This is a genomic window from Streptomyces sp. NPDC005925, assembly GCF_040638805.1.
Taxonomy (GTDB): domain Bacteria; phylum Actinomycetota; class Actinomycetes; order Streptomycetales; family Streptomycetaceae; genus Streptomyces.
In genome coordinates this window covers 114,596-172,266 of the sequence record NZ_JBEXVL010000009.1, presented here as the reverse complement: position 1 = coordinate 172,266, position 57,671 = coordinate 114,596, and the positions used below count along the sequence as shown (strand labels likewise).

At 71.2% G+C, this 57,671-nt stretch carries 45 protein-coding genes, 1 tRNA gene and 2 pseudogenes (1 of these 48 cut by a window edge); 13 read left to right on the top strand and 35 right to left on the bottom strand.

Annotated features, from left to right (window positions below; translation table 11 throughout):
* Positions 1–324: 324 nt before the first annotated feature.
* From folP to ABZ354_RS14310, 5 genes are all read left to right on the top strand, one after another.
* Positions 325–1,302: a dihydropteroate synthase gene (gene folP / locus ABZ354_RS14330; protein ID WP_358656479.1), complete on the top strand. Its 978-nt coding sequence runs from the start codon at positions 325–327 to the stop codon at positions 1,300–1,302.
* The gene (locus ABZ354_RS14325; protein ID WP_358656477.1) at positions 1,299–1,799 is read left to right on the top strand and encodes a nuclear transport factor 2 family protein; all 501 of its coding nucleotides are present in this window, start codon (positions 1,299–1,301) and stop codon (positions 1,797–1,799) included. Before folP ends, ABZ354_RS14325 begins: the two co-directional genes overlap by 4 nt.
* 291 nt (positions 1,800–2,090) lie before the next feature.
* Complete coding sequence (folB, locus tag ABZ354_RS14320) at positions 2,091–2,450, top strand: dihydroneopterin aldolase (RefSeq protein ID WP_358656475.1); 360 nt, start codon at positions 2,091–2,093, stop codon at positions 2,448–2,450.
* Entirely contained in the window at positions 2,447–3,058 is a 612-nt protein-coding gene (gene folK, locus ABZ354_RS14315; protein WP_358656474.1) for a 2-amino-4-hydroxy-6-hydroxymethyldihydropteridine diphosphokinase, read from the top strand. Before folB ends, folK begins: the two co-directional genes overlap by 4 nt.
* A 90-nt stretch (positions 3,059–3,148) precedes the next feature.
* Complete coding sequence (locus ABZ354_RS14310) at positions 3,149–3,637, top strand: DUF3180 domain-containing protein (protein ID WP_358656473.1); 489 nt, start codon at positions 3,149–3,151, stop codon at positions 3,635–3,637.
* Between the two features lie 28 nt (positions 3,638–3,665).
* Here the strand turns inward: ABZ354_RS14310 and folE are convergent, their stop codons facing one another.
* From folE to dacB, 6 genes are all read right to left on the bottom strand, one after another.
* On the bottom strand, positions 3,666–4,271 hold the full coding sequence (folE, locus tag ABZ354_RS14305; protein WP_358656471.1) for a GTP cyclohydrolase I FolE: 606 nt from the start codon (positions 4,269–4,271) through the stop codon (positions 3,666–3,668).
* Positions 4,272–4,563: 292 nt separating this feature from the next.
* Positions 4,564–6,603: an ATP-dependent zinc metalloprotease FtsH gene (ftsH, locus tag ABZ354_RS14300; RefSeq protein ID WP_358656469.1), complete on the bottom strand. Its 2,040-nt coding sequence runs from the start codon at positions 6,601–6,603 to the stop codon at positions 4,564–4,566.
* Between the two features lie 177 nt (positions 6,604–6,780).
* Positions 6,781–7,341: a hypoxanthine phosphoribosyltransferase gene (gene hpt, locus ABZ354_RS14295; protein WP_358656583.1), complete on the bottom strand. Its 561-nt coding sequence runs from the start codon at positions 7,339–7,341 to the stop codon at positions 6,781–6,783.
* Between the two features lie 63 nt (positions 7,342–7,404).
* Positions 7,405–8,511, bottom strand: coding sequence for a tRNA lysidine(34) synthetase TilS (gene tilS, locus ABZ354_RS14290; protein WP_358656467.1), 1,107 nt, complete (start codon positions 8,509–8,511; stop codon positions 7,405–7,407).
* Between the two features lie 191 nt (positions 8,512–8,702).
* Positions 8,703–9,824 carry a zinc-dependent metalloprotease gene (locus tag ABZ354_RS14285; RefSeq protein ID WP_358656465.1) on the bottom strand — a complete coding sequence of 374 codons (1,122 nt, stop codon included), beginning with the start codon at positions 9,822–9,824 and terminating at the stop codon, positions 8,703–8,705.
* A 101-nt stretch (positions 9,825–9,925) separates the two neighbouring features.
* Positions 9,926–11,530, bottom strand: coding sequence for a D-alanyl-D-alanine carboxypeptidase/D-alanyl-D-alanine-endopeptidase (gene dacB, locus ABZ354_RS14280; protein WP_358656463.1), 1,605 nt, complete (start codon positions 11,528–11,530; stop codon positions 9,926–9,928).
* A gap of 54 nt (positions 11,531–11,584) precedes the next feature.
* On the opposite strand from dacB, the gene ABZ354_RS14275 reads away from it, so the two are divergent.
* Together ABZ354_RS14275 and ABZ354_RS14270 are read left to right on the top strand one after the other, a co-directional pair.
* On the top strand, positions 11,585–12,076 hold the full coding sequence (locus ABZ354_RS14275; RefSeq protein WP_358656581.1) for an inorganic diphosphatase: 492 nt from the start codon (positions 11,585–11,587) through the stop codon (positions 12,074–12,076).
* Positions 12,077–12,294: 218 nt separating this feature from the next.
* Positions 12,295–13,995 carry a threonine/serine exporter family protein gene (locus ABZ354_RS14270; protein WP_358656461.1) on the top strand — a complete coding sequence of 567 codons (1,701 nt, stop codon included), beginning with the start codon at positions 12,295–12,297 and terminating at the stop codon, positions 13,993–13,995.
* 60 nt (positions 13,996–14,055) lie between these two features.
* Here the strand turns inward: ABZ354_RS14270 and ABZ354_RS14265 are convergent, their stop codons facing one another.
* The 8 genes and pseudogenes from ABZ354_RS14265 to ABZ354_RS14230 form a co-directional block, all read right to left on the bottom strand.
* A complete protein-coding gene (locus tag ABZ354_RS14265; RefSeq protein ID WP_358656459.1) occupies positions 14,056–15,120 on the bottom strand; it encodes a VTT domain-containing protein in 1,065 nt (354 codons plus the stop codon).
* A gap of 168 nt (positions 15,121–15,288) precedes the next feature.
* Complete coding sequence (locus tag ABZ354_RS14260) at positions 15,289–16,050, bottom strand: MerR family transcriptional regulator (RefSeq protein WP_358656457.1); 762 nt, start codon at positions 16,048–16,050, stop codon at positions 15,289–15,291.
* An 82-nt stretch (positions 16,051–16,132) separates the two neighbouring features.
* Positions 16,133–16,893, bottom strand: a pseudogene (locus tag ABZ354_RS14255) (ABC transporter permease).
* A complete protein-coding gene (locus ABZ354_RS14250; RefSeq protein ID WP_358656455.1) occupies positions 16,890–17,855 on the bottom strand; it encodes an ATP-binding cassette domain-containing protein in 966 nt (321 codons plus the stop codon). Before ABZ354_RS14250 ends, ABZ354_RS14255 begins: the two are co-directional and overlap by 4 nt.
* A gap of 92 nt (positions 17,856–17,947) precedes the next feature.
* Positions 17,948–18,589, bottom strand: coding sequence for a PadR family transcriptional regulator (locus ABZ354_RS14245; RefSeq protein WP_358656453.1), 642 nt, complete (start codon positions 18,587–18,589; stop codon positions 17,948–17,950).
* 39 nt (positions 18,590–18,628) lie between these two features.
* Positions 18,629–19,177 (bottom strand): DinB family protein, encoded by a 549-nt coding sequence (locus ABZ354_RS14240; protein WP_358656451.1) that lies wholly within the window; start codon positions 19,175–19,177, stop codon positions 18,629–18,631.
* Positions 19,178–19,312: 135 nt separating this feature from the next.
* Complete coding sequence (locus ABZ354_RS14235; RefSeq protein ID WP_358656449.1) at positions 19,313–20,773, bottom strand: aldehyde dehydrogenase family protein; 1,461 nt, start codon at positions 20,771–20,773, stop codon at positions 19,313–19,315.
* A gap of 87 nt (positions 20,774–20,860) precedes the next feature.
* Positions 20,861–21,685, bottom strand: a complete 825-nt coding sequence (locus tag ABZ354_RS14230; protein ID WP_358656580.1) for a helix-turn-helix transcriptional regulator — start codon at positions 21,683–21,685, stop codon at positions 20,861–20,863.
* A gap of 367 nt (positions 21,686–22,052) precedes the next feature.
* Between ABZ354_RS14230 and ABZ354_RS14225 the strand changes: the two genes are divergently transcribed.
* Complete coding sequence (locus ABZ354_RS14225) at positions 22,053–22,562, top strand: ATP-binding protein (RefSeq protein ID WP_358656447.1); 510 nt, start codon at positions 22,053–22,055, stop codon at positions 22,560–22,562.
* A 179-nt stretch (positions 22,563–22,741) separates the two neighbouring features.
* Here the strand turns inward: ABZ354_RS14225 and ABZ354_RS14220 are convergent, their stop codons facing one another.
* Positions 22,742–23,011, bottom strand: coding sequence for a DUF397 domain-containing protein (locus ABZ354_RS14220; RefSeq protein ID WP_358656445.1), 270 nt, complete (start codon positions 23,009–23,011; stop codon positions 22,742–22,744).
* Positions 23,012–23,418: 407 nt separating this feature from the next.
* Positions 23,419–23,778 (bottom strand): hypothetical protein, encoded by a 360-nt coding sequence (locus tag ABZ354_RS14215; RefSeq protein WP_358656592.1) that lies wholly within the window; start codon positions 23,776–23,778, stop codon positions 23,419–23,421.
* Positions 23,779–24,064: 286 nt separating this feature from the next.
* Here ABZ354_RS14215 and ABZ354_RS14210 point away from each other — a divergent pair, with 286 nt between their 5' ends.
* Both ABZ354_RS14210 and ABZ354_RS14205 read left to right on the top strand, forming a co-directional pair.
* Positions 24,065–24,529, top strand: coding sequence for a hypothetical protein (locus ABZ354_RS14210; RefSeq protein ID WP_358656443.1), 465 nt, complete (start codon positions 24,065–24,067; stop codon positions 24,527–24,529).
* A gap of 325 nt (positions 24,530–24,854) precedes the next feature.
* Positions 24,855–25,388, top strand: coding sequence for a DUF4232 domain-containing protein (locus tag ABZ354_RS14205; protein ID WP_358656441.1), 534 nt, complete (start codon positions 24,855–24,857; stop codon positions 25,386–25,388).
* A gap of 340 nt (positions 25,389–25,728) precedes the next feature.
* On the opposite strand, the gene ABZ354_RS14200 is transcribed toward ABZ354_RS14205, so the two are convergent.
* On the bottom strand, positions 25,729–26,847 hold the full coding sequence (locus ABZ354_RS14200; RefSeq protein ID WP_358656439.1) for a DUF2786 domain-containing protein: 1,119 nt from the start codon (positions 26,845–26,847) through the stop codon (positions 25,729–25,731).
* A gap of 299 nt (positions 26,848–27,146) precedes the next feature.
* On the opposite strand from ABZ354_RS14200, the gene ABZ354_RS14195 reads away from it, so the two are divergent.
* On the top strand, positions 27,147–27,911 hold the full coding sequence (locus tag ABZ354_RS14195) for a Clp protease N-terminal domain-containing protein (RefSeq protein WP_358656437.1): 765 nt from the start codon (positions 27,147–27,149) through the stop codon (positions 27,909–27,911).
* 83 nt (positions 27,912–27,994) lie between these two features.
* Positions 27,995–29,677 (top strand): bifunctional 3'-5' exonuclease/DNA polymerase, encoded by a 1,683-nt coding sequence (locus ABZ354_RS14190; RefSeq protein WP_358656436.1) that lies wholly within the window; start codon positions 27,995–27,997, stop codon positions 29,675–29,677.
* A gap of 154 nt (positions 29,678–29,831) precedes the next feature.
* On the opposite strand, the gene ABZ354_RS14185 is transcribed toward ABZ354_RS14190, so the two are convergent.
* The 16 genes from ABZ354_RS14185 to bldG all read right to left on the bottom strand — a co-directional run bounded on the left by ABZ354_RS14185 (position 29,832) and on the right by bldG (position 53,936).
* Positions 29,832–30,287 carry a hypothetical protein gene (locus ABZ354_RS14185; RefSeq protein ID WP_358656434.1) on the bottom strand — a complete coding sequence of 152 codons (456 nt, stop codon included), beginning with the start codon at positions 30,285–30,287 and terminating at the stop codon, positions 29,832–29,834.
* A 95-nt stretch (positions 30,288–30,382) separates the two neighbouring features.
* A complete protein-coding gene (locus ABZ354_RS14180; RefSeq protein WP_358656432.1) occupies positions 30,383–32,206 on the bottom strand; it encodes an alpha/beta hydrolase in 1,824 nt (607 codons plus the stop codon).
* A gap of 9 nt (positions 32,207–32,215) precedes the next feature.
* Positions 32,216–32,683, bottom strand: coding sequence for a hypothetical protein (locus ABZ354_RS14175; RefSeq protein ID WP_358656430.1), 468 nt, complete (start codon positions 32,681–32,683; stop codon positions 32,216–32,218).
* A gap of 146 nt (positions 32,684–32,829) precedes the next feature.
* The gene (mycP, locus tag ABZ354_RS14170; RefSeq protein ID WP_358656428.1) at positions 32,830–34,194 is read right to left on the bottom strand and encodes a type VII secretion-associated serine protease mycosin; all 1,365 of its coding nucleotides are present in this window, start codon (positions 34,192–34,194) and stop codon (positions 32,830–32,832) included.
* 475 nt (positions 34,195–34,669) lie between these two features.
* Complete coding sequence (locus tag ABZ354_RS14165) at positions 34,670–35,746, bottom strand: hypothetical protein (protein ID WP_358656426.1); 1,077 nt, start codon at positions 35,744–35,746, stop codon at positions 34,670–34,672.
* A 41-nt stretch (positions 35,747–35,787) separates the two neighbouring features.
* Positions 35,788–36,219, bottom strand: coding sequence for a hypothetical protein (locus ABZ354_RS14160; protein WP_358656424.1), 432 nt, complete (start codon positions 36,217–36,219; stop codon positions 35,788–35,790).
* A gap of 699 nt (positions 36,220–36,918) precedes the next feature.
* A tRNA-Thr gene (locus tag ABZ354_RS14155) sits at positions 36,919–36,992 on the bottom strand.
* A 140-nt stretch (positions 36,993–37,132) separates the two neighbouring features.
* Positions 37,133–38,728 carry an alpha/beta hydrolase gene (locus tag ABZ354_RS14150; protein ID WP_358656422.1) on the bottom strand — a complete coding sequence of 532 codons (1,596 nt, stop codon included), beginning with the start codon at positions 38,726–38,728 and terminating at the stop codon, positions 37,133–37,135.
* 118 nt (positions 38,729–38,846) lie between these two features.
* A complete protein-coding gene (locus ABZ354_RS14145; RefSeq protein ID WP_358656420.1) occupies positions 38,847–40,052 on the bottom strand; it encodes a DNA polymerase III subunit delta' in 1,206 nt (401 codons plus the stop codon).
* 375 nt (positions 40,053–40,427) lie between these two features.
* Positions 40,428–43,574 carry a dTMP kinase gene (gene tmk, locus ABZ354_RS14140; protein ID WP_358656418.1) on the bottom strand — a complete coding sequence of 1,049 codons (3,147 nt, stop codon included), beginning with the start codon at positions 43,572–43,574 and terminating at the stop codon, positions 40,428–40,430.
* A 225-nt stretch (positions 43,575–43,799) separates the two neighbouring features.
* Entirely contained in the window at positions 43,800–46,625 is a 2,826-nt protein-coding gene (gene topA / locus ABZ354_RS14135) for a type I DNA topoisomerase (RefSeq protein ID WP_358656416.1), read from the bottom strand.
* Between the two features lie 948 nt (positions 46,626–47,573).
* Complete coding sequence (locus ABZ354_RS14130; RefSeq protein WP_358656414.1) at positions 47,574–49,094, bottom strand: methyltransferase; 1,521 nt, start codon at positions 49,092–49,094, stop codon at positions 47,574–47,576.
* A gap of 296 nt (positions 49,095–49,390) precedes the next feature.
* Complete coding sequence (locus tag ABZ354_RS14125) at positions 49,391–50,017, bottom strand: small secreted protein (RefSeq protein ID WP_358656412.1); 627 nt, start codon at positions 50,015–50,017, stop codon at positions 49,391–49,393.
* Positions 50,018–50,175: 158 nt separating this feature from the next.
* Positions 50,176–52,581, bottom strand: coding sequence for a sodium-translocating pyrophosphatase (locus tag ABZ354_RS14120; RefSeq protein ID WP_358656410.1), 2,406 nt, complete (start codon positions 52,579–52,581; stop codon positions 50,176–50,178).
* 440 nt (positions 52,582–53,021) lie between these two features.
* A complete protein-coding gene (locus ABZ354_RS14115; RefSeq protein ID WP_358656408.1) occupies positions 53,022–53,459 on the bottom strand; it encodes an ATP-binding protein in 438 nt (145 codons plus the stop codon).
* A gap of 135 nt (positions 53,460–53,594) precedes the next feature.
* Entirely contained in the window at positions 53,595–53,936 is a 342-nt protein-coding gene (gene bldG, locus ABZ354_RS14110) for an anti-sigma factor antagonist BldG (RefSeq protein ID WP_003975386.1), read from the bottom strand.
* An 82-nt stretch (positions 53,937–54,018) separates the two neighbouring features.
* On the opposite strand from bldG, the gene ABZ354_RS14105 reads away from it, so the two are divergent.
* The gene (locus tag ABZ354_RS14105) at positions 54,019–56,712 is read left to right on the top strand and encodes a DEAD/DEAH box helicase (protein ID WP_358656406.1); all 2,694 of its coding nucleotides are present in this window, start codon (positions 54,019–54,021) and stop codon (positions 56,710–56,712) included.
* A gap of 237 nt (positions 56,713–56,949) precedes the next feature.
* Here the strand turns inward: ABZ354_RS14105 and ABZ354_RS14100 are convergent.
* Both ABZ354_RS14100 and ABZ354_RS14095 read right to left on the bottom strand, forming a co-directional pair.
* Positions 56,950–57,282 (bottom strand): annotated as a pseudogene (locus tag ABZ354_RS14100) (Rv3654c family TadE-like protein); the annotation flags it as partial.
* Positions 57,279–57,671: the 3' portion of a TadE family type IV pilus minor pilin gene (locus ABZ354_RS14095; protein WP_358656404.1), read on the bottom strand. The gene runs 42 nt beyond the window's last position; 393 of the gene's 435 nt are visible here — the last part of the coding sequence; the start codon falls outside the window, past its right edge; the stop codon is at positions 57,279–57,281. The pseudogene ABZ354_RS14100 and the gene ABZ354_RS14095, both read right to left, overlap by 4 nt.

Below are 57,671 nucleotides of genomic sequence, written 5' to 3'. Positions count from 1 at the left end.
GCCGCTTCCCGCACAAGCGCCCTGGCCCGGACACCCGCTTTCCGCACAACCACCCGCACCCACCGGCCGACGCGACGTCCGGCCCGACGCCCGATGCGCCGGCCCCGTTCGCCGCACGCCCCGGACGGAACGACTTCCTCGTCTCCGTCCCCCACGCCACTCCTCCCTCCGTGGTCACCACGCGCGCGTGTGCCGGCCGCCCCGCACCGCGGGCCAGGCACCGCCGCCACCACGGACAGGCCCGGGCGGAAGCCCACCCCCCACCTCGGGGCTCCCGCCCGGGCCGCATCACCCGGCCCCCGCCCGCGGGCCTACGCTGAACACATGAGCAAGCAGAACAGCGGACGCGGGCGCGTGGCAGGCCTCCCGGACTGGGGCCGTTGCGCGGTCATGGGAGTCGTGAACGTCACCCCCGACTCCTTCTCCGACGGCGGCCGCTGGTTCGACACGACCACCGCCGTCAAGCACGGCCTCGCCCTGGTCGCCGAGGGCGCCGACCTGGTGGACGTCGGCGGCGAGTCCACCCGCCCCGGCGCCACCCGCGTGGACGAGGCCGAGGAGCTCAAGCGCGTCGTCCCCGTCGTCCGCGGCCTCGCCGCCGAAGGCGTCGTCATCTCCGTCGACACGATGCGCGCCTCCGTCGCCGAGCGGGCCCTCGCCGCCGGCGCCGCGCTCGTCAACGACGTCAGCGGCGGCCTCGCCGACCCCGCCATGATCCCCGCCGTCGCCGCGGCCGGGGCCCCGTTCGTCGTCATGCACTGGCGCGGCTTCCTGTCCGGCGGCAACGCCCACGGTGACTACGACGACGTCGTCACCGAGGTCGTGGACGAGCTGCACGCACGCGTGGAGGCCGTTCTCGCGGGCGGCATCGCCCCCGACCGCATCGTGGTCGACCCCGGCCTCGGCTTCTCCAAGGACGCGGTCCACGACCTGGAACTCCTCGCCCGCCTCGACCGCCTGCTCGGCCTCGGCCACCCGCTGCTCGTCGCCGCCTCCCGCAAGCGGTTCCTCGGCCGCGTCCTCGCCGGACCCGACGGCACCCCACCGCCCGCCCGGGAACGCGACGCCGCCACCGCCGCCGTCTCCGCGCTCGCGGCCCACGCCGGTGCCTGGGCCGTACGCGTCCACGAGGTCCGCGCCACCGCCGACGCCGTACGCGTCGCCCACGCCGTCGCCCACGCCCGTACCCCGCCCCGTACGGCGAACACGGCGAACACCGCAGACACGGCAGACACGGCCAAACCGGTGGCCGCCGCAGACGCGGCCGCCCCCACCGGCGTCGACGCCGAGGGCACCCGGTGAGCGCCCCCCACACGGACGTCGAGCAGGTGGAGGCCGCCAACACGGCCTACTACGAGGCCATGGAGCGCGGCGACTTCGAGACGCTCACCTCGCTCTGGCTCACGCCGTCCGACCTGGGCGTCGACGAGACGTACCACGACCCCGCCGACGCGGGCGTGATCTCCTGCGTGCATCCCGGCTGGCCCGTCCTCACCGGCCGCGGCGAGGTTCTCAGGGCATACGCGCTGATCATGGCGAACACCGAATACATCCAGTTCTTCCTCACCGACGTGCACGTGTCCGTCACCGGCGACACCGCCCTGGTGACCTGCACGGAGAACATCCTCAGCGGCGGCCCCGCCCCCGAGGGCAGCGACGAACCCGGCCCGCTCCTCGGCCAGCTCGTGGTCGCCACGAACGTGTTCCGCCGCACCGGCGACGGCTGGAAACTCTGGGCCCACCACGCCTCCCCCGTCCTGTCCGAGACCGACGACGAGGAAGGCGACGAGACCCCCTGAAGGGGAGACCGCACCCGGACGCCTCTCCGCGCCCCCGGCCCACGAGCCCCGAAACCCGCGGCGGGTCGATACGCGCGTCCATGGTTGGACGTACGGAACCGGGGTAGGGACGGCTACCAACCCCTGGGCCACCGGGTCTTCCCGGGGGACGGGCGACGGATCCTCCGGAGCCCGCCCGCGCCCCCGCGGCCCGGCACTGTCAGTGTTCGCAGGTAGATTCGACCGAGGCCGTCCGCACCACCCGCACCTGGCGCGGACGGGCCGACACCGACGATTGCAGGAGTGATTCGCGTGGATCGTGTCGCGCTGCGCGGCCTGAAGGCCCGCGGGCACCACGGCGTGTTCCCCAAGGAGCGCGAGGAGGGCCAGACCTTCATCGTGGACCTCGTCCTCGGCCTCGACATCGGCCCGGCCGCCGCCGACGACGACCTGACGAAGACCGCGCACTACGGAATCGTGGCCGAGGAGGTCGTGGCCGTCGTCGAGGGCGAGCCCGTCAACCTCATCGAGACGCTCGCCGAACGCATCGCCCGCACGTGTCTCAGGCACGAGACGGTGCTGGAGGTCGAGGTCTGCGTCCACAAACCGGACGCGCCGATCACGGTCCCCTTCGACGACGTGACCGTCACCATCACCCGGAGCCGCGTATGACCAGGCCGTCCGACCCGGGCCACACCGACCCGACCGTGCAGCCGGTACCCGCCTCCGTCACGGAGCAGGTCGACGCCGCCGACACCACCCTGCACAAACCCCGGCGCGCCGTGATCTCCCTCGGCTCCAACCTCGGCAACCGCCTGGAGACCCTGCAGGGCGCCGTCGACGCCCTGGAGGACACCCCCGGCGTCCGCGTCAAGGGCGTCTCACCCGTCTACGAGACGGAACCCTGGGGCGTCGAGCCGGGCAGCCAGCCGTCGTACCTCAACGCGGTCGTGGTCCTGAAGACCACCCTCCCCCCGTCCTCGCTCCTGGAGCGCGCGCAGGCCGTCGAGGAGGCCTTCCACCGCGTACGGGACGAACGCTGGGGCGCCCGCACCCTCGACGTCGACATCGTCGCCTACGCGGACGAGACCTCCGACGACCCCCGGCTCACGCTCCCCCACCCGCGAGCTCACGAACGCGCCTTCGTCCTCGCCCCCTGGCACGACCTGGACCCCGAGGCCCTGCTCCCCGGCCGCGGCCCGGTCGCCGGGCTCCTGTCCACCGTCACCCGCGAGGGCATCACACCCCGCGCCGACCTGGAACTCAGGCTGCCCGAGTAGCCGTTAAGGTCAAGACGGACCGCACGCACGCGGTCGTCGGCGACCCGGCGGACATCCGGGCCGGGCCTCCGGGGCAACCGAAGGGACACCGTGAGAGAGCTGCGTATCAGGGTGCTGGCCGGCGTTTTCGCCCTGGCCGGAGTCCTGTCCTGGGCGGGCGCCCGCCTGTGGAACGCGATCGGGACCCTGCCGAGCGTCCCCCTGGCCGCCCCCGTGGTCCTGGCCGTGATCGCCGTGGTCCTGCTCGCCACGGCGATCTCGATCCGCGCCCGCCTCAAGGCCCAGCGCGAGCGCCGCCCCGGCGCCAAGGGCGTCGACCCCCTGATGGCGGCCCGCGCGGTCGTCTTCGGCCAGTCCAGCGCCCTGGTCGCCGCCCTCGTCGCCGGGATGTACGGCGGCACGGGCGTCTTCCTCCTGGAGTTCCTGGACATCCCGGCCCGCCGCGACCAGGCCATCTACGCCGGCTTCTCGGTCCTCGCTGCCGTCGCCGTCATCGCGGCGGCCATCTTCCTGGAGCGCGTCTGCAAGCTCCCGGAGGACGAGGACGACGACACCCCGGGCACGGCCCCGGCGGCATGACCCCGCGGCCCCCGCGGTCGGGCCCCGGTCAGCGCGCCAGTATCAGGCTCATCGCCTCGGCACGGGTCGTGGCATCCCGCAGCTGCCCGCGCACGGCCGACGTCGTGGTCTTGGCACCGGGCTTACGGATGCCCCGCACCGACATGCACATGTGCTCGGCCTCGAGGACGACGATCGCGCCCCGCGCCTCCAGGATCCGCATGAGGGAGTCGGCTATCTGAGTGGTGAGTCGTTCCTGCACCTGCGGACGCCGTGCGAACACCTCGACAAGACGCGCCAGCTTCGACAGACCGGTGATTTTGCCGGTTTCGGCAGGGATGTACCCGACGTGCGCTACGCCGTGGAACGGCAGCAGGTGATGCTCGCAGAGGCTGACGATCTCGATGTCCTTCACCAGGACCATCTCGTCGTGCCCCAGGTCGAAGGTCGTCGTCAGCACGTCCTCCGGCTCCTGCCGCAACCCCGCGAGCAGCTCGCGGTAGGCCCGTGCCACCCGTACCGGCGTGTCCTTGAGGCCCTCACGGTCCGGGTCCTCACCGACCGCGATCAGCAGTTCGCGTACGGCGTCCGCGGCCCGCTTCTCGTCGAACTCGCCGATCGGGCGCTCGCCGTCCAGCGTCACGGGGTCGGTCATCTCGTGCCTCGTTCCTGTGTCTCTTGCCTGCGGACATGCGGAAATGCCGCGCCCCCAGGCTAGGACCTGAGGAGCACGAGGAGAAACCCTACGATCCGTAACCCTCGCGACAGTCCATGCGCCCTGCGCGGCAGGGGAACACGCGCCGTGACGCCCCCTCCCGGAGCGCCCCGCCCCGGGTGATCCGACCGGCCCACGCAGTCCGGCGACGGCGAAAACCGTCCAAGCGAAAGCCCTCCCCGGTGGCCGGGGAGGGCTTTCACACAGCTACGAACCACAGCTCCACCAGGGGTCAGCCCTCGGGGCGTTCCTCCGGTGCGTGCTCGGCGGGCGGAGCGGACTCCGCAGCCGTGCTCTTGACGGTGGAGATCGCCGCCGTCGCGCCGTTGGCACCGTTCGTCAGCGCGAGCTCCTTGGGGGAGAGCACCGGCGGGCGGGTGGACGGCGTACGACGCGAGGAGCCGGTCCAGGCGGGCCGCGGCGGGCGCTTGACGATCTGCGCGAAGATCTCGGCGATCTCCTGCTTGCCCAGCGTCTCCTTCTCCAGGAGGGCCAGGACCAGGTTGTCGAGCACGTCGCGGTTCTCGACCAGGATCTCCCACGCCTCGTTGTGCGCGGTCTCGATGAGCTTCTTGACCTCTTCGTCGACCAGCGCGGCGACCTCTTCCGAGTAGTCGCGCTGGTGGGACATCTCGCGCCCGAGGAAGGGCTCGGTGTTGTCGCCGCCGAACTTGATCGCACCGAGCCGCTCGGTCATGCCGTACTGCGTGACCATCGCGCGGGCCAGACCGGTGGCCTTCTCGATGTCGTTGGCCGCGCCGGTGGTCGGGTCGTGGAAGACCAGTTCCTCGGCGGCCCGGCCACCCAGCATGTAGGCGAGCTGGTCGAGCATCTCGTTGCGCGTGGTCGAGTACTTGTCCTCGTCCGGGAGCACCATCGTGTAGCCGAGGGCGCGGCCCCGCGACAGGATGGTGATCTTGTGGACCGGGTCGGAGTTCGGTGAGGCCGCCGCGACCAGGGCGTGTCCGCCCTCGTGGTACGCGGTGATCTTCTTCTCCTTGTCCGACATGATCCGGGTCCGCTTCTGCGGGCCGGCCACGACGCGGTCGATCGCCTCGTCCAGCATGTGGTTGTCGACCAGCTTCTGGTCGCTGCGGGCCGTCAGCAGCGCGGCCTCGTTCAGGACGTTGGCCAGGTCGGCGCCCGTCATGCCGGGCGTGCGGCGGGCCACGGCCGCGAGGTCGACGTCGGGCGCGACCGGCTTGCCCTTCTGGTGGACCTTGAGGATCTCCAGACGGCCCTGCATGTCGGGCCGGTCCACGGCGATCTGGCGGTCGAAGCGGCCGGGACGCAGCAGCGCCGGGTCCAGGATGTCCGGGCGGTTCGTCGCGGCGATGAGGATCACGCCGCCCTTGACGTCGAAGCCGTCCATCTCGACCAGCAGCTGGTTCAGCGTCTGCTCGCGCTCGTCGTGTCCGCCGCCGAGGCCGGCACCGCGATGGCGGCCGACCGCGTCGATCTCGTCCACGAAGACGATCGCGGGGGCGTTGGCCTTGGCCTGCTCGAACAGGTCACGGACCCGGGAGGCACCGACACCGACGAACATCTCGACGAAGTCGGAGCCGGAGATCGAGTAGAACGGAACGCCGGCCTCGCCCGCGACGGCACGCGCGAGCAGGGTCTTGCCGGTGCCGGGCGGGCCGTAGAGCAGGACGCCCTTGGGAATCTTGGCGCCGACGGCCTGGAACTTGGCGGGCTCCTGGAGGAACTCCTTGATCTCGTGCAGTTCCTCGACGGCCTCGTCGGCGCCCGCGACGTCGGTGAACGTCGTCTTCGGGGTGTCCTTGGTGATGAGCTTGGCCTTCGACTTCCCGAAGTTCATCACCCGGGAGCCGCCGCCCTGCATCTGATTCATCAGGAACAGGAAGACGACGACGATGAGGACGAAGGGAAGCAGGGACAGCAGGATGCCGACGAACGGGTTCTGCTTCGACGGCGAGACCGTGTAGCCGTCCGGGATCTGCTTTTCCTGGAACTTGTTCTGCAGTGTGTTGGCGATGTCGACGCCCTGGTCGCCGATGTAGCTCGCCTGGATCTTCGAGCTGTCCTTGACCTTGACGCCGTCCTTGAGCTGGACCTTGATGGTCTGCTCGTCGCCGGTGGTCAGCTTGGCCGACTCGACCTTGTTGTCATTGATCGCCTGGACGACCTGGCCGGTGTCCACCGTCTTGTAGCCACCGGACGAGCCGACGACCTGCATCAACACGACCACGGCAAGGACGGCCAGCACGATCCACATGACCGGCCCACGGAAGTATCGCTTCACGTCCATCCATACGGAGCGATGCCGCCCCGTCCCTCCTGCCACAGTGAGTTTGATAAGACAGTTCTTCTGACGGTACCCCAGCCTCGGCGGCCGAAGCCGCACGGGCAGGCTGGTGCACCCGTCTTCCTGCTCCAACGGCGCGAGGGCCGCCGGGGTTCCCGGTACGGGGGCCGAACCTGTGGCTCAGCCGCCGTAGACGTGGGGCGCGAGCGTACCGACGAACGGCAGGTTGCGGTATTTCTCGGCGTAGTCGAGGCCGTAGCCCACGACGAACTCGTTGGGGATGTCGAAGCCGACCCACTCGACGTCGATGGCGACCTTCGCGGCCTCGGGCTTGCGCAGCAGCGTGCACACCTTCAGGGACGCGGGCTCGCGCGAGCCGAGGTTGGAGAGCAGCCAGGACAGGGTCAGGCCGGAGTCGATGATGTCCTCGACGATCACCACGTGCCGGCCCTTGATGTCGGTGTCGAGGTCCTTGAGGATCCGCACCACACCGGAGGACTGGGTGCCCGCCCCGTAGGACGAGACGGCCATCCAGTCCATCGTGACGGGGGTGGACAGCGCTCGGGCGAGGTCGGCCATGACCATCACCGCGCCCTTGAGGACGCCGACGATGAGCAGGTCCTTGCCCGCGTATTCCGCGTCGATCTTCGCGGCCAGCTCGGCCAGCTTCGCGTCGATCTCTTCCTTGGTGATGAGTACCTGCTTGAGGTCGGCACCCATGTCGTTCGCGTCCACCCGCATCACTTTCGGTCGGTCGTCCCACCGGCTGGCCGTCCCCCCGGTGAGGTGCTGGAGGATCCGGATTCAGCCTTGCCGAATCACCAGTCTGCCACCCTGCCGCTGCGCGACGACCTTGCCGGGGAGGTTGATGACTCCCTGACCGCGCCAGCCGGTGATCAGCCGGTCGACTTCCTCGATGTGCCGGGCGAACAGCGATCCGGCCGGCGCGCCCGCGTCGATGGCGGCGCGGCGCAGGATCCGGCGGCGCACGGCGGGCGGCAGGGCGTAGAGCTTGGCGCACTCCAGGCGGCCGGCGGCGTCCCGTACGGAGGCGTCAGCCTGACGGGCCCAGCTGTCGAGGGCGTCGGCGTCGTCGCGGGAGAGCTGGGCCGTACGGGCGAGGGCCTCCACGACGCCCTTGCCGAGGGCCTTCTCCAGGGCGGGCAGGCCTTCGTGGCGGAGGCGGGAGCGGGTGTAGGCGGGGTCGGCGTTGTGCGGGTCGTCCCAGACGGGCAGGGACTGGACCATGCAGGCCTTGCGGGCGGTCTGCCGGTCGAGTTCGAGGAAGGGGCGCCGGTAGCGGCCGTCCGCCCCCGAGACCGCGGCCATGCCGGACAGGGAGCGGATGCCGGAGCCGCGGGCGAGGCCGAGCAGGACGGTCTCGGCCTGGTCGTCGCGGGTGTGGCCGAGGAGGACGGCGGCGGCGCCGTGGCGCTCGGCGGTGGCGTCGAGGGCGGCGTAGCGGGCGTCGCGGGCGGCTGCTTCGGGGCCGCCTTCGCGGCCGACGGTGACGGCGACGGCCTCGACGGGTTCGAGGCCGAGGTCGCGCAGACGCAGGGTGACTTCGTCGGCGCGCAGGCCGGAGCCCGGCTGCAGGCCGTGGTCGACGGTGACGCCGCCGGCGCGGATGCCGAGTCTGGGGGCTTCGAAGGCCAGGGCGGAGGCGAGCGCCATGGAGTCGGCTCCGCCGGAGCAGGCGACGAGGACGAGCGGGGCGGGGGGCCGCTCGTGCGTCGCGGTGGCGGTGGCGGCGGCCGTGGTGCGGAGACCGGCCGCGGTGCCGGTGCCGGCCTTGGTGCCGGTGCCGGCGGTGGTGTCGTCGGTGAGGGTGCGGTGGTGTTCGGTCAGGATGTCGTGGAGCACGCGGCGGACCGCCAGGCGTATCGCCGCGACCGCAGGATGGGGACCCATGTCCGGTTCCCTTCATGAAGTTATCGGGGGTGGATCCGAGTTCGGTCACTCAGAGTGTGTAGATGGTGACAGAACCGGGCCGTTCCCCGAGCATTGCACGCCTACCCTTCGCTCACGGTCCCTCGGACGGGTGATTGAAGGGGCGTTCGCCTGCCGTCGGCCGGTTTCTTTGCGCTACCACTCCACGGCGTTCACACTTCGGGCCCGCCGTGCATCCGCGCGACCCAGTCCGCCGGTTTGGCGATCTCCGCCTTGGTGGGCAGGGTGTTCGGGGACGTCCACACGCGGTTGAAGCCGTCCATACCGACCTGGCCGACGACGGCCCGTACGAAGCGTTCGCCGTCGCGGTACTGCCGGAGTTTCGCGTCCAGACCGAGCAGCTTGCGCAGGGCCAGATCCAGCCGCGAGGCACCCTTGGCGCGGCGCTGCTGGAACTTCTCGCGGATCTCCGCGACGGTCGGCACGACCTGGGGCCCCACGCCGTCCATGACGAAGTCCGCATGGCCTTCGAGCAGCGACATGACGGCGGTGAGGCGGCCCAGGATCTCACGCTGTGCCGGGGTCTGCACGATCTCGACCAGGGACCGTCCCTCGTCCTCCTCGCCCTCGGGCCGACCGCCGGCGAGGCTCTGCGCGGCTTCGCGGACGCGCTCCAGGACGGTCATCGGATCGACGTCGGTCTCGCGCAAAAACGACTGGATTTCGCCCTCGAGGTGGTCGCGCAGCCACGGTACGGACGAGAACTGCGTGCGGTGGGTCTCCTCGTGCAGGCAGACCCAGAGCCGGAAGTCGTGGGGCCGCACGTCGAGTTCACGCTCGACGTGCACGATGTTGGGGGCGACCAGCAGCAGCCGTCCGGGCCCGCTCCCGCCGCCGGGCAGTTCGCGGGCGGGCGGGGCGAACGTCTCGTACTGGCCGAGGACGCGGGAGGACAGGAACGACAGCAGCATGCCGAGTTCGACTCCGGTGACCTTGCCGCCGACGGCGCCGAGGACCGCGTTGCCGGGGCCGGCGCCGCGCCGCTCCTGCATCTTGTCGAGGAGGGGCTTGAGCAGCTCCCGGAAACCGGCGACGTTCGCCCGGACCCAGCCGGGCCGGTCGACGACGAGGACGGGGGTGTCGTGGATGTTCTCGGTGCCCATCCGGGTGAAGCCCCGGACGTGTTCCTCCGAGGACTTGGCGTGCCGGCGCAGTTCCGCGACGACGGCCCTCGCCTCGTCGCGGCTGACTTCCGGGCCCGGCCGCACGAGCCGGGTCGCGGTCGCCACCGCGAGGTTCCAGTCGACCATCTCCGCACCACGGATGCTCGTCATGCGTCAACCGTACGTGAGCGGCCCCCCTGGGGGGAGGCGGCGCGATGACGGGCACCGCCCCGCCGCTCCCCGCCGGCTCGCACCCCGCCGGACGGACGTACTCAGCGGCAGCCGCAGGACGCCAGTGCCGTCGCCGCCCGGTCCAGTGCCGCCTGGGCGGCGCCCGGGTTCTTCGTGCCCGTGGTCAGGAAGGCGAAGGCGAGGATCCGGCCGTCGTGCGCGACCACGGTGCCCGCCAGGGTGTTGACGCCGGTCAGCGTGCCCGTCTTGGCGCGGACGAGGCCCGCCGCGCCATCCGCGTAGCGGCTGCTCAGGGTGCCGGTGAAGCCGGCGACGGGGAGGCCGGTGAGGGTCGGTCGCAGCTCGGGGTGGCCGGGGTCGGCCGCCGTGACGAGGAGGGCGGTGAGCAGGTCTGCGGTGAGGTGGCCGGTGCGGTCGAGACCGCTGCCGTCCTTGATGCGGGCGCCGGAGACGGGCAGGCCGAGCCGGTCGAGGCGGCTCCTGATCGCGGCGCCGGCGCCCGCGAGGTCGGCGCGCTTGCCGGTCGCGACGGCGGTGTGCCGGGCGAGGGCCTCGGCGATGTCGTTGTCGCTGTTGGTCAGCATCCGTTCGACCAGGGAGGCGAGCGGGGGCGAGGAGACGGCGGCGAGGGCGTCGGCGTGGCCGGTGGCCTCGGAGGGGCCGGGTGCCGAGGTCGTGATGCCGTGGTCCTGCAGGAAGTCGCCGAAGCGCCGGGCGGCGTCCGCCGCCGGGTCGGGCACGCGGGGCACGGGGCCACGGACCGAGTCGTTCGTACGGGCCTCGTCGGCCATCAGGGCGGTCACGGCGGCGAGGTTGTCGTTGACGCCGATCGGGTGCAGGGCGCGGCCCGCGTACAGGGTCGTGTCGTAGGACAGGGTCACCTTGCGCAGGCCGCGTTTCCTCAGGGCGGCGGCGGTCCGGTCGGCGAGGGTGCGCAGGCTCGCGTTGCCGTCGGCCTCGGCGCGGGCGGTGAGGGTGGGGTCGCCGCCGCCGACGAGGACGAGTTCCTTCGTGCCGGTTTCGAGGGCGGTACGGGTGGTGAGGCGGTGGTCGGGGCCCAGCGCGGAGAGCGCCGCGACGGCGGTGGCGATCTTCGTGGTGGAGGCGGGGGTGAGCGCCGTGCCAGCGGCGACGGCGTACAGCCGCTTGCCGGTGCTGATGTCGACGACGGCGGCGGAGCGCCGCGGGCCGAGCGAGGGGTCCTTCAGCAGCGGCCCCAGGACGTCCGCGAACGCCTTGCCGCCGGGCGCGGCGGGCACGGCGTGTCCGGGGGTGCCGGAGCCCAGACCGGTCAGGACGGACGCGGCGCTGGGTGCCGGTGACGGTTCCCGCCCCGCGGAACCGGCACCGTGATCTACGCCACCCGTGCTCCCCCGTGCGGTCGCGCGGTCCCGCTCGGCCGTACGCTGACCCGATGAGTCCCAGGGACCGGCGGCGGTCACCGCAGCCACGGCCAGCGCCAGTCCGGCGGTGGCGGCGAGCGCGGTGTACTGCCAGGTCCTCGTGGCTCGCGTGAGCTGCGGTTCCGCGGCCTCCGTCAGCCGTGCGACCCACGGCCCGGCGGCTGCGGCGGCCCGGGCGAGACGCGGTCGTACGGCGCCCACGAGGCGCGCCACATGCGGCCTCGCGGATCGCCAAGGCCTCAGCTCTGGCACGACACCAGCCCCTTTCGCAAGCACACACATGCGTGAGGGACACTTAATCACCAGACCTATGTGCTGATCATGGAGGAGCCACCGGTGGAGTTCGACGTCACGATCGAGATTCCGAAGGGTTCGCGGAACAAGTACGAGGTGGACCACGAGACCGGTCGTATCCGCCTGGACCGCCGCCTCTTCACCTCGACCGCCTACCCGGCCGACTACGGCTTCGTCGAGAACACCCTCGGCGAGGACGGCGACCCGCTGGACGCCCTGGTCATCCTGGACGAGCCGACCTTCCCGGGCTGCCTGATCACCTGCCGCGTGATCGGCATGTTCCGGATGACGGACGAGGCGGGCGGCGACGACAAGCTGCTGTGCGTCCCGGCGCACGACCCGCGTGTGGAGCACCTGCGCGACATCCACCACGTGTCGGAGTTCGACCGCCTGGAGATCCAGCACTTCTTCGAGGTCTACAAGGACCTGGAGCCCGGCAAGTCGGTCGAGGGCGCCAACTGGGTGGGCCGCACCGACGCCGAGGCGGAGATCGAGCGGTCGTACAAGCGCTTCAAGGAGCAGGGCGGCCACTGAGCCTTCCGACACCCCTGTCACCGGACGGGCCGCACGCGCACGCGTGCGGCCCGTTTCGCGTTCCCCTCCGCCTCCGTCGCACCACGTGCCGGGTCCCCGTCTCCCGTACTGCACTCGCACGCGTGCGGCGTTTCCTTTTCGCACGCGCGTGATACCCGTCGTCCACGTGTGCGCATACTGAGGCGTACCGGAGGTGTCGTACAGGGAGCGCTACGCAAGTGACGGACGAGGAGGACCGCAAGCCGCAGTCGGACGAGGCCAGGAGTGCCTTCACGCCCCCGGCCGGGCTGGCGGTGTCAGCGGTCGACAGTGAGTCGTCGACGTCGTCGGAGTTCGCGCTCCCGGACGGTCTGGCGGCCCCAACCGCCGTCGGTTCGGAGTCGGAGGTGACCTCCGAGTTCGCCCTGCCGGACGGGCTCGACGTGCAGGCGCACGCCGAGCCGGGGAACGCGGGGTTCACGACGCCCCGCACGTACAGCGCCCGCACCGCCCCGCCCGCCTTCACCCCCGCGACCGGCATACCGGTCATCTCCCTCACCAAGGACGTGCCGTGGCAGGACCGCATGCGCACGATGCTGCGCATGCCGGTCGCCGAGCGGCCCGCGCCGGAGCCGGTGCACAAGCAGGAGGACGAGACCGGTCCGGCCGTCCCACGCGTGCTCGACCTGACGCTGCGCATCGGGGAACTGCTGCTGGCGGGCGGCGAGGGCGCGGAGGACGTGGAGGCGGCGATGTTCGCCGTGTGCCGCTCCTACGGCCTGGACCGCTGCGAACCGACCGTCACGTTCACCCTGCTGTCGATCTCGCACCAGCCGTCCCTGGTGGACGACCCGGTGACGGCGTCGCGCACGGTGCGCCGCCGGGGCACCGACTACACGCGGCTGGCCGCCGTGTACCAGCTGGTGGACGACCTGTCCGACGCGGAGACCCACATCTCCCTGGAGGAGGCCTACGGGCGGCTGGCCGAGATACGGCGCAACCGGCACCCCTACCCGACGTGGGTGCTGACCTCGGCGAGCGGGCTGCTCGCGGGGGCGGCCTCGGTGCTCGTCGGCGGTGACCTGGTCGTGTTCGTCACGGCGGTGATCGGCGCGATGCTCGGCGACCGGCTGGCGTGGCTGTGCGCGGGGCGCGGGCTCCCGGAGTTCTACCAGTTCACGGTCGCCGCGATGCCGCCGGCCGCGATGGGCATCGCGCTGACGGTGGGGCACGTCGACGTCAAGGCGTCCGCGGTCATCACCGGTGGGCTGTTCGCGCTGCTTCCCGGCCGGGCGCTGGTGGCGGGCGTGCAGGACGGTCTGACCGGCTTCTACATCACCGCGGCGGCCCGGCTGCTGGAGGTCATGTACTTCTTCGTCGGCATCGTCGTCGGCGTGCTGGTGGTGCTGTACTTCGGCGTGAAGCTGGGCGCGGAGCTCAATCCCGAGGCCGGGCTGGGCAGCTACGAGGTGCCCCTGGTGCAGATCGGCGCGTCGATGCTGCTGTCGCTGACGTTCGCGGTGCTGCTGCAGCAGGAGCGGGCCACGGTCCTGCTGGTGACGCTCAACGGCGGCGTCGCGTGGTGCGTGTACGGCGCGATGCACTACGCGGGCGATATCTCGCCGGTGGCGTCCACGGCGGTCGCGGCCGGTCTGGTGGGGCTCTTCGGGCAGTTGCTGTCCCGGTATCGCTTCGCGTCCGCGCTGCCGTACACGACGGCGGCGATCGGGCCGCTGCTGCCGGGTTCCGCGACGTACTTCGGTCTGCTGGCGATCTCGCAGAACAAGCTGGACGCCGGGCTGCTGTCGATCACGAAGGCCGTGGCGCTGGCCATGGCCATCGCGATCGGGGTGAACCTCGGGTCGGAGATCTCCCGGCTGTTCCTGCGGGTCGGCTCGGCGGGCCAGCGGCGGGCCGCCAAACGGACCCGAGGATTCTGACGCCGGTTGCTCGCCACCGGCCACCGGCCCGCGGTCACCACCGGCGCCCGGCGCCCCCGCTCAGTACCCCTCGTTGTACGGGTACGGGCCGTTCTGCCCGCCCTGGCCCTGCCCCTGCGGGTACGGGGGCGCGTACGGCTGCTGCTGGGGCTGGGCCTGGGGCTGCCGCCCGTAGTACTGCTGCTCGTCGTACGGGCGGCCGTGGGACTGCTGGTCGTACGGGTGCGGGTGCTGGGGCTGCGGGTGCTGGGGCTGCGGGTGCTGGGGCTGCTGCGGCCGGTGCTGGTGGGGCTGCTGCTGCGGGTGCTGCTGCCCGTACGGGTCCTGCCGGCCGTAGGAGTCCTGCTGGGCATACGGGTCCTGGCGGCCGTACGGGTCCTGCTGGGCGTACGGGTCCTGGTGGGCCGGGGGGACCGCGCGGAGCTGGGTCGTGGCGTCGTCCATCACCGGGGGCTGCCGGTCGGCCCGGTGCGGGGCGGCGGTGGGCGGGGCCTCGGCGGCGGCGCGCTTGTTCTTGCCGCGCTCACGCAGGTACTCGATGAGGATCGGCACGACCGAGAGCAGGACGATCAGGACGAGGATCGTCTCGACGTGCGTCCGGATGAGCTCGATCTGGCCCAGCCAGTAGCCCGCCAGGGTGACGCCCGAGCCCCAGGCGGCGCCGCCGATGACGTTGTACGTGAGGAAGGTGCGGTACTGCATGCGGCCGGCGCCCGCCACGATCGGCCCGAAGGTCCGCACGATGGGCACGAAGCGGGCCAGCACGATGGCCTTGGGACCGTACTTCTCCATGAACTCGTGGGCCTTGTCCAGGTTCTCCTGCTTGAAGAGCTTGGAGTTGGGCCGGTTGAAGAGCTTGGGGCCGAAGAACTTCCCGATCATGTACCCCACCTGGTCGCCGATGACGGCGGCGAGGACGATCAGCAGGCACACCAGCCACAGCGGCTGGCTGATGTACTCGCCCTGGGCCACGAAGAGGCCCGCCGTGAACAGCAGCGAGTCGCCGGGCAGGAAGGCGAACAGACCCGACTCGGCGAAGACGATCAGCAGGATGCCGGGGAGGCTGAAGGTCGAGATCAGGTAGTCGGGGCTGAGCCACTCGGGGCCGAGCGCAAGCGTGGTCACGGGAAGGTGGCTCCTGCTGCTGAGATTCGGGCTGGGGCTGGCTGCCCAAAAGTACCAACGCAGCCGTCGTGGCCCAGGTTCCACGGACTGCCCAGGATGCCCTGTGCCCGGCCGGGGCCAAAGCCGTGCTGGTCCACGCCCCGGGCGGACCTGCCCGGGGCGTGGAGCTCACGCGGTGCGCCGGGCGGCGTTGGCGGCGATCGCGTCCCTCAGATACACCGCGAGACCGGGGCGGATCCCGTCGTAGGTCGCGGTGAACCGCGGGTCGGACACATACATGTCACCGAGGCAGGTGTGCATCTCGTGCGAGCAGTCGTAGTACGTGCCCGAGATGAAACGGCGGTGCTCCTCGGCGGTGTCCATGGCCGCCTCCGAGTCGGCCGGGGTGCCGGCCGTCATCAGGTCGGCCATGCGGTGGTGAAGCGCGTCGAACCGCTCCGTGGCGCGTTTCCAGTCCTCCTTGGTGTACGAGGCGGTCCGCCGGCGGGACTGCCGGTACGCCTCGGTGTTGCCCCAGCGTTCCCGCACCTCGTCCTCGTACCGGTCCGGGTCGAACTCCCCGAACACCTCGAACTTCTCCTCGGGCGTGAGGTCGATGCCCATCTTCCGTGCCTCCATGGCGTGCTCCACGGCCGCCGCCATCTTCTGCAGTTTCCCGATCCGGGCGGTCAGCAGGTCGTGCTGGCGGCGCAGGTGCGCGCGCGGGTCCGCGGCCGGGTCGTCGAGCAGGGCGGTGACCTCGTCGAGCGGGAAGCCGAGCTCGCGGTAGAACAGGATCTGCTGCAGCCGGTCGAGGTCGGCGTCGTTGTAGCGCCGGTGCCCCGCGTGGCTGCGCTCGCTCGGGACGAGCAGGCCGATGTCGTCGTAGTGGTGCAGCGTGCGCACGGTCACACCGGCGAATCCGGCCACCTGGCCCACCGAATGGCTCACTTCCGCTCCTTTCGGGTTGACGCCCTCAAGGCTGAACCCTCACGCCGCGTGAGGTGCAAGCCGCAGGCTCGCCACGGCGCGGCTAACGGTTCAGCCGGGCGAAGCGGCGCACCGCCGACGGGAGGAACACCGCCAGCAGGACGAGCGGCCAGGCGACCGCCGCCCACACGTGCCCCGATTCTCCCCCGGGGCCGCCGAGCAGGTCCCGTACGGCGGTCGCCGTCTGTGACATCGGGTTCCACTGGACGGCCGTGCCGAGCCAGCCGGGCATGGACTCGGGCGCGGCGAACGCGTTGGACAGGAAGCCGACGGGCCATACGAGGATCTGCACGGCCTGCACCATCTCCGGCCGGCCCGCCACCAGCGCGAGGTGGATGCCGGCCCACAGCATCGCGAACCGGAAGAGCAGGAGCAGGCCGACGGCCCCCAGGAAGCCCGCGGGGCCGCCGTGCGCGCGCCAGCCGATGGCGTGCCCGACGGCGATCAGCACCATGAGCCCGACCGCGGACTGGAGCATGTCGGCGGCCGCACGGCCCACAGGACGGCCCCGTTGGTCATGGGCATGGACCGGAAGCGGTCGATCACGCCCTTGGTGAGGTCCTGGGTGACCGCCAGCATGGTCCCTTCCAGCCCGAACGCCATGGTCAGCGCGAGCATGCCGGGCACCAGGTAGTCGACGTAGTCGCCGTCGACGCCGCGTCCGCCGCCGACGAGGTGGCCGAACATCAGCAGCAGCATCACGGGGAAGACGAGGCCGACCAGGACCTGCACCGGCTGCCGCGCCCAGCGGGCCAGCTCGCGGCGGGTCATGGTCCAGGAGTCGGTCAGGGCGTGCGTGGTCATGCGGTCTCCTCCGCGTGCGCGTCGTTTCCGGTCAGCCGCAGGAACGCCTCGTCCAGTGTCGGGCGGCGCAGCGCGATGTCCTCGGCGTCGATCCCGGCCTCGTCCAGGGCGCGTACGACACCGGCGAGCGCGCTCATGCGGTCGGTGACGGGGGCGCTGAGCAGCCGCCGGTCGGCATCCACCAGCACCTCGCCCTCAGGCGCGGGCAGCAGGGGGACGGCGGCGTCGAGCTGCCCCGCGTCGCGCAGGACGACGTCGATGCGGTCGCCGCCGACGCGGGCCTTGAGGCCGTCCGGGCTGCCCTCGGCGACGACCCGGCCGGCGTCGACGAGCGAGATGCGGTCGGCGAGCTGGTCGGCCTCCTCCAGGTACTGCGTGGTGAGCAGGACCGTCGTACCGCCGCCGACCAGGGAGCGGACCGCGGCCCACACCTCGGCCCGGCCGCGCGGGTCGAGGCCGGTGGTGGGTTCGTCCAGGAACAGCACCTCCGGTTCGGTGATCAGGGACGCGGCCAGGTCGAGGCGGCGCCGCATGCCGCCGCTGTACTGCCGCACGGGTTTGCGTCCGGTGCCGGTGAGGCCGAAGCGCTCCAGCAGTTCACCGGCGCGCAGGCGCGCGTGGCGGGCGCCCAGGTGGTGGAGGCGGCCGAACAGCTCCAGGTTCTGCCGGCCGCCGAGCTCCTCGTCGAGCGCGGCGTGCTGACCGAGCAGACCGATCCTGAGGCGTACGGCGTAGGCCTGGCCCAGGACGTCGTGTCCCGCCACTTCGACCCGGCCCGCGTCGGGCCGCAGCAGCGTGGCCAGGACGCGGACCAGGGTCGTCTTGCCCGCGCCGTTGGGCCCCAGCACGCCGTGCACCGTGCCGCGCGCGACGCGCAGGTCGAGCCCGGCCAGCGCGTCCTTCCCCCCTGTGCCGCCGTACCTCTTGCGTGCCCCTTCGACGATGATCGCCGCGTCGGCCACAGGTCCTCCTTCACACGGGAGCCAAGCATTAATCAAACTTGACTACTTGGTCCGCCGAAGATAGCGACGACCTCACAGCTAGTCAAACTTGATCAGCGATCATCCCCGGGATGCCGCTCCCCCGTCGCGTACGGGTTCTCCTCACCCTCCCGGAGCACGCCGACGAACGGCTCGCCCTCCCCCGCGAAGGTGTACGCCCCGCCCTCGATCCGGCCGATCAGCCCGCGGGCCCACTCGGCCTCGGCGTCGGCCGTGTGGACCCAGAGGTTCATGATCTCGCCGATGTGGCCCAGTTGCTCGGGACCGTCCTCGGGCACGTAGTGCTCGGTGACGGACGCGCGCCACTCCTCGATGCGGCGCGTCCGCTCCTTCAGGAGCGCCACCGCCTCGTCCCTCGGCAGGTCCACGACGAAACCGATCGCCGCGGACTTCACGTCCGTCTTCTCGTCATGGGCGACGAGGGCCTGGCGCAGCAGCGTGAAGAACTCCTCGTGCCCCGCCGCCGTGATCTCGTACTCGGTGCGCGGCGGACCGCCGGCGGTGGACGGCGCGATCTCGTGCGCGTGCAGCAGCCCCTGCTTCGCCATCTGCTTCAGGGCGTGGTAGATCGAGCCGGGCTTGGCGTTGGACCACTCGTGCGCGCCCCAGTACTCCAGGTCGTTGCGCACCTGGTAGCCGTGGGCCCGCCCGTGCTGGCGCACCGCGCCGAGCACGAGGAGACGGATCGCTGACATGCGGTCCACATTAGGGCGCGCGACCGGGCCGTTTGCGCGTCACCCCCAGGATGTGCCCTGCTCCGCCGCGATCAGCTCGAAGGCCGTTCTGCCGTCCAGGGACTCGCGGACGATGTCGGCGTGGCCGGCGTGCCGGGCCGTCTCGCGGATCAGGTGCAGCACCAGCCAGCGCACCGAGACGCGGCCCTCGGGCGGGAACCAGGGCTGGTCCGGCAGCGCGAACGTGTCGTCGAGGCTGGGCACCGAGCGGACGTACGCCTCGGTCTGCGCGGCGATCTCCTCCCAGTACGCGAGATGGCTCTGCAGGGTCTCGCCCTCCATCAGCCTGAAGCACTCGTCCCAGTTGGACCGGTCGCGGTGGACGGCCGGTGCCTCGCCCCTGGCGCGGGCCAGCCAGCCCTGCTCGACCTCCGCGCAGTGCTTGACCAGACCGCCGAGCGACAACTCGCTCGCGCTGGGAGTGGCCGCGGCCTGCTCGTCGGTCAGCCCCCGTGCGGCCCGGCGGATCGCGTCGCGCTGCTCGGCGAGGAAGGAGAGCAGCGCGCCCCGCTCGTCGCCGTGTGCCTCGGCGGGAACGTGAGTGACCATGGCCGGCCTGCCTTTCGTCGGTGTCGGACGCTGTTGCCCGATACCGACGACGCTACGGAGCATCGAGGACGGATCCTGTCCGCAAGGCGCGGGGCGGCCGTGGATTCCCGCGAAAGGAAGAAGCGGCGGGAGCGGTCAGAAGGGGAACACGCTGCGGCCGTGCTGCACCGAGATCCACTTCAGCGTCGTGAACGCCTCCAGCGTGGCCTCGCCGTTGATCCGGCCGACCCCGGAGTGCTTCTCGCCGCCGAACGGCACCAGCGGATCGTCCTGCACGGTGGAGTCGTTCACGTGGAACATGCCCGTGTCGATCTGCTGGGCGAAGCGCACGCCGCGCTCGATGTCACCGGTATGGACGGCGCCGCTCAGCCCGTACCGGGTGTCGTTGACGATGCGGATCGCCTCCTCCTCTCCGTCGAACGGGACGAGGAAGACGACCGGCCCGAAGACCTGGTCCTGGAGCAGCCGCGAATCGGCGGGGACGCCGGTGAGGACGGACGGCTCGACCAGGTTGTCCGTGGTCGCGCCGTGCAGCAGGGCCGTGGCGCCCTCGGCGACCGCCTGCTCGACGACACCCGAGACGGCGTCGGCCTCCGAGGAGTTGATCACCGGGCCGATGACGGTCTGCGGGTCGCGCGGGTCGCCGCTCTTGAGGTTCTTGACCCTGGCGACGAACTTGTCGGTGAACTCGTCCAGGACGGAACGGTCCACCAGCACGCGGTTGGCGGCCATGCAGACCTGCCCCTGGTGCATGTACCGGCTGAACACCGCCGCGTCGACCGCGTAGTCGACGTCCGCGTCGTCGAGGACCACCAGGGCGCTGTTGCCGCCCATTTCCAGCACCGTGCGCTTGAAGTTCCTGCCGCAGACGGTGGCGATGTGCCGGCCGATCCGCTCGGAGCCGGTGAACGTGATGACCTTCGGGACCGGGTGTTCGATGAAGGCGTCGCCGATCTCGGCGATGTCCGAGACGACGACGTTGAGCAGACCGGCCGGCAGGCCCGCGTCCTCGAAGATCTTCGCGAGGAGCGTGCCGCCGGCTATCGGGGTGTTCTGGTGGGGTTTGAGGACCACCGCGTTGCCGAGCGCGAGCGCGGGGGCGACCGCCTTGAGGGCCAGCAGGAACGGCACGTTGAACGGGCTGATCACCCCGACGACGCCGACCGGGACGCGGTAGACGCGGTTCTCCTTGCCGTCGGTCGTCGAGGGCACGATCCGGCACTCGGGGCGCAGCGCGACCTGGCTCGCCTCGCGCACGAACTCCTTGGCGGACTGCACTTCGAAATGCGCCTTGCCGACCGCGCTGCCGAGCTCGCTGACGAGGACCTCGCAAATGTCCTGCTCGCGCTCGTCGATGAGTTGCAGCGCCTTGTCGAGCACCGCCCGGCGGGCGTAGGGATTGGTCTTCGCCCATTTCTTCTGGGCACGGGCCGCCGCCCGGTACGCCTCGTCCACCTCGTCGACGGTGGCTATCGTTATCGAGGCGAGTTTCTCGTTGTCGTACGGATTGAAGTCGATGATGTCCCAGGACCCGGTACCCGTACGCCATTCACCGTCGATGTACTGCCGAGCGAGGTCGGTGAAGTAGGACGACATGTGATACCTCAATCCCTTGCTGCCGCAGCAGACGAAGCCGACACCCGGTCAACTCATGGCCTGATCACGCGCCATCGTACTGTCGTTTCAGGAGAGTTGAAGGAGTCCGCGGAGAAGGTCGCGGCTCTCCGCCGGGGTCGGACTGTCGTGCTGCAATTCCTCGAGCGCATTCTTGTACTGCGCGACGTCCTCGGCCTTGTCGAGGTACAGCGCGCTCGTGAGCTGCTCCAGGTACACGAGGTCCGAGAGGTCCGACTCGGGGAAACTGAGGATGGTGAACGCGCCGCTCTCGCCGGAGTGCCCGCCGAAGCTGAACGGCATGATCTGCAGGCGCACGTTGGGGCGTTCGGAGATCTCGATCAAATGCTGCAACTGGCCCCGCATCACGTCACGGCCGCCGTAGGGCCGGCGCAGGGCCGCCTCGTCCAGGACGACGTGGAAGTCGGGCGCGCTCTCGTCGACCAGGCGCTTCTGCCGCTCCATGCGCAGCGCCACGCGCCGCTCCACGTCGGTGTCGTCCGCGCCCTTCATACCGCGCCGCACGACCGCGCGCGCGTACTCCTCCGTCTGCAGCAGGCCGTGCACGAACTGCACCTCGTACGCCCGGATCGACGCGGCCGCGCCCTCCAGGCCGACGTAGGTGGGGAACCAGTTGGGCAGCACGTGGGAGTAGCTGTGCCACCAGCCCGCGACATTGGCCTCCTTGGCGAGGGACACCAGTGACGAGCGCTCCTGCTCGTCCGTGACGCCGTACAGCGTCAGCAGGTCTTCGACGTCCCTCGTCTTGAAGCTCACCCGGCCCAGCTCCATCCGGCTGATCTTCGACTCGGAGGCCCGGATCGAGTAGCCCGCCGCCTCACGCGTGATCCCCCGAGCTTCACGCAGTCGCCTGAGTTGTGATCCGAGCAGCATGCGCCGCACCACCGATCCCGGCTCACCCGCGCTCACCCTCGCCAGCCTCCCCAACCGTCTTCAGGTGCCGAAGTGTGCCACTAAAACACTTCGAGCAGTACTCGCCCGGTTACTTAAACAGGATCGCGCCAAAGAATTAGCACAAGAGGCGACAGACGGGGCACACAGGGGAGCCAAGTCGGACAGTGTCCGACTCGAAGAAGCCCAGAAGACGACGGAAAAATTGCCCAAGAAGCGGTACGTGCAGGCCCATTTCGGTCGCGTGCACGTGCATCTGCCCTTGCATCTGCTGTGCCCATCCGAAACCATGGTCCCGCACCACCGCGCCGCATCGCCACGACCGCGAATTACCGGGGGAGTGCCTCGCATGGGGACGAATGGATCGACCATGCTCGAGCCGTTACGGCAGGGCCTTCCGCCGCTGGATCCCGCCGCCGTGTCCAACGCCGCCTCCTGCGCCCTGCCCTCCCGCCACGAAGCGGTGCGCCAGGCACGGCACTTCACCCAGCGGACCCTCGAACAGTGGGACGCCGACGAGTGCTTCGACGACGTGTGCCTGGTGGTCTCGGAGCTGGTGACCAACGCCCTGCGGCACGCCCTTCCGCCGGACACCGCGCGGACGCCGGAGCAGCGCCCGGCCGCCGTGCGACTGCACCTGCTGCGCTGGACGGAGCGGCTGGTGTGCGCGGTGCGCGACCCCAGCATGGACAGCCCGGTGGCGCGCGCCTCGGACGACTTCTCGGCGGAGTCCGGCCGCGGCCTGTTCCTCGTCGACTCCTTCAGCGACAGCTGGGGCTGGCACCCGCTGGCCGGGCCCCTCGACGGCAAGGTGGTCTGGGCCCTGTTCCGCCTGCCGCGCCCCGTTCCCGTCGACTGACGCGACATCACGCGCACGCGCCCGGGCCCGGCCGATCGCGGCACCGGTGGCGTACTTCGCGGCACCGCACGCACACACACACCCGGGCGGAATGACGCCGTCCCCACACGTGCACGCGCGCGGGCAGAGCGGCCGACGCACGAAGAGAACCGTTACGCCACTGTCTCGGCGGGCCGGGGTCAGCCGCGTACGAGGTGGTCGAACTCGCCGTCCTTGACGCCCGCCAGCATCGCCTCGATCTCCGCGCGCGTGTAGACGAGCGCGGGGCCGTCCGGGAAGCGGGAGTTGCGCACCGCCACGTCCCCTCCGGGCAGCTGCGCGAACTCCACGCACGAGCCCTGCGAGTTGCTGTGCCGGCTCTTCTGCCAGGCCACGCCGTGCAGTCGCGTGGCGGCAATGCCGTTGTACACGCCCGACGCGTCGTGGGCGTCGTGCACGTCGTGGTCCACAGGTCGCTCCCCGGTAATGCACTGGCTGGTCAGGCCAAGGATGCAATGGTCAACTGATCCGGATCATAGCTGTGTTTCGAGTGCAGTTGCATGAGCATATGCACGTGCACGCGGGGTTATCCTGCGATTACACCTACCGAAGCCGCGACAGGCCTCGTCTTGCTGCGTCTGCCCCTGCCGTCCGGTTCGAATCCCTGCGCAGGAGTAAAGACGCGCGACACCGCCGTCCTGTTCCCTCTTCCCCGCATCCTCCGGCCGGAGCCCGGCCGACGGCGGAAGAGCAGGAGCCTCCTCCCCTCACCACGCGGGGAGGCTCCCGCCCGTTCAATCAGGCTCGGCGTTCGGCGTACGCCCAGTGCCGTCCCGGGCGGGCGGGCTCGCGGCCGCTCGTGCGGGGCATGGCCAGGTCAGACCTTCAGGAGGGTGTCGAAGACGGACGGCAGTCCCTCCCAGGCGCGGCGCCCGGCGGCGTACCCGGTGTCGGTCGGCAGACAGGACTCCAGCAGAAGTGCGCTGCCGCCCAGGTCCGCCCCCTGCCTGCCGACCGGGCCCCGGCCGCGCTCCGGTGGCAGGCGCATGGGCGGCATGTGCCGCGAGGTGTACGGCATATCCGGGGGGGGTGGCCGGTGCAGCCGGTGCAGCCAGTGCAGGCGGTGCAGCCGGTGCAGGCGGTGCAGGCGGTGCAGCCGGTGCAGGCGGTGCAGCCGGTGCAGGCGGTGCAGCCGGTGCAGGCGGTGCAGGCGGTGCAGGCGGTGCTTCCGATACATCCAGTACATCCGTTACGTTCGGCGCATTCGGTGTTCTCGGGAGGCGGGATGCGGGGCTGGTAGCTTGCGGCCACCGGGCCGACGGGCTCGATCCGGGCCGGATCCGCGGATCCGCGGATCCGCAGGTCACGCGGGACCCGGCCCGGGCACCGGCTACAGCTTGGGAGTTCTGGTGACTTCGCCGACCTTTTCGCGCAACTCACGCCCCGCACGCCCCTCACGTCGCTCGCGTCCCTCACTTCCCTCACTTCCCTCACTTCCCTCGCGCACCGGGTCCCGCCGGCGCATGCGGGTCGTGGCGGCGGCCGCGGGGCTGGCCGGCGCGTTCGCGCTGACCGCGTGCGGCGACAGCGGCGACGCCGCCGACAAGGCCACGGACTCGCCTTCCGCGTCCGCGCCGGCCGACAGCGGTGGCGGCGGCGACGCGAGTGACGGCGCGTCCGCCGGCGGCGGCCTGCAGGGCAGCTGGCTGGCCACGACCGACGGGAAGGCCGTCGCGCTGGTGATCAACGGCAGCGAGGCCGGGCTGTTCACGACGGGCGGCAGCGTGTGCAGCGGCACCGCCGAGGACCGGTCGATCCGGCTCACGTGCACCGACGGCAACAAGGACCGCGCCAACGGCACGGTCGGCGCCGTCAACGGCTCGACGCTGACGGTGACCTGGGAGGGCACCCTCGGCAAGGAGACCTACACCAGGTCCAAGGGCGGGAAGATGCCGACCGGGCTGCCCACGGCGGGGCTGGGGTCGTAGAGCGGGCGGCGGGCGGGTGCTTCGCGGGGCGGGTATGGCGGTGAGGGCCGGTGTTCCGGAGGGGGCCGGTGTTCCCGGCGGGACCGGTGTTCCCGGCGGGACCGGTGTTCCCGGCGGGGTGTTCCTGCGAGGGCGTTCCTATGGGGGCGTTCCTGTGGGGCCGGGTGTTCCCGGTGAGGGCCGGTGCTCGGTGAGGGCCGGTGCTCGGTGAGGGCCGGTGCTCGGTGGGGGCCGGTGTTCCAGTAGGGGCGGGCGGTCCCGCCGTCGGCCGGTGCGTGATGATCCACGAGAACCGTCCACGACCGAGCACACCACGGGGCCTCTCATGCGCACCACATCGATCGCCGTCACCGCCTCCTCCGCCCTCGCCGCGACCCTTCTCCTGACCGCCTGCGGCGACGGGGACGGGGGCCGGGGCGGCGAAGCGACAGCCACGGCCAGGGGTGCCGCGGCCTGCCGGATCGGCGACGTCGGTGTCGTCGTCGGCCCCGCGAACGCCGCTCCCGCCGCCGGCGACACCGGGAACGTCCCCGTCGACATCACCAACCAGGGCAGCCCCTGCACCCTGGACGGCCTGCCCGGCGTCCAGGTCTCGGCCGGCGACGAGTCCGTCGAGGTCCGGGCACAGCAGGGCGCAAAGGTGCAGCCACTGAGGCTCGCCGAGCATCAGTCCGTGTCCTTCACGATCACGTATGTGCGCGGCGAGGAGGATGCCGCGGGCGTCCTCGCTGCCGAGAAGCTGAGGATCGCACTGCCCGGTGAATCCGGCGGCGTGGGCTTCCCGTGGTCGTACGGTCCGCTCGCCGGGACGGGCGCCGACGACATCTCCGTGAGCGCTTTCCAGCAGACCGGGGACTGAACGGGCGGCACGCGCGCGTCTACTGCTCGGCGTGGAGCCACGTGAAGGGAGGCGGGCGGGCATCGCGGGGACGGGCGGGGTGTGACCTCGGCGCGGTCGAGGCAGGTGCGGTCGACCTCGGCGCGGTCGGGGCAGGTGGGGCCCTGGTCCGACCGGGGCGTGGTCGGGGCAGGTGCGGGCGGGGCCCGACCTCGGCGTCGCGGCGCAGGTGCGGGCGGGGGCGGGCCGACCTCGGCAGTCGGGGCAGGTGGGGGCCTGGTCGACGCGATCAGGGCAGGCCCGGGGATGTCCCGGGCCCGTCGGTCGGGGCAGATGGAAGCCTGACCCGACCGCGGCGTGGTCAGGGCAGGTGCGGGCGGGGCCTGACCTCGGCGTGGTCGGCCGCTCGCGCGCCCTCCGTCCAGCCCGCCTCGTCGCGCACGCCGCGCAGCCGGGTCGTGGTGGTCGCCGGGAACATGCTGTCCAGCCGGCCGGTGACCGCGACCTCGCGGGAGGCGAGGACCGGCAGCAGATCGTCGGTCACCTGCGTCTCGGCCGCGGCCCGCAGGCGGGTGCCGACGCGATGGGCGTACGCGGCGAGAAAGGCCTGCCGGAACGTCTTGGTCCGTCTACGTCCGCCGGCCCGCTGTGCGGCCTCCGCCCTGGTCATCGCGGTCTGGGCCTGCACGAGCAGTGAGGTGTGGAGGAGTTCGACGATCTCCAGGTCGGCGGCGAAACCGACGACCGTCGAGAAGCCGTAGGCCTCGTTCCACACGGCACGGCAACGGTTCGCGTCGGCGACCGCGTCCAGCAGGACCGCCTTGGCCTGCTCGTACGGCGGCTCCACGCCGATCCGGCAGGCACCCGGCGCGTCCGGTGAGGGCGCCCCCGAGTCGAGCAGAGCGGCGTCGATGCTGTGCCGGGCCATCAGCTCCTGCGCCTTCGCGCTCAGCGCCTCCGCCTCCTCCGGGTATCCGGTGGCCTCGGCCTTGGCGAGCAGGGCGCGGATACGGGTGAGCATGCGGGACGCCTCTTTTGGAGCCCCGGCCGATTTTTCCGGGCTCTGCACATCGTCCAGGTGTTCGAGGTCGGGCAGGCGCAGCAGCAGCCGGTACAGCTCCAGCACCGTGGTGGCGTGCGTGAAACGGTCGGTGCGGGGCGGCGCCCCGGTGGTCAGCTCGTCGAGCTGGGCGGCCCAGCGGTGCCCGCGCGGGCGGTCGTGCCCGGCCTGCACCCGGATCAGCGACGCGACCACGCGCGCGTGCGCGCCGTCCAGTTCACGGCGCACGAGACGGACGACGTCGGCGGGCTGCCAGCCGCGCCGCCAGGCCGACGCCACGAACTCCTCGCCGCGCCGGGCGAGTTCGGCATCGGCGCCCGGGTCGGCTGCTAGCAGCGACGCGGCGGCGTCCAGGGACGCGTCGGCGGAGTCGTACAGGGCGGACCGCAGGGCACGCTCGACGGTGCTGGTGGTACTCACCGGGCGATGGTGCCACGTGGGCGGCGCGGGTGACGGCGGAGCGGTACGGCGCCGGGGGAAACCGGGGGGAGCTGCGGGTACGGCGGGACGGCAGGCGGCGGGAGTGGCGGACGGTGGTGGACGGGGGCGGGAGCGGACGGGGCGGGATCGGCGGCGATGACGGCAGCGGCGGGTGGCGTCGGGGCAGTCGTTGGGGCGGCGGTCGGAGCGGCGGCGGCCGGGCGGCAGGCGACATCGACGCCCGTCCACATGTCAACCTTCAGTTGACAGTCCCGCGACTGTCAACCTAAGGTTGACACATGGCGAAGAACTCTCCCACCACGTCATCCGTACGGCTCGACGACCTGATCGCGGCCATCAAGACGGTCCACACCGAGCCCCTCGAACAGCTCCAGGACGCGGTCATCGCCGCGGACCACCTCGGCGAGGTGGCCGATCACCTGATCGGCCACTTCGTCGACCAGGCCCGCCGCTCGGGCGCGTCCTGGACGGACATCGGCAAGAGCATGGGCGTCACGCGGCAGGCGGCGCAGAAGCGGTTCGTGCCGAAGGAGTCCACCGACCTCGACCCGAGCCAGGGCTTCAACCGCTACACGCCCCGGGCCCGCGAGGCGGTCATGGCCGCCCACAACGCCTCGAAGACCGCGGGCAACGCCGAGGGCGTGCCCGAGCACCTCGTCCTCGGCCTGCTCGCCGACCCCGACGGACTCGCCGCCAAGACGCTCGTCGCCCTGGGCGTGAGCCTGGAGTCGGTCCGCGAGGCCGCGACCGCCGCGCTCCCGCCGGCCGCCGAAGAGGTTCCGGAGCTGGTGCCGTACGGCTCCGCGGCCAAGAAGGTCCTGGAGCTGACGTTCCGCGAGGCCCTGCGCCTCGGCCACAACTACATCGGCACCGAGCACATCCTGCTGGCCCTGCTGGAGCACGAGAACGGCGAGGGCGTCCTGGCCGGCCTCGGCGTCACCAAGCAGGCGGTGGAGGACCACATCACCGAGCTGCTCTCGCAGTTCCTGAAGACGGCGAAGCGGGGAGAGGGGGAGGAAGGAGCGGCCTCAGGCGCGTCCTGACCGGCCCGTCCCGAGCGGGCGGACGCGGAGGCGGCGACCTGCTCCGCGGGGGGATTGTCAGACCCCCCTGCGACACTCGCAGCATGACCGGCCGGTGGGCGCTCGTACCGACCGAGGGGAGTGGCGCGGAGCTCGCCCCCCTCGGTCCGGACGGCCTGCCCGCCGGACCGGTGCTGCGCGAGCCGGACCTCGTGGCGGCCGTCCGCGACCGCCCGGACGTCACACGCTGGGTGTGGCGCTCGACGGCCGAGGTGTATCCGCGCCTGCTCGCCGCGGGGGTGCGGGCAGAGCGGTGCTACGACGTCGAGGACGCCGAGACCCTGCTGCTCGGCCACGAGGGGCGGTACGGCGAGCCCCGGTCGGCCGCCGCCGCGCTGGCCAGGCTGCGCGGCGGCCCCGTACCGCCCGATCCGCCCCAGCGGTCCGCCGAACCGGGCGCGCAGTCCCCGCTGTTCGAGCCGCAGGGCGCGCACGTGCCGCTGAGAGACCTCGTCGAGGTGTACGCCGACCAGCAGCGGCGGCACGACCGGGCCGAGCACCCGGACCGGATGCGGCTGCTGACCGCCGCCGAGTCCGCGGGGATGCTGGTGGCCGCGGAGATGAACCACGCGGGGCTGCCGTGGAGCGCCGAGGTGCACCGCGAGCTGCTGCGGGAGCTGCTGGGCGAGCGGTACGCGGGCGGTGGCGAGCCGCGCCGGCTCGCCGAGCTGGCGGACGAGGTCTCGGCGGCGTTCGGGCGGCGGGTGCGGCCGGACCTGCCCGCCGACGTCGTCAAAGCCTTCGCGCGAGCCGGGATCATGGTCACCTCGACCCGCCGCTGGGAGCTGGAGTCGGTCGACCACCCGGCCGTGAAGCCGCTCGTCGAGTACAAGAAGCTGTACCGGATCTGGGTGGCCCACGGCTGGTCCTGGCTCCAGGACTGGGTGCGCGACGGCCGGTTCCGCCCGGAGTTCCTCGCGGGCGGCACGGTCACCGGCCGCTGGGTCACCAACGGCGGGGGCGGCCTGCAGATCCCCAAGGTGATCCGGCGTGCCGTCGTCGCCGACCCGGGTTGGCGGCTCGTCGTCGCCGACGCCGACCAGATGGAGCCGCGCGTGCTCGCCGCGATCTCCCGCGACCCCGGGTTGATGGAGGTGGCGGCCCGCGAGAGCGACCTCTACCAGTCGGTGTCGGACCGCGCCTTCTCCGGCGACCGCGCCCAGGCCAAGCTCGCCGTGCTCGGCGCGGTCTACGGCCAGACGTCCGGCGACGGCCTGAAGAACCTCGCCGCGCTCCGACGCCGCTTCCCCAAAGCGGTGGCGTACGTGGACGACGCGGCACGGGCGGGCGAGGAGGGGCGGCTGGTGCGGACCTGGCTCGGCCGGACCTGCCCGCCCGTCGCCCGCACCCCCGACGCCGCGGAAGAGGCCGGCATCCCGGCCCCGGAGGACGAGCCCGACACCCCGCAGTGGGGCCCCGGCCACACCTCCACCCACGCCCGCGCCCGAGGCCGCTTCGCCCGCAACTTCGTCGTCCAGGGCAGCGCCGCCGACTGGACCCTGCTGCTCCTCGCGGCGCTCCGCCGGACCTGCGCGTCGCTCTCGGCGGAACTGGTCTTCTTCCAGCACGACGAGGTGATCGTCCACTGCCCGGAGAGCGAGGCCGAGACCGTCGCCGCCGCCATCCGCGACGCGGCCCACCTGGCCGGCCGCCTCACCTTCGGCGACACCCCGGTCCGTTTCCCGTTCACGACGGCGGTCGTGCGGTGCTACGCGGACGCGAAATGACCGTTCACCATCGCCGTCATCCCCACCGCATTCGTCCCGAAAAACGAAAAAGCCCCAGGTCACGGCGAGTGAGTCCTGGGGCTTCCCCAGAGTCCTCGGACAGCCCGGCTGTCCAGGGGTCACGCGGGATATCCAGCTCCCGGACACACGGGCGTCAGCTGGTGAGGGGCTCGTTGCTCGACCAGAACGTCGACTTCACGTTCGGTGCCGGCAACTCCTGCTTCGAGTAGTCGGGGCCGTTCGGCTTGCTGGTCGGCTGAGCAACATCGGACTTCTCGACACACGGGGTGGTGACGCTCAGGTGGGCCTGGCCATTGGGTGCGATCAGGACTTCGAGCTGGAAGCCGTCCTGTGTCTTGAAGTGGGCCGCCAACCCGTTCGGACTCGTGGCAACCAGTTTGTAGCCCTTGCTCTTCCAGTGGCGTTCCAGCACGCCGAGGAAGCTCCCGCGCCGTTCGGCAGAGATAATCGTCATGACGGAACGATCGCGGTCCACGTAGCAGTCGCCCGGCATGGAGTACAGGTGCGTCCACTCAACTGGAGGCTTGATGGCCGCAAACGCCTCGTCCAAGATCGCATCTGCTCTGTCGGCGGCCTCTTGCAGGTTCATCTTCGATCGACTTTCCTTGCTTGAGGACGCGGAATCGGTCGTGCCGCATCCGGTAAGAAACAGCGCCAATGCTGCGGCCACTGTAAATCTTGCAATCAACGCGGCGTCTCCCTTATGACGTATTCCGGATGGTTTGCAACAATGGCGGCGATATTTTGCGCAGAAACTTTGTCCTTCCCATCCTCCGGCGAGAAGTAATTACTGTGAGCCTCGATATCCATCTTTGATTCTGACACATCGGGAAAGGAAGGCTGGACAAGCTCCGGTCCGGGCAGGGTTTCGAATCTGTTGGCGCCGAATGCTTTACTTGCCGGATCCTTGCCGAACCAGATGTCGTCGTCACCCTGGTCGGCGATGTCTCCTCCGAGGTACGCGCCAAGCGGCCCTCCTCCGAAAAATCCCATGGTTCCCGCCACAACTTCCTTTGATGAAGGAAGCTTGGTGACGATGTCGTTTTCGGCCGCTCCCACCCAGACGTGATCCTTGCCCACACCCAGGTTCTCCGCCTTGTCGACGCCGACACCGGGACTGCCGACGAGAATGATGTCATCAGCGCCGGGAATTCCTCCTGCCTCCTGCGTAGCAGCCCCGACCAATCGAGAACCGTAGGAATGCCCGATGGCAGTGACATGCGGATCGGTATTCTCATTGGTTGCCGAAATCCCACTCATAAAACTGTTGTAGGCGGGGGCGCCACGCTCGGCGTCGGCCGTAGTCATCACATCTATCGATTGAGGCGCATCGTAGCCGAGCCATACGATCGCCGATGAGGATGGGTCGAATTTCTGCGCACCTTGGGCCGTATAGAAGGCACGCTTCACCGTACCATCGGCGAATTCGGCGTTGAGTTTGGTACCCAAGCCGGGCGCGTAAGCCGAGACGTTCTTCGATGCGTCAGGGTTCCCGTAGGCGACGATCGCCCTCCCGTTTCCTTCGAGTCCGACTCCCAGGAGGAACATAGGTGGCTGGCTCCCCGCGTTGAGCTTGGCCTGGATTCCCCTCAGTCCCTCGAGTTTTCCTTTGGACGCCTCGTCATGCCGGCCCTCCAGCTGCGCGATGAGAAGAGGGATGTTCTCCCGGTTCGCCTCGTCCCGCACCATTGACGGTATCCCGTCCAAGTTGCCAATGATTCCCGGGAAGGCTGTCTTGTACTCCTCGCGCTCCTCATTGCTGAGGCTGTCCCACCACTCCTTGCGGTCGGCGGGTGACTTGTCCAGCGGAATATTGTCCCGGAGGTATTCGCTGGCCGCTGAGCTCACCGCACCGACATCAGAGGCCACGTCCGCCCACGTCTTGGTGTCGACGTTCAGCCCCGGCGCCGCCTTGAGCTTGTTCAGCGCCTTGCTGTACCGATCGTCGACCTCCTGGGCTTCCCGCACGGCGTGCGCGATGCGGTCGGCGATGTCCACCGCTCTGGCGTGGTGTGGGTTCGGGTTCTTGAGCAAAGGGTTGCTCGGCACCAGCCCCGGTGATTGAACTCCTGTGTTATTGCCCGTGATCAGACCGTTGTTGCCCAAGACTGTGCCGCCGGGGATCGGCTCACCGGTGAGCTCGTTCTTACCACCGGCGGGATACGTGACGGCGCCGTCCTCGTTGATGGTGTATGCCAGCGCGGCCGCATCGTCCAGTGCCTCAGTCAGACGCCGCTTGGGAGCGGTGATCTCGGACGAGAAACCGTCCAGAGCTCCGGTGATCAATCCGCACTCGACCTGGGTGTAGTGAAAGTTCTCCGACAGCTTCCGCAGTTGCTTGAGTGCCGCGACCGCAGCCTCACCCTCGTTGGCCTTCTGCATGGCTGCGGTGATCTGCTTGTCGACGCGGTCCATGGCCGCATCGGCCATGCTGCTGATCGCGCGGTAACCGTCGGCCGCCTCCGCGTACTCGGTCGGCTTGAGGGCCTTGAGCTTCAGGTGGTCCATGTGTCCGGGTCACCGCCCCTCGGCCTGGCCGTCGGCGGGCGTGTCTTCGTAGTACTCGGTCTTCAGCCTGGCGATTTCGGCCTTGATGGCTTCGTCGGTCCGTAGCTGGTCGTTGCCTGCTTTCTCCAGTACGTCGGCAAGCCCATCGCACACCTCGCTCACGTCCTTGACGTAGCGCTTCCAGGAGTCGAAGACGCCCTGCTGGGCCGCCGCGGTCAGACACCCGGATTCTTTACCGAGACCCGTCTGGCCCAACTCCGCCTTCACCCACGCCTTGCCGAGGTCCTCGCGTACCGACCCGAGGCCTTCCGCCGCCTTGGTCCACGCCGCCTTGTCGGACCTCAGTGTGAGGACACCGCCGCCACTGCCACCGGAACGGGTGCCGCCTTGGTCGGCGGGCAGTTGGTTGAGCTGCATCTGCGTGCTGTGCCGCTCGGCCGCTGCGGCCTTGAGCTGCTCCCATTCCTCCCACGCCATGCGCGGTCCCTCCCCGTGTCTAGATCGTGTGTCCCGAGCGGATGTGAACCTGTACCCGCAGTGCTGTGGTGACCGCGACGTACCGTAACGCCCCAACATCACGTGCTCCATCCGTATCGGCCACCATGGCGTCTGCATATCCGTACTCAGACGGAACCCGGTCCTCGATCGGACGACGTGACACTGTCCGATGTGCCCGGGGGCGCGTACGAAGGCGGCGTGAACCCGGTCGGTGTGTGGGTGGATCGACCGGTGGCAGGCGCGGAGGTGGGGAGTGCAGCCGCGGGGTCCCGACGCCTGCGGACGACAGCAAGAACCGCGATCGCGGCTCCGAGGAGTACGACACCTCCGATGCCCAGCGCGACCCAGGGAGTGGTGCCGTCCTTGGGCGCGGATGCCGTCGCGGCGGAGCCGTCGTCCTCTGCCGGAGCGTCGGCGCCCGCGGTCTCCGAGGTCTGAGGGGACGGTGATGTCGAAGCGGCGGCTGCGAGATCGGGGAGCGGGTACGCGCCGGCGGGGCCCGGGTCGCCGGAGCTTTGCAGGGCGATACGGGGGCGGACGATGCCGTAGCCAATGGAGTCGTTGCGATCGGCGCCGTCGGTGGGGGCGCCGATGGTGTTCAGCATGACTCGCAGGATCTGGTTGTTGGTCCAGGTCGGGTGCTCGGCCCAGATCAGGGCGGCACTGGCGGAGGCGAGGGCGGTGGCGTCGCTGGTGCCGTGGCCCCGGCACAGCCCGGTCTCGCTGTCACAGGCGTGCACCATGTCCTCGCCCGGGGCAGCCATGTCCACCTGCGGCCCGTGCTCCGACTCGGCGGTTCTGCGCAGGTCCTTGCCCACCGCCGCCACACCGACCACTCCCGGCGTGGCGGCCGGGTACATCACCTCGTTGGCCCCGCTTCCCTTGTTCCCGACGCCGGCGAAGATCAGCGATCCTTCGCCGAGGGCGTACTTCACCGCCGCGGTCAGCTGCGGTGAGCCCTCCGTAGCCGCCTGGGAGATGTTGATGACCTGTGCGCCCTTGTCGGCGGCGTAGCGGATCGCCGGTGCGACTGCCTTGTTGAAACGTTCCTCGGCCTCAGCCAGGTTGGCTGCCGTGTCTGCACTGGGCAGACGGACCGGGAGAATCATCACGCCAGGGGCCAGTCCGAAAGCGCCGTTTCCGCCGCCGTACGCGCCGGTTCCGGCGATCAGCCCGGCCATGCCCGTGCCGTGGCCCTCATAGTCGGCGTGTTCGTCGCCGGGCTGGTCGGGTGCAAGGTCCTTTCCGGGCAGCACGCGCCCCTTCAGATCGGGGTTGTCGGGGTCGACGCCGGTGTCGATGACGGCGACCGTGACGCCTTCGCCGGTGCTGGTCTGCCACATCTGCTCGGCCTTCATCGCGTCGAGGAACCATTGCTCCTCGCGGGTCGGCTCCGCGCGGGCCTGCGTGCCTGCGGCGGCCGCCAGCAGCAGGCCGAGAACCGCCGATGCCGCGGCACGACGGGGTCTGCGTCGAGTGCTGGTGCGCATGACCTTCGCTGTCTCCGTTCCTGGATGGGTCAGTCAATGACCGGCGGCACAGCGAAACCGCCGCCCTGGCGCCCGGTCTCTTCACCCTCGACCGCGTGGTGCGGCCGTCCCTTCCTGCCGCCAGGGCTCGTCTGGGAACTCGGCTGGGGCGCTCGGGCCCCACCGACACTCTGACTCTGCCCCGGACGCACCACGCTGGACGCGCCGCCCACAATTCCGCGGCCCCCCGATCCGGCGCCGCCCGCCGTACCCGAACTGCCAGGTCCGGATGTGCCTATTCCCAGACGCCCCGGCTGCTGCGGACGGCCGCTTCTCGCACCGTCGTCCGGAAGCGGACGATCGCCGATGACCCCACCGTTCGAGAACTGGGGACGACGGCCGGGGACCTGGCTCTGCCGGCCCACCACGCGTCCCGCCGGACTCGTGGTACCAGCAGTCGTCCCCATCGGGCCGCGCGTGACCGCGCTCTCCCCTCCTACACCCGTGCCGCGCAGGATCGCCCCGGTCGGCCTGCCCACGGGGGCGTGACAGGGCGGCCGCCGACGATGCCGCTACTGGTCCCGACAGCGCTGGGACCACTTGGCATGCGCACAGGATTCGACGTCGAGCCTTGGCCGGGCTGGAAGGGCATTCGGCCCATGCCAGACGCCCGCCCATGCCCCGCCGAGCTATGGACCGGAGCACCGGCTCTGTTCCCGAACGCTGGAGGAGCCATGCCGGTCTGCGGAGTCACTCCCCCATGCATCTGTTCCGGGCCAGGCAGGCCGCCTGCCGCGACCGTCGGAGACAGCGGACTCTGAGGCGACGTGGCCACGGAGTCGACGCCCATCCGTGTGGGCTGCTCCACGTCCACCGGCGTGCGGTGCGCGGACGATGTCACACTCGGGGACCGGCTCAGGTCCGGAGTGCCGGCGGAACCCTCACGTCCTTGCCTCAGGTGTGCGGAGGAGACGGAGGCGCTCATCACGCTGCCAGGGCGAGTCTCAGTGTCGTCGTGGCCGATCGAGCGGCTGTCCGTCGGCACGAACGCCGTGGGCGGCGGCGGGAATCTCGGCCGCTCCAACGCATCCATCTGTGTGGCCGACCACGCATACGTCTGCCCCAGCTTCCGCATCTGCGCCGCCGCCTGCTGGCGCACCTCCTCTTTGTGCGCCACCAGGGCCGCGAGCTCACTCTGGGACTTGGCCGCCACCGCAGCCGCATCTGGATCGTTGCGCGCCGCCCGCGCCGCCTCCAGATTCACCTGCGCGCTCCCGGCATCGCGTGGGATCGACGCCTGCGCCCGGGCGATCGCTCCGGACGTCTCGCCCAGCCACTTCGCAGCGCCCTCGCTGAAATGCCCCAATCGCAGCGTGGAGTTGGCCAGATCGCCGGCCCAGGTACGGAAAGCGTCCGCGCCCTCGCCTTTCCACTCCACCCACTGCGGACGGACCTTCAGTTCCTCGGCGATCTTCCGGATCTCCTTCGCCGCTGCCACCAGCCGGTCGGCAGCGGCCTGTACGGTCCCCGGGTTCGCCTGATCCAGCCACGCCAACATCTGCTCGTGGCTCATGTCCTCGAAGGATGTATCGCCACCGGTCCCTGTGCCAGACATCAGATCGAGCCTCCCGCGTCGCCGCCCACCGATGCCTGCCCGCCCCCGCTGGTCCGGCCCTGCTGAGAAAGTCCGTGATCGTAACTGCCGCCGTAGTGCTCCGTGGTCTCCGCGCTGATCGCGGCCATGCGGTCGCGGATGTCAAGGTCGATGTTCTGGTAGCCCTTGTGCGAGACCAGCACGGCGATGCCCATGCCCTCCATGGAGTCCGACAACAGCTTCGACAGCGTCTCCAGCTCGCTGATCACCGTCTCGTACGCGGAGAACAGCCCGGCCGCCTCCGCCCACGCCCCGTCTCCGCCGCCGAGTTGATGGCGTACGAGCTGCTCCTGCCCGATCCTCTTCGGCCCCGTGTCTGATCCCCTCAGGTCACGGATCAGTTCGTCGATGCGCCTCCGGAACATCGTGAACGACGACAGCTCGGTGGCCATGTCAGCCTGCGCGCCGACAGCGTCCCGTGGTGCATCGAACGCACTGGATACCCACGACGCCCCCGACGCGGATCCACCGTCGCTCAGCAACACAACGACCTCCCCCGTACCGCCAGAACAACCGACCACCCGAAGCCGTACCAGTGACTCTAACTACCGGCAGTGACAGTCTGCAGTCACCGTGTTGCAGGAAGCGATCGATCAGGCCACCTGCGTGTTCCACTCGCCCGTCGCGCACCAGCCCGGCAACTCGTCGAGCATGAGCCCACCCAACACCGAGGCACGATCACATGCATGAGCACGTGTACTCAGATGGGGCGAGACGCCCGCTCCGAATGGCCGATGGACAGCCGTGAGTGGCACAGAGTCGACCTTGACCACGCACGTCCTTGACGGCTGACCGGCTGCGATGCCCTGCACGCCAGAGGCAAGCGGGCCCGGCCGGCACTCACCTTCAACCCGGCCGCCCACGTCGAGGTCGACCCCGTGCGCAAGCCGAAGGCCTTGGTGTGGACCGACGCACGGGTCGCAAAGGGGGAGCAGACGGCCAAGAAAGCCGTCCCCGGAAGAAGCCCAGAGAGTAGGCTCCCGACCCGCTCCGCTCACAGAAGCCATCTCACAGCACCTCGGCCGTGTGACAATTTGCCCCAACAGGGAAAAGCCCCAGGTCACGGCGAGTGAGTCCTGGGGCTTCTCCAGAGCCGCCTTCGGGATTCGAACCCGAGACCTACGCATTACGAGTGCGTTGCTCTGGCCATCTGAGCTAAGGCGGCGTGCTGCCGACACCATGGTGCGATCAGCAACGTCGGTAAGTCTACACAGTTTCCGAGGGTGCTCCGTACCGGCCCCGTGGGTGTTCCGTCAGGGCCGGTACGAAGCAGGGTGCCGTACGGGGTCGGGCTCGCGGCACCCCCTATGAGCAGCGCTTTTCATCCGTCGGCGGGGTTCCGCGGAGCAGGTACGCGTTGATCGCGGAGTCGATGCACGCGCTGCCCCGGCCGTAGGCCGTGTGCCCGTCTCCCTCGTACGTCAGCAGGCGCGCCGAGGACAGCTGAGTGGCCAGGGACCGCGCCCAGCGGTACGGCGTCGCCGGGTCGCGGGTGGTGCCGACCACGATGATCGGATCGGCGCCGGCCGCCGTGATGCGGTGCGGTTCGCCGGACGGTGCCACCGGCCAGTACGCGCAGTTCAGCGAGGACCACGCCATGTTCTCACCGAACACCGGGGACGCCTTCTCGTAGGCCGGCAGCGCCTCGCGCACCTCGTCGGGGCCGTCGAAGGCGGCCGGGAGGTCGAGGCAGTTCACGGCGGCGTTGGCGAACATGAGGTTGCTGTAGCCGCCGTCGGTGTCGCGCTCGTAGTAGCTGTCGGACAGGAAGAGCAGGCCCGCGCCGTCGTTCTCCCTCATCGCCGCCGAGAGCGCCTCGCGCAGTTGCTCCCAGGCGCTCTCGTCGTACAGCGCGGCGACCACGCCGGTCGTCGCGAGGGACTCGGTGAGGCGGCGGCCGTCGGCGTCGCCGGTGGGGGCGGGGCGCCTGTCGAGACGGCCAAGGAACGCCTTCAGGTTCTTGCCGACCTGGTCCGGTGTGGTGTTCCGGCTGCCCAGGGGGCAGTCGGGTCGTCGTACGCAGTCCTTCGCGAAGGCCTGGAACGCCGTCTCGAAGCCCGCCGCCTGTTCGAGGTTCAGCCGTCGCGCGGACAGCGACGGGTCCATCGCGCCGTCCAGCACGAGCCGCCCCGCACGGTCGGGGAACAGCCCGGCGTACGTCGCGCCGAGAAACGTCCCGTACGACGCCCCCACGAAGTTCAGCTTCTCGTCGCCGAGGACGGTCCGCAGGATGTCCATGTCCCGCGCCGCCTCGACCGTGGACAGGTGGCGCAGCAACCGAGGCGCGTCGTTGCCGCAGCCCTCCGCGAAGGTCCGGTACGCGGCGACGAGCGCGTCCGTCTCCTTGTCGTCGTCCGGTGTGACGTCCGTCTGCGTGTACGTGTCCATCTCCCGCCCGTCGAGACACTCCACGGGTGCGCTGCGGGCCACGCCGCGCGGGTCGACCGCCACCATGTCGTACCGGGCGCGGACGTCGGCCGGGTAGCCGACACCGGCGTACGCCTGGAGGTAGTCGACCGCCGAGCCCCCCGGCCCGCCCGGGTTCACCAGCAGCGAGCCGAGCCGTTCGCCCGGCCCCGTGGCCTTCTTGCGGGTGACCGCGAGGCGGATGTCGCCGGACGACGCCGTGCCGTAGTCGAGTGGCACTCTGAGCGTGGCGCACTGGGAGCCGGCGGCACCGCAGCCGCGCCACTTCAGTTTCTGCTCGTAGTAGGGCGACAGCCCCGCCGGGGTGCTCCTCGGCAGTGCGGCCAGAGCGGCTGTTCCTCCGACGGCCGAGCCGGCCGTGCCCGACGCGCCTTCGCCGGAACAGGCCGGGACCAGCAGACCGACGGCGGCGAGGAGGCCGATGCCGATCCTGGTGGTACGGGATCGGCAGGGAAGAGTGCGCCTGGTGATCATCAAGGGAGCGTAACTGTGTGCAACCCCTCGCACACGAACTGTGCGTTCACGTGCCTCGTACGGGTGAGGGTGTCACTCTCGCGCGACCCCGGAGCGTGATCCGGCCCGGTCCTCGGCTTCAGCCTGCTCTGAGGGCCATCGTCATCGCCTCCACCGCGAGGAGCGGGGCCACGTTGCGGTCGAGGGCGTCGCGGCAGGCGGCGATCGCCTCTATGCGGCGCAGGGTGGCTTCCGGCGTACTGCCGCGGGCGATCCGGTCCAGGGCGTCCTCGGCGTCGACGTTGGCGATCGCGATACGGGAGCCGAGCTGGAGGGCGAGGACGTCGCGGTAGAAGGCGGTGAGGTCGGTCAGGGCCAGGTCGAGGCTGTCGCGCTGCGTCCGCGTCCGGCGGCGCTTCTGGTTCTCCTCCAAATCCTTGATCACGCCCGCCGTGCCACGCGGCAGCCGGCCGCCCTGCGCCGCACCGAGCGCCGCCTTCATCTCCTCGGTCTCCCTGGAGTCCGTCTCGTCGGCGAGCGTTTTGGCGTCGGCCGCGGCGGCGTCGACCAGTTCCTGCGCGGCCTTGAGGCAGCCGCCGATGTCGCCGACGCGCAGGGGCAGCTTGAGCACGGCGGCCCGGCGCTCGCGGGCCGCGGGGTCGGTGGCCAGCCGGCGCGCCCGCTCCACGTGCCCCTGGGTGGCGCGGGCGGCGGCCGTCGCGACGCCGGGCTCGACGCCCTCGCGCCGAACGAGCATGTCGGCGACGGCGTCCACCGACGGGGTACTCAGCGTCAGAAGGCGGCAACGGGAGCGGATGGTGGGCAGTACGTCCTCGACCGAGGGCGCGCACAGCAGCCAGACGGTGCGGGGCGCCGGCTCCTCGACGGCCTTGAGGACGGCGTTCGCCGACTTCTCGTTCAGGCGCTCGGCGTCCTCGACGAGGATGACCTGCCAGCGGCCCGTCGCCGGGGCGGTGAACGACTTGCGGACCGTGTCCCTCATGTCCTCGACCCGGATCTGCGCGCCGACCGCCGTGACCGTACTGACGTCCGCGTGCGTGCCGATCAAAGCCGTGTGACAGCCGTCGCAGAAGCCGCAGCCGGGTGCTCCGCCGAGGGCGCGGTCGGGGCTCACGCACTGCAGGGCGGCGGCGAAGGCCCGCGCCGCCTGGATGTACCCGGCGCCGGGCGGACCCGTGAACAGCCAGGCGTGCGTCATCTTCGACGCCTCGGGCGCGGGCGCGCCGGTCGCCGCCGCGGTCACGAGGGCGTCGGCGTCCCGGGCAGCGGCGGCGAGCTGCTCGCTCACCCGCTCCTGCCCCACGAGGTCGTCCCACACGGTCATGCGTCACGCCGCCCTTCCAACACGGTCCGCCTTGCGGGATCCATCACGTACAGCCTTGCGGGATCCATTGTGCGGGCGGGCACTGACAACTCCGCGCGCCGTGGGGTGGGGGGAGGGAGAGCCGGGACGGCCCGGACCGGCTCGGCGGACAGCCACGGGTACCGCGGGCCCCAATGTCCCGGACCGGCACCGCCGGCGCCGCCACCGGCCACCGTCGACCGGCCACCGCCGGGTGGGGCATCGGCCGTCGAGGGACGACGGTTCCACCGATCCGGACACTGGCGCCGGCACCATTCCCCCTCCCCGACCCGAGCCCGTACGCCCCTCACCGAAGAGTGGGGCCCGGCGGTCAACCCCGCCGGGCCCCTTCACCGATCAGCGCCGCCGGCCCCTGCCCCGGCCGCCGCCTCCGTCCTCGTCGTACTCGTCGTCGTGCGGGCCCAGCAGTTCGTCCGCCAGGGTGGGCAGGTCGTCCAGCGGGGTCTCCTCCGCCCAGTCCGGGCGTTGGCGGCGACGGGGTGCCTCCTCGGCGCCCACCTGGGGCAGCTCGCGCGTGCGTCCGTCGGTGCCGTCCGGCCAGGGGGAGGCTTCCGCGTCCCGGAAGTAGCCCGGGGGTACGCGGTCCGCGGGGCCGTCCTCCCGCACCGGCGGCAGTACGGCCGTCTCGTCGGCGGTGCCCGGGTGCGACGGCTGGGGGAGCTCCGTGGTCACCTCGGACTCGGGGACGCCTCCCGAACCGCGCTGCTCGTCCCGCTCGTCCCACTCGTCGCGGACCGGCCGCAGGACCGCGGTGTCGTCGGCCGGCCGGACGACCGGTGTCGGCACGGTCGCCGCGTCCGGCGGTGCCGCCCGGCGGGGCGTCTGGGCCGCCTCGGGCGCCGTCGGCCGCGGTCCCGCCGCTGCCGCCGCAGCCGCCTGCTCAGCCTGGCGCCGGGCCTCTTCGGCGCGCAGCAGCGCCTCCTCGGCCTTCCGCTGCTTCTCCAGGCGCAGTGCCTCGGCCTCGGCGCGCAACCGCGCCTCTTCCTCGGCCTGCTTGCGGCGGCGGTCCTCCTCGGCCTTGCGCCGGGCCTCTTCCTCGGCGCGGATCTTCTCCTCGGCGAGGAGGCGGGCCCGCTCCTCCTCCGCCTTGCGGCGGGCTTCCTCGGCCCGCTGCCGGGCCTCCTCCGCCTGCCGTTCGGCCTCGCGGCGCTGCGCCTCTTCCAGCTCGCGCCGCTTGCGCTCCTCCTCCTCGGCGCGCAGCCGGGCCAGATGCTCCTGGCGCTCGCGCTCCAGGCGCTCCTCCTCGGCCTTGCGCCGGGCCTCTTCCTCCGCCTTGCGCCTGGCTTCCTCCTCGGCCCTGCGGCGGGCCTCGGCGCGGGCCTGGATCTCGGCCTCGGACAGCGGAAGCACTTGGTCGAGCCGGTGCCGGACGACCGCGGTGACGGCCTCGGGCTCCTGGCCGGCGTCCACCACCAGGTAGCGCCCGGGGTCGGCCGCGGCCAGCGTGAGGAAACCGGACCGCACGCGCGCGTGGAACTCGGCGGGCTCCGACTCCAGCCGGTCCGGCGCCTCGGTGAACCGCTCGCGCGCGGCCTCCGGGGCGACGTCCAGCAGCACGGTCAGGTGGGGTACGAGCCCGTTGGTGGCCCAGCGGTTGATCCGGGCGATCTCGGTCGGCGACAGGTCGCGGCCCGCGCCCTGGTAGGCCACCGAGGAGTCGATGTACCGGTCGGAGATGACCACCGCGCCCCGCTCCAGGGCGGGCCGCACGACGGTGTCCACGTGCTCCGCGCGGTCGGCCGCGTACAGCAGTGCCTCCGCGCGGTGCGACAGTCCGGCGCTGGAGACGTCCAGCAGGATCGAGCGCAGTCGCTTGCCGACCGGCGTCGCGCCCGGCTCGCGGGTGAGGACGACCTCGTGGCCCTTGGAGCGGATCCACTCGGCGAGCGCCTCGGCCTGCGTGGACTTGCCGGCGCCGTCGCCGCCCTCCAGGGCGATGAAGAAGCCGGACGTGGCGGGCACGGGCTCCGGGTCGTCGCCGCCGAGGACCGCGTCCCGCAGGTCGTGCCGCAGGGGTACGCCGGACCGGTCGTCGACCTTGGCCAGCACCAGCGCGGCCACCGGCAGGAGCAGCGCGCCGACCAGCATCAGCGTGAACGCGGCGCCGCCGTGCGCGAACACGAACCTGCCGTTCTCCAGCCGGTGCGGCCCGATGCCGGCGGCGACCACGGGGGCGGCCACCGCGCCGAGCGCCACGAAGAACCGCACGACGGCGTGCAGGTGCCCGGTGACCCGGGCGCGGCGCTGCGGCTCGGTCTCCTGGTCGAGGAGGGTGTGCCCGGTGTTGGCGGCCACGCCCGCGCCGATGCCGGCCAGCGCGAGGATCACCACGACGCTGGTGACGTCCGGCACGAGACCCGCGGCGAGCAGCGCGACGCCGGTGGAGGCGATGGCGAGCGCGAGGAGCCGCCGCCGGGACAGCGAGGGGAGGACGGCGGGCGCCGTGCGGATGCCGACGACGACGCCGCCGGTCAGCGCGAGCACCTGCAGGCCGAACAGGACGGGGCCGCCGCCCAGGTCCTTGGCGTGCAGCACGGTCACACCGACCGCGGCGGCCACCGCGCCCGCGACGGCCGCGCAGGCCAGGACGAGCAGCGGTATCGCGCCGGTGCGGCCCTTCTCGGCGGCGCCGGCCGTCTTCGGGCGGCGCATCCCCTCGAGCGGGGACCGCGCGCGCGGCGTGCGCGTGCCGGGCAGCTCCAGGAACGTCAGCACGGACAGGGACGCGGCGAACAGTCCCGCCGCGGTGTACGAGCCGAGGGCCGCCTGGTGCTGGTCGAACCAGGCGATGCCGGCGCCGAGCAGGTTGTTCACCAGCCCGGCGACGAGCAGTACGGCGCCGGCGAGCGGTATGGCCAGGAAACCGGTGCGCAGCGACAGGCGGCGCAGGGCGTCCAGGTGGTCCGGCAGCGGTCGTATGGTCGCGCCCTCCGGCGGCGGGCCCGGCAGCAGCGCGGGGGCCGCGCTCTCGCGGCACACGCCCCAGAACCGCTCGGCGACACCGGCCACGAAGGCGGTGACGAGGAGGGCGGCGAGGGCGTCCTCGGGCATCCAGTCGATCCACAGCGGCGCGACGATCAGCAGCGCGGCTCGCAGCCCGTCCGCGCCGACCATCGTCCAGCGGCGGTCGAGCGGGCCGTCGGGCGAGGTCAGCGTCGTGAGGGGGCCGAGAAGGGCCGCTCCGAAGAGCAGCGTGGCGAGGATGCGCACGCCGAAAACGGTCGCCACTGCGAACGCCGCGCCCCGGTAGCCGCCCCCGAAGGAACCCTCGGCGATGGCCGTCTGGAGGACCAGCAGGACCAGGACGAGGAGAGCGAGGGTGTCACCGACACCGCTGACGAGATGTGCGCTCCACAAGCGCTTCAGCTGCGGTCGGCGCAGCAGTGCGCGGACGGCGCGCTCGCGGGAGTCCGCGACCAGTGCGTCGTCGGGGGCCGCGTGAGGGGCCGTTGACTGCTCGGCTGGCTGCTCGGCTCGCGTCATGCGTTCAGCCTATCGGGCCGCACCGACAGCCCGGGGCCCCGTCCGGGCGTACGGGGGCCCCGGCGTCGACGAGGCACCGGGGCGTTCCCTTTGCGAAGCCCGCATATCGGGAGGTGTCGAACTCCGGCCACCGGGCGGCGGCTTCACTCGCCCGGCGTCCGGCTCCGAGGGCGTTCGGCCACGTACGCGGGCCGAACCGCCCGGACGGCACGTCCTGGCGGCCGGTCAGTCCTCCGGCGACGTCTTGGCCGCCGTGGTCTTCTTCGCGGCCGTCTTCTTCGCCGTGGTCTTCTTGGCGGCCGTCTTCTTGGCCGGTGCCTTCTTCGCGGGGGCCTTCTTGGCCGCGGTCTTCTTCGCCGTCTTCTTGGCGGGGCCCTTGGCGCGCTTCTCGGCGAGGAGCTCGAAGCCGCGCTCGGGGGTGATCGTCTCGACGCTGTCGCCGGAGCGCAGGGTCGCGTTGGTCTCCCCGTCGGTGACGTACGGGCCGAAGCGGCCGTCCTTGACGACGACCGGCTTCTCGCTGACCGGGTCGGTGCCCAGCTCCTTCAGCGGCGGCTTGGCCGCGGCCCGGCCGCGCTGCTTGGGCTGGGCGTAGATCGCCAGCGCCTCTTCCAGCGTGATCGTGAAGAGCTGTTCCTCGGCCTGCAGGGACCGCGAGTCCGTCCCCTTCTTCAGGTACGGGCCGTAGCGGCCGTTCTGCGCGGTGATCTCCTGGCCCTCGGCGTCGGCGCCGACGACGCGCGGCAGCGACATCAGCTTCAGCGCGTCCTCGAGGGTCACCGTGTCCAGCGACATCGACTTGAAGAGGGAGGCGGTGCGTGGCTTGACGGCGTTCTTGCCGGTCTTCGGGGTGCCCTCGGGGAGGATTTCGGTGACGTACGGACCGTAGCGGCCGTCCTTGGCGACGATCGCGTGGCCGGTCTCCGGGTCGGTGCCCAGTTCGTAGTCGCCGCTCGGCTTGGCGAGCAGTTCCTCGGCCAGTTCGACGGTCAGCTCGTCGGGCGCCAGGTCCTCGGGGATGTCCGCGCGCTGGTGCTGCTCGGTGTCCTTCTCGCCGCGCTCGATGTACGGGCCGTAGCGGCCCACGCGCAGCACTATGCCGCTGCCCACCGGGAACGACGACACCTCGCGCGCGTCGATCGCGCCCAGGTCGGTGACGAGTTCCTTGAGGCCGCCGAGGTGGTCGCCGTCGCCGTTGCCGGCGTCGGCCGCGCCGCCGTGGCCCGGGCCCTCACCGAAGTAGAAGCGCCGCAGCCACGGCACGGCCTGGGCCTCGCCGCGGGCGATGCGGTCGAGGTCGTCCTCCATCCGGGCGGTGAAGTCGTAGTCGACGAGGCGGCCGAAGTGCTTCTCCAGGAGGTTGACGACGGCGAAGGACAGGAAGGACGGCACGAGGGCGGTGCCCTTCTTGAACACGTAGCCGCGGTCGAGGATCGTGCCGATGATCGACGCGTACGTCGACGGGCGGCCGATCTCGCGCTCTTCGAGCTCCTTGACGAGGCTGGCCTCGGTGTAGCGGGCCGGGGGCTTGGTGGCGTGCCCGTCGACCGTGATCTCCTCGGCCGTCAGCGCGTCGCCCTCGGTGACCTGCGGCAGACGGCGCTCGCGGTCGTCCAGCTCGGCGTTCGGGTCGTCGGCGCCTTCGACGTACGCCTTCAGGAAGCCGTGGAAAGTGATCGTCTTGCCGGACGCGCTGAACTCGACGTCCCGGCCGTCGGAGGCGGCGCCGCCGATCTTCACGGTGACGCTGTTGCCGGTGGCGTCCTTCATCTGGGAGGCGACGGTCCGCTTCCAGATCAGTTCGTACAGCTTGAACTGGTCGCCGGTCAGGCCGGTCTCCGCGGGCGTGCGGAAGCGGTCGCCGGAGGGGCGGATCGCCTCGTGCGCCTCCTGCGCGTTCTTGACCTTGCCCGCGTACGTACGGGGCTGGGGCGGGAGGTAGTCGGCGCCGTACAGCTGCGTCACCTGGGCGCGGGCGGCCGCGACGGCCGTCTCGCTCAGGGTCGTGGAGTCCGTACGCATGTAGGTGATGTAGCCGTTCTCGTACAGCTTCTGCGCGACCTGCATCGTGACCTTCGCGCCGAAGCCGAGCTTGCGGCTGGCCTCCTGCTGCAGCGTCGTCGTACGGAACGGGGCGTACGGCGAGCGGCGGTACGGCTTGGACTCGACGGAGCGGACCGCGAACCGCGTGTTCTGCAGGGCGGCGGCCAGTGCGCGGGCGTTCGCCTCGTCGAGGTGGAGGGTGTTCGCGCTCTTCAGTTGTCCCAGGGAGTCGAAGTCGCGGCCCTGCGCGACCCGCCTGCCGTCGACGGTCTGGAGGCGGGCGACCAGCGACGACGGGTCACCGGCGCCGCCGAACGGGGGTCCCCCCGCCCGAGCGAGGTCGAGAGTGGGGGCAAAGGTGCCCGTCAGGTCCCAGTACTCAGCGGAACGAAAGGCCCTGCGCTCGCGTTCCCGCTCGACCACGAGCCGGGTCGCGACGGACTGGACGCGGCCGGCCGACAGGCGCGGCATGACCTTCTTCCACAGGACCGGCGAGACCTCGTAGCCGTAGAGACGATCGAGGATGCGGCGGGTCTCCTGGGCGTCGACCAGCTTCTGGTTGAGCTGACGCGGGTTGGCCACGGCCGCCCGGATCGCGTCCTTGGTGATCTCGTGGAACACCATGCGCTTCACGGGGATCTTGGGCTTGAGGACTTCCTGCAGGTGCCAGGCGATGGCCTCGCCCTCGCGGTCCTCATCGGTGGCGAGGAAGAGCTCGTCGGATTCCTTCAGCAGGTCCTTGAGCTTCTTGACCTGGGCCTTCTTGTCGGCGTTGACCACATAAATCGGCTGGAAGTCATGTTCGACGTCCACACCGAGGCGGCGGACCTCACCGGTGTACTTGTCCGGCACCTCGGCGGCACCGTTGGGGAGGTCGCGAATGTGCCCGACGCTCGCCTCGACGATGTATCCAGGGCCCAGATAGCCCTTGATCGTCTTCGCCTTGGCAGGGGACTCGACGATGACGAGTCGGCGGCCGCCGTTCGCGGTCTCGCTGGTCGGGGACAACTTCGCTCTTCTCTCCGGTCGACGCTGGGGGGCTCCCCAGGTCTTGAATCCCGGGGGCGGGTCGTGCTGACGCTGCGGAGTGTGACGGTACATCCCGCCTACGTGTCAAGCGGTAAAAGCCCGCAACGGCCACTCGAACGGTAACCCGACTACCACCATTCCCGCCGCACGGAGTGTCGGCCGTCCCGTTCGACGACTTCCGGAGCGCACGCTTCCCATTTCTCGGACCGGCGGGTTCCCCGTACGATCCGCTCCGCACCCCGGGGGCGGGCCCCGCGCCACTTCGGCGCGACTGAAGCACCGTGTCCCGGGAGCGAGCGCGAGCAGCGCGGCGGCGCCGGCGACGGTCGCCGGCACGAGGGGACCCTCACCGTGGGCGACGGGTCGGCACTGCCGGAGCCGGGGGCCGTAATCCATAGCGCGAGACCGCCTCCGAGCAGGGCGAACACCGGTCCCCGGGGAGATCACCGGCCGCGGTCCACGGCTTCGGCGCCCCTTACTTTTAGTCCGTGCGTGCCTGGCACCGTGAGGCAGCCACGCAGGGCGCGGCTTCGAGACGAACCGGGGATGAACGCCGACCGGCCTGTTCCGTGATCCGCCGGGCCCGCGCGCCCGGCGCGCGCCTGCTGGTCCGACTGCCGGGCCCGGGCTGGGGGCGGGGCCGACCCGAACGGGACTGCCGGGCCGGGCCGGAAAGGAGACGCCGGTCACGTCGCTCGGGCCCCGGTTGTCACAGAGCTCACGTCCGGCCCGTACACGCAGGGTTCCCCACACTGTCCGCGCTCAGGTCGGCCTGATTTCGCCGCTGCCAAGTGGCGCGTACGTCACCCCGCGCTCACATGTGGCATACACGTCATGTCACCCACACCACCGTGGGGTGCGCCCCTGCACCCCCTACGGCGTGGGCACAGTGGGTCACCCCACCCGTGCCGCCGTGCGGCGCGTACGTCACACCACCGGTTCCAGGAACCCCTGCTCCACCAGCAGCCGGATCTGCCCGGGGGTGCGGTCGCGCAGCAGTACCGGGTCCTCGCCGAGCAGCTGGGCGATGGCGTCCAGGATGCGGCCCGCGCTCATCGAGCCGTCACAGACGCCGGCGAAGCCCGCGCCGACCGTGTCGACCTTGGTGGCCCGGCGCATGCCTCGGTTCTGCCGCAGCACGACGTGCTCCGGGTCCTCGGCTCCGGGCAGCCCCACCTGTTCCTGTACGACCTCTGCGGCGAGCCTGAAGCGGTGTTCGAGAAGGGCCGCGTCGTCGTGCGTCCGCAAGTAGTCGAGGCGGGTGAAGTGCGCCCGGACCACGTCGCCGAGCGGCTGCTCGACCGGATGCGGCCACTCCTCGGCGGTGACCGACGGCACGGCGGAGCCGGTCCTGCGCAGCGTGATCCACCCGAAGCCCACCGCTCTCACCTTGCGCGCCTCGAACTCGTCGAGCCACGCGCCGTACCGCGCCCGGTACGCGGCCGGGTCGTCCCGGTGGTCCCCGGCGTCCCTGAGCCACAGCTCGGCGTACTGCGTGACGTCCTGCACCTCGCGCTGCACGATCCACGCGTCACAGCCGCGCGGCACCCACGACCTGAGTCTGTCCTGCCAGTCCTCCCCCTCGACGTGCTGCCAGTTGGCGAGGAACTGCGCGAACCCGCCCTCGGTCAACCGCTCCCCCGCCTGCTGAACGAGCGTGCGGCACAGGTCGTCCCCGCCCATTCCGCCGTCGCGGTAGGTGAGCCGGGCATTGGGCGAGATCACGAACGGCGGATTCGACACGATCAGGTCGTACGCCTCCCCGTCCTTGACGGGCTCGAACAGCGAGCCCTCCCGCAGGTCCGCGGCCGGGGCGCCGGACAGCGCCAGGGTGAGCGCGGTGATGTGCAGGGCGCGCGGGTTGACGTCGGTGGCCGTCACACGTGTGGCGTGCCGGGAGGCGTGCAGCGCCTGGATGCCGGACCCGGTGCCGAGGTCGAGCGCGGCGGCGACGGGCGTACGGACGGTGATGCCGGCCAGGGTCGTGGAGGCGCCGCCGACGCCGAGGACGACACCCTCGGCGCGGCTGGCGATGCCGCCGGCGCCACCCACGGCGCAGCCGAGGTCGGACACGATGAACCAGTCCTCGCCGCCGGGCCCGCCGTACGGCCGGACGTCCACGGCCGCGGCGATCCCGTCGCTTCCGGTGCGTGCCAGCCAGCCCGTCTCCAGGCACGCGTCGACGGGCAGGACGTCCGCCACGCGGGCGTACGGCACGGGCTGCTGGAGGAGGAACAGCCGGACGAGCATCTCCAGCGGCGTGTCCCCGCGGGTCGCCCGGAGCGCGGGCACGGTCTCGCTGCGCGCCAGCGCCGCGTACGCGGGGGCGCCGAGCAGGTCGAGCAGTCCGTCGGCGGTGAAGGAGGCCCCGAGCAGGGCGTCGCGGAGCCGGGCGGCGGTCTCGGGTCGGTCGGCGGAGGGCAGCGGCGACAGGGTGGCGTTACTCACGACCCCATTGTGTCCGCTCGCACCGACATCGCGCGCGTGCGCACCGGCTGCCCGGCGGGCGCTCACACACGTGCGCACCGGCTGTCCGGCATCGCTCACACGCGTGGGGACCGGCTGTCCGGCCATCGCTCCCACGCGTGCGTGCCGGTCCGGTCGGGTCCGTCGCGTTCACCGCACGCGCGTGCGTGCCGACTCCCGGCGGCTCTCCCGCTCGCTGCGCGCGGGCACGTGCGTGTGCGTCGGCTCCCGGCACCCGCGCGTGCCGGGAGCCGACGCCGTGCGGCAGCGGGTCGGCGCTAGCCGGCGTCCGCCGGCGCCGTGGCCGACTTGCAGCTCTCCTGCCTGCCCATGGCCTCGCCGACCTCGCCCTCCTCCAGCGTCTTCAGGGCGTTGTTGCCGCTCTTGCCGAGCTTGTCGAGCTCGGTGGCGACGTCCTTCAGGCCGTCGGCGAACTTCGCCTGGTCCTTGGTGTCGAGCGCGTCGACCTTCTTCTTCAGGGAGGCGTAGGCGGAGGAGATGCCGTTGAGCTCCTTCACCGCGTCCTTCTGCTTCTTCTCGCCGTTGTCGACGTCGGGCGCACCGGCCCGGTCGACGGCGGCGCCGATCGCCTTGTAGGCGTCGGACATGTCGTGGAAGGCCTTGGAGTCGGTCTTCTGGACCTCTTCCGGCGTGCTGTTGTCCGAGGTCTCCTTCTGGATCGCGGCGTTGGCCGACGCGATGCGCTTGGCCTGGGGCTGCACCTCGTCGCAGACCTGCTTGGCCCAGGAGTCCAGCTCTTCGTTGTTGTCGCTGCCGCATCCCGTCAGCGCCAGTACCAGTACCGCACCGCCGGACAGCACGGCCGCGAGCTTTTTCTTCACCGGTTGGTCCCTTCCATGACTCTCGGCCCCGGAACATACACGCCAGATGGGCGACAAACGCATGCCGGGCAGCCGCTATGACTCCATTGGAGCCATTTGCACCAAGCGAGAGAAGGCTCACTGTCACGGATTACCCGCACCGGTGCGGTGCGACGAGACGTCAATGCCGACCGTATATACGCCCCTTGAGCTGCGATTTCACTCCGCCCCGGGCCCGGTCGCTAGGAAACGACCGCCGGATCGGCCGACTTGGGCTCGGTTCCGGCGTCGTCCTCGTCACCCATGGCGATCCCGCGCCGTTTCGAGACGCAGACCGCGCCGACGACGACGCCGAGCGCGAGCACCGCGATCACGATCCGTACGCCGGCGCTCTGTTCGGGGCCGTAGGAGAACTTGATGACCGCGGGGGCGATGAGCAGCGACACCAGGTTCATGACCTTCAGCAGGGGGTTGATCGCGGGTCCCGCGGTGTCCTTGAACGGGTCGCCGACCGTGTCGCCGATGACCGTCGCCGCGTGGGCCTCGCTGCCCTTGCCGCCGTGGTGGCCGTCCTCCACCAGCTTCTTGGCGTTGTCCCAGGCTCCGCCGGAGTTGGCGAGGAACACCGCCATCAGCGTGCCCGCGCCGATCGCGCCCGCCAGGAACGCGCCGAGCGCCCCCACGCCGAGCGTGAACCCGATGAAGACGGGCGCCAGTACGGCCAGCAACCCGGGCGTGGCCAGCTCCCGCAGGGCGTCCCTGGTGCAGATGTCGACGACCTTGCCGTACTCCGGTTTCTCCGTGTAATCCATGATCCCGGGCCGCTCGCGGAACTGCCGGCGTACCTCGAAGACCACGGCACCCGCCGAGCGCGACACCGCGTTGATCGCCAGTCCCGAGAAGAGGAAGACGACCGCCGCGCCGGCGATCAGGCCGACCAGGTTGTTCGGCTGGGAGATGTCCATCATCAGGGTCATGGGCGCGCCGTCGCCGGTGAGTCTCACGCCCACGTCCCGCGCGCCGGTGGTGATCGCGTCACGGTAGGAGCCGAACAGCGCCGACGCGGCGAGTACGGCGGTGGCGATCGCGATGCCCTTCGTGATGGCCTTGGTGGTGTTGCCGACGGCGTCCAGGTCGGTGAGCACCTGTGCTCCGGCGCCCCGGACGTCGCCGGACATCTCGGCGATGCCCTGCGCGTTGTCACTGACCGGTCCGAAGGTGTCCATCGCGACGATCACCCCGACCGTGGTGAGCAGGCCGGTGCCCGCCAGCGCCACGGCGAACAGCGCCAGCATGATCGACGTACCGCCCAGCAGGAACGCGCCGTACACGCCGAGGCCGATCAACAGGGCGGTGTAGACGGCCGATTCCAGGCCGAGCGAGATGCCGGCCAGGACCACGGTCGCGGGACCGGTGAGCGAGGATCTTCCGATGTCCCGGACGGGCCGCCGGGTGGTCTCGGTGAAGTAGCCCGTGAGCTGCTGGATCACCGCGGCCAGCACGATGCCGATGGCGACCGCGACGAGCGCGAGGACCCGCGGGTCACCGGACTTGGCCCGGATCGCCACGTCGGTGACGCCGTCCAGTTCCGCGTACGTGGCGGGCAGGTGGACGAACACGGCGACCGCGACCAGGACGAGCGAGATCACCGCCGAGATGGTGAAGCCGCGGTTGATCGCGCTCATACCGCTGCGGTCGGCCCGCCGCGGCGCCACCGCGAAGATGCCGATCATGGCCGTGAGCACGCCGATCGCCGGCACGAGCAGCGGGAACGCCAGTCCCGAGTCGCCGAAGGCCACCTTGCCGAGGATCAGCGCGGCGACCAGCGTCACGGCGTACGACTCGAAGAGGTCGGCCGCCATGCCCGCGCAGTCGCCCACGTTGTCGCCCACGTTGTCGGCGATGGTCGCGGCGTTGCGCGGGTCGTCCTCCGGGATGCCCTGCTCGACCTTGCCGACCAGGTCGGCGCCGACGTCGGCGGCCTTGGTGAAGATGCCGCCGCCGACCCTCATGAACATCGCGATCAGCGCCGCCCCGAGCCCGAAGCCCTCCAGCACTTTCGGTGCGTCGGCCGCGTACACCAGCACCACACAGGAGGCGCCCAGCAGGCCGAGCCCCACGGTGAACATGCCGACAACGCCGCCCGTGCGAAATGCGATTTTCATCGCCTGGTGCGAGACGAGGGTGAGATCCTTTTCCGGTTCACCCACCGCCGGGGTCGCCTCGCGTGCCGCTGCGGCGACCCGCACATTACTGCGTACGGCGAGCCTCATGCCGATATAACCGGTGGCTGCCGAGAACGCCGCCCCGATCAGGAAGAACGCCGATCGTCCCGCACGTTGATTCCAGTCGTCCGCGGGCAGCAGCATGAGCAGGAAAAACACGATCACCGCGAATACGCCGAGTGTGCGCAACTGACGGGCCAGATAGGCGTTCGCGCCCTCCTGGACTGCTGCCGCGATCTTCTTCATGCTGTCGGTGCCCTCGCCGGCCGCGAGAACCTGGCGCACCAGGACGCCCGCGACCACGAGTGCCGCCAGGGCGACGACGGCGATCACCGCGACGAGCACTCGGTTTTCGTCCGTGAGCACTGCGGCGGCGAGAGGGGTGGATCGGTCCAACTGCTGAGGGAGAGAAAGCTCCGTCATGCGTCCTCCTCAACGCTTGGACTGAACTCAAGACATGGACGGCATACAGGTGACCGGATCAGCTCCGTACAGCGAGCGGCACGACGTGAACGCGATTGACCGCCGGCCGTCTTTTGTATGGATCATCGCCCCAGACTCCCGAACCAGAAAGCAGTCATACGTCGCGGCGTCGTCGCGTGATCGAATTCCGCGCGACCGGCCATGAATGACCTCACGACAACCCATGAATGACGCACGGGCCGGATATGCACGGGCCGGCCTCGGACGACATCACGAGCGGTCGCGAATGGCTTCGCGAAAGCATCGCGTCGGGATCACTGTAGGCGCGCGCTCCGAGGGCCGCCACGCAAAAGGGCCCTACGGAGTAGGGCCCTACGGAAACCGACCCGACGAGGGAGCCCTCGCCGGGTGAGTGAAACGAGTCGAACGAATCAAGCAGGTCAGGCGGGTACGACGGTCGGCGGGATCGTCGGCCACGTCATACGGATCGACCCGCCCTGTTCGCCGACGGAGACTTCCACGTCGTCCACGAGGCCGCTGATGACCGCGAGGCCCATCTCGTCCTCCTCGGCCTCCGCGTCGGGGTCGCCGGGCTCGGCGCCGGAGCCCCGGTCACCGGACACGGTGTGCGGCGCCTCGTCACCGACCTCGATGGAGAACTGCTTCTCCTCCTCGATCAGCAGCACCTGCACCGGCGCGGCGATTCCACCCGTCTGGTGCAGTCCGACGGCGCGGGAGCACGCCTCGCCGACAGCGAGCCGGACCTCGTCGAGGACCGCCTCGTCCACCCCGGCCCTGCGCGCCACCGCTGCCGCCACCAGACGGGCGGTCCTGACGTGCTCGGGCAGCGCGCTGAAGCGGAGTTCGACGGTGGCCATGCATCCCCCTCGCGACTACGGGCGTGCGGACGGGAGAACGGGCCGCCCAGGGCCCGTCCCCCTTCGATGAAGTTCGATCTTCACTGAAGATCGATGAGATCGGGCGCCCCGGGCGCGTGGCCCGGGGCGGAGTGGTCAGTCGGTGGCCGCCACCGCTTCCTCGACCGAGGTGTGAATCGGGAACACCTTGGTGAGGCCGGTAATGCGGAAGATCTTGAGAATGCGCTCCTGGTTGCAGACCAGGCGCAGCGAGCCCTCGTGGGCACGCACACGCTTCAGACCGCCGACCAGCACGCCGAGCCCGGTGGAGTCGAGGAAGTCCACGCCCTCCATGTCGACGACGAGGTGGAAACTCCCGTCGTTCACCAGCTCGACCAGCTGCTCGCGCAGTTTGGGCGCGGTATATACGTCGATTTCGCCACCGACCTCGACGACCGTACGATCGCCGACGGTACGGGTCGACAGGGACAGGTCCACGGATCCTCCAGCACCTTGCTATCGAGCGGTCGCCCCTCGGGTACCTCGGCTTGAGGCCCCCCGGGGCGGTTCGCCAGCCGCGATGGCATTCAATCACTTACCGGCATGCGTGCACGACGGCTTGGCTCCATTGTCCGTCACGCCAGTGACACACTCGGAGCCAATGGCCGAGAATCACCGATCCGATCAACCCCCGACGAGCCCCGTCTCCCGCCTGGATCCGGGCGCGGTTCTGGCCCGGCTGACCGCCGGGCAGAACCGCGCTTCGCGCATCACTCATACGGAGCACCTGCCCCCGCGTGCGGGCCGCCATGCCGTATGGCCCGACCGGATCAGGTCCGAGGTGATCGCCGCCGTGCAGGCAGCGGGCATCGCGCATCCGTGGGAGCACCAGGCACGTGCGGCCGAGCACGCCCTGGACGGCGATTCGGTGGTCGTCGCCACCGGCACCGCCTCCGGCAAGTCCCTGGCCTACCTGGTGCCGGTGCTCTCCCGCCTCCTGGACGGCTCGGAGGCACCCAACGGCCGAGGTGCCACCACCCTGTACCTGGCCCCGACCAAAGCACTTGCGGCGGACCAGTGCCGATCCGTGAAGGAACTTTCACACCCCCTCGGCCATTCCGTACGGCCGGCCGTGTACGACGGCGACACGCCGGTCGAGGAACGCGAATGGATCCGCCAGTACGCCAACTACGTCCTCACCAACCCCGACATGCTGCACCGCGGCATACTGCCCTCACATCCCCGCTGGTCCTCCTTCCTGAAGGCGCTGGAGTACGTCGTCGTCGACGAGTGCCACACCTACCGCGGCGTCTTCGGTTCGCACGTCGCCCAGGTGCTGCGCCGACTGCGCCGGCTGTGTGCCCGCTACGGCGCCTCCCCCGTCTTCCTGCTGGCCTCCGCGACGGCCGCCGAACCGTCCGTCGCCGCTCAGCGCCTGACCGGCCTGCCCGTGCTCGAAGTGGCCGACGACGCCTCACCGCGCGGTGAACTGGTGTTCGCCCTGTGGGAACCCCCGCTCACCGAACTGCACGGCGAGAAGGGCGCCCCCGTCCGACGCACCGCCACCGCCGAGGCCGCCGACCTGCTGACCGACCTCACAATTCAGGGCGTCCGCTCGGTCGCCTTCGTACGCTCCCGGCGCGGCGCCGAGCTGATCTCCGTCATCGCCCAGGAACGCCTCGGCGAGGTCGACCGCTCCCTCGCCCGGCGTGTCGCGGCCTACCGCGGCGGCTACCTCCCCGAGGAGCGCCGCGCCCTGGAACGCGCCATCCACTCCGGCGAACTCCTCGGCCTCGCCGCGACCAACGCCCTCGAACTCGGTGTCGACATCTCCGGCCTGGACGCCGTCGTCATCACCGGCTACCCGGGCACCCGCGCCTCCCTGTGGCAGCAGGCGGGCCGGGCCGGACGCTCCGGACAGGGCGCCCTCGCCGTCCTGGTCGCCCGCGACGACCCCCTGGACACGTACCTCGTGCACCACCCCGAGGCCCTGTTCGCGCAGCCCGTGGAGTCCACCGTCCTCGACCCCGACAACCCGTACGTGCTGGCCCCTCACCTGTGCGCGGCCGCCGCGGAACTGCCACTGACGGACGACGACCTGGAACTGTTCGGCCCCGCCTGCGACGAACTGCTCCCCCAGCTGGAGGCCGCGAAGCTGCTGCGCCGCCGCACGAAGGCCTGGCACTGGACGCGCCGCGAACGGGCCTCCGACCTGACCGACATCCGCGGCGAGGGCGGCCGGCCGGTGCAGGTCGTCGAGGCCGGCACGGGACGGCTGCTCGGCACGGTCGACGAGGGTGCCGCGCACTCGGCCGTCCACGAGGGTGCGGTCCACCTCCACCAGGGCCGCACCTATCTGGTGCGCTCGCTCGACCTGGAGGACTCCGTCGCCCTCGTCGAGCAGGCCGCCCCGCCCTACGCGACGGTCGCCCGCGACACGACGGCGATCTCCGTCCTGGAGACCGACATCGAGGTCCCCTGGGGCGACGGCCGCCTGTGCTACGGAGCCGTCGAGGTCACCAACCAGGTGGTCTCCTTCCTCCGCCGCCGGCTGATCACCGGCGAGGTCCTCGGCGAGACGAAACTCGACCTCCCTCCTCGTACGCTGCGCACCCGCGCCGTGTGGTGGACCGTCACCGAGGACCAGCTGGACGCCGCCCGGATCAACCCCGAGATCCTCGGCGGCGCCCTGCACGCCGCCGAACACGCGTCGATCGGCATGCTGCCCCTGTTCGCGACCTGCGACCGCTGGGACATCGGCGGCGTGTCGGTGCCGCTGCACCCCGACACGCTCCTGCCGACGGTCTTCGTCTACGACGGCCAGCCCGGTGGCGCGGGATTCGCCGAGCGCGCCTTCCACACCGCCCGCGAGTGGCTCACCGCCACCCGCCAGGCCATCGCCTCCTGCGAGTGCGACGCCGGCTGTCCCTCCTGCATCCAGTCCCCCAAATGCGGCAACGGCAACGATCCCCTGCACAAGCGGGGGGCGGTACGGCTGCTCACGGTGTTGTTGCGGGGTGCGGGCGGGGCGGGGAGCCCGGAGGGTGCGGTGGGGCCGGTAGGGCCGGTGGGGCCGGACGGTACGACGGGTGCAGCAACGCCGGACGGTGCCGTGAAACCGATGGGGCCGGACGGTACGACGGGTGCAGCGACGCCGGAACGTGCCGCGGGACCGGTGGCACCGGACGGTACGACGGAGTCAGCCGCGGGTACGGCGGAGGCGGCCACGGCAGAGGGTGCCGTGGCGGAGGGTGCGGAGTCGCCGATGCAGTAGGTGCCGGGGACGGCCCGGGGGGCAGCGCGCGGGTCAAGGGGCGCGCCCCGGTGGGCGGCGGGACGGATGCCCGGGCGCGGCGGCTGCCGCCGTGGGCAGGGGATCTGCCGCGGTGGGCGCCATGCTTGCCGCCGTGCGGTCGGGGCCCCTCGGGGCGCGCACAGGAGGGGCTGGAGCTGTCCCTGCGGGCGCCGACTGCCCGTGAGCCCGTGGCCGCCTCGTCGCGGGCGCCGCACCCGCGGGTCCCGCTCTGGCGCGGGCCCGGGCGGTGAACGGTCCCAGCGCAGCTGTCGCCGTCACGTCGGAGATCTCGCCCGTCACCACGCACCGTACGAGCCGTGTGCCCGTGGCCCGGGCCACCCGCTCCGCCCGGGCGCAAGCCGCCTCCGCGCCCTCTGTCCAGTGGTCCGCCGCCGCGAGCGCCGCCAGATCGGCACTCCCGGCTGCGCGGTGCCGGGCCAGGACGACCTGCCCCAGCACGAGGACGGCACCGAACACCACGCACAGGACGCCGATCGCGCCCACCGACCAGACGGTGGCGGAACCCCGATCGGAGAACCGAGCCCTCATGTCCCGGCCCTCGCCGTGGGCCCGGCGCCCGCCACCTCTCCGGCACCCGCCGCCCCGCCGTCCGGCGGCTCCACAGGACCCGGTGTCTCCGCGCCTGCCACGTCACCGGCGTCCGCCGTCCCCGGGCCCGTAGCCTCTTCGGCATCCGCCACCGCTTCCGCCCGCAGGTCGAAGGGCAGGGGCGTCTTCGCCACGACCACCACCCGGACCTGGCTCTCTTCCCGGCTGATCGTGACCGTCGCCCCGCGCGGCGCGATGCCACGGGCCACCTCTTCGACCTGGTCCGCAGGGTCCTGACGGGCCGCCGCCCGTGCGCCCGACCGTGCCGCGTCCACGCACTGGATCTGCACCAGCACCGCGATCAGCCCGCTCACCAGCAGCGCCGTGAA

What these genes read in the sequence shown, in the direction of transcription:
- folP (WP_358656479.1), top strand. Translation starts at nt 325, where the DNA reads ATGAGCAAGCAGAACAGCGGACGCGGGCGCGTGGCAGGCCTCCCGGAC.
- folK (WP_358656474.1), top strand. Translation starts at nt 2,447, where the DNA reads ATGACCAGGCCGTCCGACCCGGGCCACACCGACCCGACCGTGCAGCCG.
- folE (WP_358656471.1), bottom strand. Translation starts at nt 4,271, where the DNA reads ATGACCGACCCCGTGACGCTGGACGGCGAGCGCCCGATCGGCGAGTTC.
- ftsH (WP_358656469.1), bottom strand. Translation starts at nt 6,603, where the DNA reads ATGGACGTGAAGCGATACTTCCGTGGGCCGGTCATGTGGATCGTGCTG.
- hpt (WP_358656583.1), bottom strand. Translation starts at nt 7,341, where the DNA reads ATGCGGGTGGACGCGAACGACATGGGTGCCGACCTCAAGCAGGTACTC.
- tilS (WP_358656467.1), bottom strand. Translation starts at nt 8,511, where the DNA reads ATGGGTCCCCATCCTGCGGTCGCGGCGATACGCCTGGCGGTCCGCCGC.
- ABZ354_RS14285 (WP_358656465.1), bottom strand. Translation starts at nt 9,824, where the DNA reads ATGACGAGCATCCGTGGTGCGGAGATGGTCGACTGGAACCTCGCGGTG.
- dacB (WP_358656463.1), bottom strand. Translation starts at nt 11,530, where the DNA reads ATGTGTGTGCTTGCGAAAGGGGCTGGTGTCGTGCCAGAGCTGAGGCCT.
- ABZ354_RS14245 (WP_358656453.1), bottom strand. Translation starts at nt 18,589, where the DNA reads ATGTCAGCGATCCGTCTCCTCGTGCTCGGCGCGGTGCGCCAGCACGGG.
- ABZ354_RS14240 (WP_358656451.1), bottom strand. Translation starts at nt 19,177, where the DNA reads ATGGTCACTCACGTTCCCGCCGAGGCACACGGCGACGAGCGGGGCGCG.
- ABZ354_RS14235 (WP_358656449.1), bottom strand. Translation starts at nt 20,773, where the DNA reads ATGTCGTCCTACTTCACCGACCTCGCTCGGCAGTACATCGACGGTGAA.
- ABZ354_RS14230 (WP_358656580.1), bottom strand. Translation starts at nt 21,685, where the DNA reads ATGCTGCTCGGATCACAACTCAGGCGACTGCGTGAAGCTCGGGGGATC.
- ABZ354_RS14225 (WP_358656447.1), top strand. Translation starts at nt 22,053, where the DNA reads ATGGGGACGAATGGATCGACCATGCTCGAGCCGTTACGGCAGGGCCTT.
- ABZ354_RS14215 (WP_358656592.1), bottom strand. Translation starts at nt 23,778, where the DNA reads ATGTATCGGAAGCACCGCCTGCACCGCCTGCACCGCCTGCACCGGCTG.
- ABZ354_RS14210 (WP_358656443.1), top strand. Translation starts at nt 24,065, where the DNA reads ATGCGGGTCGTGGCGGCGGCCGCGGGGCTGGCCGGCGCGTTCGCGCTG.
- ABZ354_RS14205 (WP_358656441.1), top strand. Translation starts at nt 24,855, where the DNA reads ATGCGCACCACATCGATCGCCGTCACCGCCTCCTCCGCCCTCGCCGCG.
- ABZ354_RS14195 (WP_358656437.1), top strand. Translation starts at nt 27,147, where the DNA reads ATGGCGAAGAACTCTCCCACCACGTCATCCGTACGGCTCGACGACCTG.
- ABZ354_RS14190 (WP_358656436.1), top strand. Translation starts at nt 27,995, where the DNA reads ATGACCGGCCGGTGGGCGCTCGTACCGACCGAGGGGAGTGGCGCGGAG.
- ABZ354_RS14185 (WP_358656434.1), bottom strand. Translation starts at nt 30,287, where the DNA reads ATGAACCTGCAAGAGGCCGCCGACAGAGCAGATGCGATCTTGGACGAG.
- ABZ354_RS14180 (WP_358656432.1), bottom strand. Translation starts at nt 32,206, where the DNA reads ATGGACCACCTGAAGCTCAAGGCCCTCAAGCCGACCGAGTACGCGGAG.
- ABZ354_RS14175 (WP_358656430.1), bottom strand. Translation starts at nt 32,683, where the DNA reads ATGGCGTGGGAGGAATGGGAGCAGCTCAAGGCCGCAGCGGCCGAGCGG.
- mycP (WP_358656428.1), bottom strand. Translation starts at nt 34,194, where the DNA reads ATGCGCACCAGCACTCGACGCAGACCCCGTCGTGCCGCGGCATCGGCG.
- ABZ354_RS14165 (WP_358656426.1), bottom strand. Translation starts at nt 35,746, where the DNA reads ATGAGCCACGAGCAGATGTTGGCGTGGCTGGATCAGGCGAACCCGGGG.
- ABZ354_RS14160 (WP_358656424.1), bottom strand. Translation starts at nt 36,219, where the DNA reads ATGGCCACCGAGCTGTCGTCGTTCACGATGTTCCGGAGGCGCATCGAC.
- ABZ354_RS14150 (WP_358656422.1), bottom strand. Translation starts at nt 38,728, where the DNA reads ATGATCACCAGGCGCACTCTTCCCTGCCGATCCCGTACCACCAGGATC.
- ABZ354_RS14145 (WP_358656420.1), bottom strand. Translation starts at nt 40,052, where the DNA reads ATGACCGTGTGGGACGACCTCGTGGGGCAGGAGCGGGTGAGCGAGCAG.
- tmk (WP_358656418.1), bottom strand. Translation starts at nt 43,574, where the DNA reads ATGACGCGAGCCGAGCAGCCAGCCGAGCAGTCAACGGCCCCTCACGCG.
- ABZ354_RS14125 (WP_358656412.1), bottom strand. Translation starts at nt 50,017, where the DNA reads ATGCGTTTGTCGCCCATCTGGCGTGTATGTTCCGGGGCCGAGAGTCAT.
- ABZ354_RS14120 (WP_358656410.1), bottom strand. Translation starts at nt 52,581, where the DNA reads ATGACGGAGCTTTCTCTCCCTCAGCAGTTGGACCGATCCACCCCTCTC.
- ABZ354_RS14115 (WP_358656408.1), bottom strand. Translation starts at nt 53,459, where the DNA reads ATGGCCACCGTCGAACTCCGCTTCAGCGCGCTGCCCGAGCACGTCAGG.
- ABZ354_RS14105 (WP_358656406.1), top strand. Translation starts at nt 54,019, where the DNA reads ATGGCATTCAATCACTTACCGGCATGCGTGCACGACGGCTTGGCTCCA.